This is a genomic window from Oceanobacillus indicireducens (genome assembly GCF_014647195.1).
In the GTDB taxonomy this organism is placed as follows: Bacteria; Bacillota; Bacilli; order Bacillales; family Amphibacillaceae; genus Oceanobacillus; species Oceanobacillus indicireducens.
On record NZ_BMOS01000018.1, the window covers coordinates 1 to 57,671 of the forward strand.

Consider the following 57,671-nt stretch of genomic DNA (forward strand, 5'->3'; position numbering starts at 1 on the left):
AGAAAACAGGAGCATTTTGAAGATAATTGAAGTATATAGAGGGAGGAATGGAAATGAAAAGATTATGGCAAGGTTTGCTGCTCGCGTTCTTACTTAGTCTGCTAGTTGCTTGCGGACAAGTCGCGACAGACAATGAGGATGCAACTGGAAATACAGGTAATGAAGAAGCAACTGAAGAAGAGTCAACGAACAGTGATCTTTATCCACTGACACTCACAGATGCAATAGATAATGAAATAACGCTTGAGGAAGAACCGGAGCGGATTGTTTCATTGATCCCGAGCAATACGGAAATCACGTTTGCTTTAGGAAAAGGGGAAAGGATAGTCGGTGTGTCGGATCATGATAATTACCCGGAAGAAGTACAGGAAATTGAAAAAATTGGCGGCATGGAATTGAATGTGGAACTGATCCTTAGTCTTGACCCGGATATTGTCCTCGCCCATGAATTAGGAGTGAGCAGCTCACAGGAAGCATTCGAACAACTTGAAACTGCAGGTATACCAGTATTCGTCGTTCAAGATGCACAGGATATTGCGAGCACTTACGAGACGATCGAAACCATTGGACAAGTTATCGGTTCTAAAGAAGAGGCAGAAGAACTGATTGCGGAAATGGAAGCAGAATTTGAAGAGATTCGTGAGCTGACATCTGAGATAGCTGAGGAAGATATACGGACAGTTTTCTTTGAAAATTCTCCTGCACCGGATATTTACACAGCAGGACAGCATACGTTTATTCATGAGCTGTTGGAAATGATTCATGCTGAAAATGCCGCTGGTGAGCATGAAGGATGGCTCGCGCTTGATCCAGAGGAAATCATTGAACTGAATCCAGATGTCATCATCACTTCCTACGGCGCATATATTGAAAATCCAGAAGAAGAAGTTCTCTCACGAAATGGTTTTGATGTAGTTGAAGCAGTTGCGAATGAAAGAGTTTACGATATTGATGCTGATTTGATTACTCGTTCCGGTCCGAGACTCACAGAAGGGGCAAAAGAATTAGCTGAAGCGGTTTATCCGGAGCTGTTTGATGAAGAGTAATGTAACAAAATATGGAATTTCTTTTACGCTTCTCATTGGAGCGATGCTTTTTGCTATCTCGATTGGCAGTGTATCTGTCCCGATTCTTGATATTGTTAAAGTGATTGGCAGCGAAGCCTTTCGCTTACCCGTTGGTGCTGATGTCGATCCAATGTATGTAAGTATTGTATACGAGATTCGCTTGCCACGAGTACTGTTGGCAGGACTTGTCGGGGCCTCGCTCGCAATAGCGGGAGCGGCCTTCCAAGGACTGCTAAGGAACCCGCTCGCGGAACCATATATTCTTGGCGTATCTTCTGGGGCCTCCGTTGGTGCTGTTGCAACATTGTTTTTCGGAATATCACTACCGGTTATCGGGATGTTTACTTTGCCATTTTTGAGCATTATAACAGCATTAGCAACCATTATAATTGTGCTTTACTTTGCACGAAAAATTGACCGGACGATGCGCGTAGAAACGATTATTCTTACGGGAATCATTTTCAGCGCGTTCTTAGGGTCGGTTATCTCATTAATTATCGCTTTAACAGGGGATGAGTTGCAGCAGATTATCGGTTGGCTGCTTGGCAGTGTATCGATGCGAGGCTGGAGCTATGTTGGAATCATTCTCCCTTTCTTTATTTTTGGCTCACTCATTTTATTAATGAATACAAAAGAACTGAATGCGATGTCGCTTGGCGAAGAACGGGCCCAGCATTTAGGCGTTGACGTTGGCAAAAGGAAAATGCTTATTCTTATTGCTGGTTCCATCCTCACAGGTGCAGCGGTTGCCGTATCCGGGACAATTGGCTTTGTCGGTTTAGTTATCCCGCATTTAACTAGAAAGCTATGGGGTTCTGATCATGTCCATTTGTTGCCGTTGTCGATGATTATTGGAGCGAGCTTTCTTATATTGACCGATTTATTATCGCGGACAATTATCTCACCTCAAGTATTGCCTGTCGGAGTGATTACAGCTTTAGTAGGTGCACCGGTATTTGCGATAATATTAATTAAACAACGGAGAAGAAGTTGAGAGGTGAACCATGCTTTTAATTAAAAATGCATCGGGTGGCTATGATGGCGAGGAGATTGTAAAAAACATTAGTTTTTCCGTAAATGAAGGGGAGTTTTTTGGAATTCTAGGACCGAATGGCAGTGGGAAGACAACTTTAATCAATATGATTAGTGGACTGCTCGATCTGCAACAGGGAAAAATTGAAGTAGCGGGGAGAAACATTGCCGATTACTCTAAGAAAGAATTAGCTAGGAAAATCGCCGTCTTACCCCAACTCACTCCCCAAGTTTTTCCTTATACAGTAAAAGAAATGGTGTCACTTGGTCGTTATGCGCATCATAGCGGGTTGTTCCGATCATGGACAAAAGAAGATGAGGAAATCGTTCAGCGTGTCATGCGGCAAACGAACATCCTTGAATTTGCGGACACCTCGGTGATGGAACATTCTGGAGGAGAACAGCAGAGAATATTCCTGGCCCAAGCTCTCGTGCAGCAACCGAAAGTTCTTCTCTTGGACGAACCAACTAACCATCTTGATTTAGCTTATCAAAAAGAATTGCTTGATTTGCTCAGAAAAAGTGCAAAAGAAAAGGGCCTCACAGTCGTGGCGATTTTGCATGACTTAAACCTTGCGAGCCTTTATTGTGATCGCCTGCTTTTAATGGACGAGGGCGAAGCAAAAGCGTTGGAAAATCCAGATGAAGTGCTTTCTGAAGAACTGATTAACTCGGTGTTCGATACAGAGGTCATTAAGCAGGCCCACTCTAAAATTGCCAAGCCACAGCTGCATTTAATGCCAAGCAAGAAGACGTGGCAGGCAAAAAAACTGTGGTCAATTGATGAAACAAACCTTTCTTTTAGTACAGAGCAAATCGTACTCCATTCAGATCTGCCGCTGAAAACGATATCCTCTGGTATCGTTGGCGCAGGGATTGGCTGGTATAAATACTTTGTCAATCGGCATGTCGATGAGAATTATTATTGTAATGATCACCGGAAGGAAATGCGAACTTATTTAAAAGGGCGAGGTTTCCCGCCGGCTCAGACGGTTGGAATGATGACGGCAATTGTCTTGGAAGATTACAGTTATGGTATTTATGAGGGTAATGGTTTTTCAATCTTAGTTGTTGTGACAGCGAGTGTTGGAAATGCGGTGGACAGCTCACGAGCAAAGCCGCTTGTTGGTCCAGTTGCTCCGGGAACGATTAATACATGGGTTTTTGTAAATGGCAGTTTAACGGAAGAAGCCTTTATCCAGGCAACGATCACGGCAACGGAGGCAAAGGCTCAAGTGTTAAGAGACCTCGCTATTCAAGACCGGAAGACAGGTACGGTCGCAACAGGAACTCCTACAGACAGTATTTTAATTGCCGCAACCCAACAAGGGAAGGAATTAGATTACGCTGGAACCGCGACAGAGTTAGGTGCTCTAATAGGAAATGCTGTTTATCAAGAAATGAAGCAGGCCATTTCCAAAACGTTAAAGAGGAAAAAAGCAGCTGAACAGGGGTAAATCAAACGTTTGCTTGAGAGTATAAAAACAAAAAAAGGAGCGATTCATTTGAGACTGTATACAAGGGCTGGCGACAAAGGAAAGACCGCGTTAATAGGTGGAATGACGACGAAGGATGATATTCGGGTGGAAGCTTACGGATCAATTGATGAAACGAATTCTTTTGTAGGTCTTGCGGTAGCTGGGCTCAATAAGAATAAAGAACCGTTCAAAGACCTCATTGCTGATTTGAAAAAAATTCAGCATGAATTATTTGACTGCGGAACTGAGCTTTCTAATGTATCGAAAAAAGAACGTCCTCACGAGCTTTCTGAAGATATGATTACGTATTTGGAAGAGAGAATGGATGTCTTAATAGACGAGGCACCAGAGCTTGAACGATTTATTCTCCCAGGCGGAACGGAGGCCGCTGCATATTTACACGTTGCGAGAACAGTGGCAAGAAGAGCGGAAAGACAGATTGTAAAACTTTATCAGCGGGAAGAAGATTTAGATCCAATTCCGTTAAAGTATATGAATCGATTATCTGATTATTTCTTTGCAGCAGCCCGTGTAGTTAATTCTCGCCTGCAAGTTGCGGATGTGGAGTATGCCCGCAGTGCAAGGGTTTTTCGTGGCAGTAATAAGAAAAAGTGAAGTTATAATACAATCTTGAATTATTTCATTTTTCATTTATAATGAAGAGAATCTTGAAATTTCATGTAGGAGATGAGTAGAGTTGAGTAAAGAGAATGTAGCAGAGAAAGGTTACTTTGGTGATTTCGGAGGAAGCTTTGTCCCAGAAGATTTGAAGGATATTTTAGACGGAATTGGTGTAGCTTTTGAGAAATATAAGGATGATCCTGAATTTCTTGAGGAATACCGGTATTATTTGAAAGAGTATGTTGGACGCGAGAATCCACTAACCCTTGCGAAAAATCTGACTGAAAAAGTTGGTGGGGCTAAAATTTATTTGAAGCGTGAAGACTTGAATCATACAGGGGCCCATAAAATTAATAATGTGCTCGGACAGATTCTTTTAGCGAAGAGAACCGGTGCAGAGCGGATTATAGCGGAAACTGGAGCAGGTCAGCATGGTGTTGCGACAGCGACTGCTTGTGCGATGGTCGGACTGCCGTGCACGATTTATATGGGTAAAAAAGATACTGAAAGACAACGCTTGAATGTATTCCGGATGGAACTCCTCGGGGCTGAAGTCGTAGCTGTCGATAAAGGGTGGGGACGTCTGAAGGAAGCGGTGGATGAAGCATTTGCTGATCTTGTCGCTAATCACGAAACGACCTTTTATTTAATCGGTTCGGCAGTAGGGCCATATCCATATCCCGAGATGGTAAAATATTTCCAATCTATCATCAGCGAAGAATCGAAACGTCAGATTCTGGCGAAGGAAGGTAAACTCCCTGCAGCTGTCGTCGCTTGTGTTGGTGGCGGAAGTAATGCAATCGGTGCTTTCGCTCATTACATTGATGAAGACTCTGTACGACTGATTGGTGTGGAACCTGCTGAGGCAGCTTCCATTTCGAAAGGGAAGCCAGCAGTATTCCATGGTTATCGTTCCTTAACGTTATTAGATGAGGATGGTGAAGCATTGCCAACCGACTCGATTGCAGCTGGGCTCGATTACCAAGGTGTCGGTCCAGAGCATAGTCATCTGCATGCTATCGGCCGCGGGGAGTATGTGAGTGTGACCGGCGAAGAAGCATTGGAAGCTTTTCAAGAGTTATCGAAAACAGAAGGAATCATCCCTGCACTTGAAAGCTCCCATGCAGTAAGTCATGCGATTCAGCTTGCGAAAGAGCTCGGGCAGGATGATGTGATTATCGTGAATCTTTCTGGCCGGGGTGATAAAGACGTGGAGCAAGTATTTGAGATCTTGAAATAGAATAGCAGATTGGGAGAAAAGAGCATGGATGCAGTTCCATGCTCTTTTTTACGCCTGCATTGGTGAAGAGAAATGGTGTTTTAAGGTTTTATCACGTATTAACGGTCTGTAATACCCCCACCTCTAAACAGGAGGGAAGTCCAACATTTAAAGGTGGGGGATATACAGTTCGTAAATCCCTGATTCTGTTCAACTAACATTCAGAGGGGAGGTAAGGAAACCCCACTGAATGAAGTTTCACTTAAGCTGTCTAATTACTCGAATGAAGCGCATTGCTCTCTCTTCAGTCATTTATTACCAATCTCTTCCCTCGCGCCTATGTTAATCTCTGTATTTCAATCGATTAGAATACTACCAAACACAGATTTTTCAGCAGTTCCAACTTGTTATACATCATGGGGGAATCTATAAAAATAAACGTCGATACGTACACAGGACTTACTCACGGCTGATATACAACAACTTGCTTTTTATCAAAAATACATTTAAACTAGACTTATATTTTTATATAAAAGGGGGAGCATCATGATTTCAGCAACTTGGGGTTGGCTTTGGGAAAAACATGATCAAGTGAAGGACATGTTTCGCTTTTTCGTAAAGCCGGAAGACGCAATAGAGAAAAATAAAGTAAAGAAACCAGATGTAACAAAGAGTGGCTACGGTGGTAAAGGAAATGGCGGAAAGCGACCGTACACTAATGCCCAGATAACAGGTCTTATTCTCGGACCGCTATTATTCATTCTTCTTAAGTTCATCTTAACGTTTGACGGATTATCAAGTGAGGGACAAGCGATTCTTGCAAGTACTGCTTGGATTGCAACATGGTGGGTTACCGAAGCAATTCCGATTCCGGCGACATCCTTGCTTCCCATTATCTTGTTCCCGCTAGCAGGCGGCTTAGATATGAAAGCCACGACGTCAGCCTACGGAAATGATACAATCTTCTTGTTTCTTGGTGGGTTTGTCTTGGCTTTAGCGATGGAAAGATGGGATTTACACAGAAGGATCGCGATTAATATCATATCCGTTATGGGAACGAGGCCAGACCGGATTGTGCTAGGGTTTATGGTAGCAACCGGTTTTCTTTCTATGTGGATTTCCAATACGGCAACAGCGATGATGATGATTCCGATTGGACTTGCGATTACATATCAAGTACAAGATGCCTTGAAAGATAACCCGAAAGTCGATACGTCAAAAGGGAATTTCTCCTTTGGTAAAGCAATCATGCTTGGGATTGGTTATTCTGCCTCAATTGGTGGAATGGCGACTCTTATTGGAACACCGCCTAATGCTATTTTAGCTGGTACGCTCCGTGAACTGTTCGGTTATGAAATCTCCTTTGCGGGCTGGATGCTGTTTGGGGTTCCGTTTGCTTGGATTTTATTATTTTTCGCTTGGTTCTATTTAACGAAAATGGCATTCCCTACCGAGTTAAAGGACTTACCGGGTGGGAAAGCAATATTTGATCAAGAAAAAGAAAAGCTTGGAAAAGCGTCCTATGAGGAGAAAGCTGTTTTCATTGTTTTTGTTCTGACAGCGCTTTCCTGGATTACACGTACTTTTGTTTTAGAAAAAATCAATCCGAATATTGATGATACGGTGATTGCAATTCTTGCTGCTATTGTCCTTTTCCTCATTCCGACGAAGAGTACAAAAGCAAGCCATATTATGGATTGGTCGAGTGCGGTGAAACTACCTTGGGGTGTCCTACTTCTTTTCGGTGGTGGTCTATCGATTGCAGCAGGCTTCACAACGTCTGGATTATCAGAATGGATTGGATCACAGTTAATCGGTTTGCAAGGCGTTCATATTATATTAATTATTCTAGCTGTAACAGCGCTTGTTAATGCACTGACTGAAGTTACATCAAATACAGCAACTGCTACGATGATGTATCCAATTATGGCGGCACTTGCTCTTGCGGTTGATGTTCATCCCCTCGTGTTAATGGTTGCGGCGGGACTTTCTGCATCTTGTGCGTTCATGCTGCCGGTTGCTACACCACCGAACGCAGTTGTATTTGGAACGGGTTATATGCGGATTGTCGATATGGCAAAAGCAGGATTCTTCTTGAATATTGCATCGATTATTTTAATAACCTTGACTTGCTATTATGTGCTTCCGGCAGCACTTGGAATTGATATTACCGTTTTCCCGGATAGTTTTAAATAATAAAAAAGAGATGGATACGAATCCATCTCTTTTTTTTGCAATCAACCTTCCATACTTCTATTTTCAGCCCGCTTCTGATAGATCATAACCAATCCTAAGTATGCAGTTGGCAAGATTCCAGCGAAAATGATAACTGCATTCCAGCCAGCAAGGTTCCAAAGCGGTCCAACTACAGTACTCCCCATGCTGACTCCAATATAATAAGCAACTAAATAAAGACTTGCAGCACTTCCCTTATGGTGTGTAGCCTGTTCTGCAACCGTACTTGCTGTTAACGAATGCGCGGTGAAGAAACCTAAACACATCACACATAACCCGATAATGATGAGTGGTAGTGGGGGACTGAGCGTAATGAATATTCCAAAGGACAGTACTAATATTCCCGCTATCCGTACAGGCTTCAGACCAAATATTCCAGCCAACCAACCAGCAAACGGTGCCCCGAAGACACCAAATCCGTAGGCGAAAAATGTATAGGAGATCGTTTTTACAGATAAAGAATAAGGCTCAGCTTCCAAGTGGAATGGTAAAAATGTCCACACAGAAGTGAAAGCAAGCTGCAAAATGAGCCCCATCCCAATAACGGTTAGCAGCTTCGGATTTTTAAAATGTACGAGCATTCCTTCAATATCTCTACGGAAAGAGAGATCACTAGGTTGAAAAAAGCGTGATTTAGGTAAGAATAAGAAAACTAGTATTACGACAATCAGACCTAACCCAGCAAAACTGTAAAAAGCAACTTCCCAGGAAAAGCGATCGGATAAATAACCAGCCATCACTCTTCCAACCATCCCACCGAGTGCATTACTTGCTATATATAACGCTGTGGCAACTCCAATGTGGGGCCGGTCAATTTCCTCATTAATATACGCTAAAGCAGCTGCTGGGAGTCCGGCTAACGTAAACCCTTGGAGGAATCGTAGGAAGACGATAAGTGAAAAGGCATCCAACAGCGGGATGAAGAAAAAAGGGATGACAGCTATGATTAAGGAATACTTGATAAAAGCGACCCTGCCTAATCTGTCAGATAAAAATCCGATTACAATCAGTCCAATAATCAGTCCGATAACAGGCAAAGATAATGTTAATGTGGCTTCGGATACTGTTACATTGAACTCTCTTACAAATAACGGTAAGAGCGGCTGGACGGCATAGAGGCTCGCGAAGACAAAGAATGAAGCAAGCGCTAGGCTGATTGTAATCAGCCAAAAAGAGTTATCTTTTATGGTATGTTTTCTGGGTTTCATTATTTTGCACTTCCTTATGTAGATCAGCATGGTTGTCTTGTAATCTATTATAGCGCATATTTAAATAAATATTTATCCCGGTGTAATCATCCGTAAAACTCCACCTCAAAACCTCATGTCCATGTCGAGAAAATTTAGGTGGGAGATAACGGACTAACATGCCGATTCGTTCAACTAACAATCAATGGGGGATGAAGAAAAATCCCCACTGATTGAAGTCTCACTTTATTGAAAGAATAAAAAGCGAAGTCTAATTAAAGACTCCGCTACAGGTTGCCTGCTATTAATGGCAGCCAGCAAATGTGTATATAGGATAAAAGCTGATATACACCGTTACGCCTAAAAGAATGTCACGCCGATATTCTATCAGCTTTTGTCAAAGGAGCTTAAAAGATCTCCTTCTGATTAAACCTTATCTTATGAAACGCTTTTCAGAGCAAGGGTTATTTTTAATTAAACTAAGACTCGTGACTACAGTCATAAGAGGTTCAAAATAGTAGTAACAGATTGACATGAAATGCATTTCATAACTTATACTAGAATTAATCTTTCGTTGTAAGTACTGATGAAGTAGGGTGAGTAAATGGCAAATATTAAAGATTTGGCCGAGATGGCAGGGTTCTAAGCAATATGCTTGGAACTTTTTTTGTGACCATTCTCTCTCCCGGCACTATTTTACGATCCATAGCGGCGTTTTTTTGCAAGTTCACGCCATCATTTACAAAGGTTGAATCCGTTTTCTTTGCATAACAATATGTGATATGATAGGATAGGATTATACTTGTATACAAGTATTCATGTATTTTGTATGTTGATTTCCAATAAGGAGCTGATAAATATATGTCTATGAAAAGGCTTTATCCTGATCGTTTATTATCATCGACTAATTCGATGGGAGAAAGACTTGTTTCCGAATTGAGAATACGGATTATTTCCCAAGATATCCCAAAAGAAAGCGTTCTATCGGAAAATCAAATAGCTAAGGAATATCAGGTAAGTCGCTCCCCAGTCAGAGAAGCTTTGAAAGTATTGGAAAGGGAAGGTCTCGTTCGTTTGGGAAGGATGGGAGCAATTGTTATTGGCATCTCTGAAAAAGATATTGAGGAAATTTATGATATTAGACTTTTGATTGAAACGTTTGTCACAGGTCGGTTGCTCGTGTCGCATAATGACGCGTTGTTGAATGAACTGAGGAAAGTCCTGGAAATGATGAAGATTGCCATCAAATACGGGGATGTTGATGAATTTTCCTTTAAGGATATCGAGTTTCATGAAATCATTATAAAATCAATTAACCACCAGCAAATTTTAATGGTTTGGAATCAATTGAGACCAGTTATGGAATGTCTCATCCTATTATCGATGAGGTATAGGAGCAAGGTTAATTATGAGGATTTCGACCGGATACTGGAAAATCATGAACTTATTATTGAAGCGCTGTCCACGAAGGATAGCAAACTGATGGACAAAGCATTTTACAGTAATTTCGGTGATGTACAGAACCGGGTGGAAGAACTGTGGACGAATGCGGAAATGATGAAGAAAGCGAGAGATTATGATGGATGAAAATAGATTTATGCTTGGTGTTGATATTGGAACAACGAGCACGAAAGCAGTTTTATTTCGAGAGACTGGAGAAATTATTGCTGAGGAAAATAATGGTTACAAACTGCATACCCCTGATATTTTAACGGCAGAACAAGATCCCGAGGAAATATTCCAAGCCGTTGTATTGTCAATTGCAAATGTCATGCGCCGCTCGAAGATAGACCCGGAAAAACTATCATTTATTTCGTTCAGCAGTGCGATGCACAGCGTTATTGCTATGGATGAAAATGATCGACCGCTGACACCTTGTATCACTTGGGCAGACAATAGAAGTTCTGAATGGGCAGAGAAGATAAAGGAAGAACATGATGGGCATGATATCTATTTAAAAACAGGGACACCGATCCATCCAATGTCTCCACTCAGTAAAATTGCCTGGATAGAACATGAAAAAATAGAGATAGCACGTAAAACGAAGAAATATATCGGAATCAAAGAATACATTTTCCATAAATTCTTCGATGAATATGTCGTTGACTATTCAATAGCCTCAGCTATGGGAATGATGAACCTGAAAACGTTGACATGGGAAGAACGTGCCCTTTCAGTTGCTGGTATAGACGAATCCAAGCTATCGCGTCTCGTTTCGACTCAAGAGATTTTTACAGGTTGTCATCCGGTATTAGCGAAAGAGATGGGAATTTCGGAGTCAACTCGCTTATGTATCGGTGCAAGTGATGGTGTCCTGTCAAACATTGGTGTGAATGCTATCGGTGAGGGAGAGGTTGCTGTCACGATTGGCACGAGTGGAGCAATCAGAACGGTCATTCCAGAACCGAAAACAGATGCAAAAGGACGTATCTTCTGTTATGCCTTGACAGAGGATCATTGGGTTATCGGTGGTCCAGTCAACAATGGCGGGATGGTGTTGCGCTGGATTCGCGATGAGCTTGCCGCAAGTGAAGTGGAGACTGCCAACCGATTGGGGATTGATGCATACGATGTCTTGACTCGGATTGCTGATGGTGTTGAACCAGGTGCAAATGGGCTCCTGTTCCATCCATTCTTAGCTGGTGAACGAGCGCCACTATGGAGTGCAGATGTTAAGGGGTCCTTTATTGGCCTGACATTGAATCATAAGAAAGAACACATGATACGTGCTGCTTTGGAAGGAGTTATTTTCAATCTATACACTGTATTTTTAGCTTTGACGGAAGTTATGGATACACCGGTCACTTCCATTAAGGCAACTGGCGGGTTTTCCCGTTCAAAAGTATGGCGGCAGATGATGGCCGACATATTTGATCAAGAGGTAATCATTCCGGAAAGTTATGAATCATCCTGTCTTGGAGCATGTTTATTGGGGCTTTACGCTGAAAAGAAAATAAACTCTTTTGATGTTGTCCAAGATCTGATTGGTGCAACTTATAAACATACACCAAACGCGGCTAACGAAGAAGTATATCGTAAACTTATTCCGATATTCATCAATATATCGAGAGTTCTCGAACAAGAATATAAGAATCTTTCGGAGTACCAGAAGAATACACATAAAAATGACGAAGGTCATTTAAATAAAAAATATTAGGAGTGAATCACATGTCTTTAGCTGGAAATATGTATCCATTGCTCATTGTTGCTTTGGGAGTTATTGTCCTACTGATCCTTATCATGAAATTGAACTTGAACACATTTATTTCTTTAGTTATCGTTTCCTTCTTGGTGGCTCTTGCTTTGGGTATGCCACTCGGCGATATCGTTGATTCGATTGAGAGTGGGATGGGCGGAACACTTGGCAGCATCGCGTTAATCTTTGGATTCGGTGCTATTCTTGGTAAGCTCGTTGCAGATGCTGGGGGTGCTCAGCGGATCGCGATGACTTTGATCAATCGGTTTGGCGAAAAAAATATCCAGTGGGCTGTAGTGATTGCATCATTCATCATTGGTATTGCTTTATTCTTTGAAGTAGGTCTTGTATTACTTATTCCTATTGTCTATCAGATTGCAAAGCAGTTAAGAGTTTCCATTCTTTATTTGGGAATACCGATGGCTACTGCCTTGTCGGTTACTCACGGGTTCTTGCCGCCACATCCAGGACCGACGGTGATTGCTCAGCAGTATGATGCAAATATTGGTATGGTGCTGGTGTATGGGTTCATTATTGCGGTTCCTACTGCGATTATAGCAGGTCCATTATTCACTAGAGTAGCTAAAAAATTAGTCCCGGAAGCTTTTGAAAAAACAGGCGACATCAAGGCTGTCGGTGAGGTTAAGGAATTCAAACTGGAAGATACTCCAGGTTTCGGTGTAAGTGTTATGACAGCTTTATTCCCGGTTATTTTAATGGCATTAGCCACAATTGTCCAGTTATTGGAGGACATTTGGAATATACCGGGCAACGTGTTTATCGATATTATCCACTTGATTGGTGAACCGACGACAGCACTGTTGATTTCAGTTCTGATTGCAGTGTATACGATGGGGGTTGCCCGGCAAATTCCGATGAAGCAAGTTATGGCCTCTGCGGAAGAATCGATCCGTTCCATTGGAATGATGCTCTTGATCATTGGGGGTGGCGGAGTATTTAAGCAAGTATTAATTGACGGCGGAGTTGGTGATGCAGTAGCAGATATCTTTGCAGGCAGCAATTTATCTCCGCTCATATTAGCTTGGCTTATTGCAGCCATCTTAAGAATTGCACTAGGTTCAGCTACAGTCGCGGCACTCACGACAGCTGGATTGGTCATTCCCTTGATGCAAGGTTCTGATGTCAACCTTGCGCTGATGGTTCTTGCAACTGGAGCGGGTAGTGTCATCGCTTCCCATGTAAACGATGCGGGATTCTGGATGTTTAAGGAGTTCTTTGGCTTGACGATGAAAGAGACATTTTCAACTTGGACCTTACTGGAAACAATCATTTCGGTAGTCGGGTTAGGTTTCATTTTACTATTAAGTATCTTTGTGTAAAAATACTTAAATAATGAAAGGACTTGTAAATATTGCGTCATTCAATCGGTATATTTGGTCTAGGAGTTATGGGATCAAGCCTCGCAAAAAACATGCTGAATCATGATGAACGTGTTGCGCTTTATAACTATACTCCTGATTTGACGAAGCAATTTATTGAGGATTTCCCTCATCAGAATGCGACGGCATATGAAGATTTGGAACAATTTATTGAGTCATTGGAAAAACCAAGGAAAATATTTCTTATGGTGACAGCAGGAAGTATTACAGATTCAGTCATCAACTCGATTGTCCCCTTACTTGATAAGGGAGATATTATCATGGATGGTGGGAATGCCAACTTTCAAGATTCAACAAGACGGTTCCATTCATTGAAGAAATTAGGTATCGATTTTCTAAGTGTTGGTGTATCTGGCGGAGAGACCGGTGCATTGAATGGACCTGCTCTGATGCCGAGCGGCGAAAAGGATGTATATGATAAAGTGGCGCCGATCCTTGAAAAGATGGCTGCAAAGGTCAATGGTAAACCTTGCTGCTCCTATATCGGGACAGAAGGGTCAGGCCATTACGTGAAAATGGTCCATAATGGCATCGAATATGCCGACATGCAGCTAATATCGGAAGCTTACCAATTCTTAAGGAAAATCATCGGTCTTGATGTCAAAGAGATAGCAGCTATTTTTGCTGAGTGGAATGAATGGGAATTGAAGAGTTATCTAATAGAAATTACGAGCGATATATTGAATTATGATGATCCGGAAACATCTCAGCCAATTATCGATGTTATACTAGATAAGGCTGGACAGAAAGGCACTGGGAAGTGGACAAGTAAAGATGCGTTAGATATTGGTGTTCCTGCTTCGATTATTACGGAGTCGGTTTTTGCGAGATATCTCTCTTCTTTAAAAGATGAACGTGTGGAAGCGGCAAACTATTTAGCTGGACCGAAAATGGAATTGGAGATTTCGGATAAAGATTATTGGATCAATCTTGTCAAAGAAGCATTATTTATGGGGAAAATCTGTACGTATGCTCAAGGATTTATGCAATACAAGCAAGCGGCTGAACATTATGGATGGGACTTGCAGTTGGACGAAATCGCACTCATTTTCAGGGGAGGCTGCATTATCCAGGCGGAATTCCTCGAGTCAGTGAGTCAGGCATTTCAAGCAGATCCGGAATTGAAAAATATATTGCGGGCGCCTTACTTTCAGGAAAAGGCGAATGATTATGAGGGGGCATTAAGAAGGGTTGTCATGAAAGCGATGGAAAACGGATTGTCCATTCCGTGTCTAAGTTCTTCTTTATCATTTTATGATGGCTATCGTTCTCCAAGGAACGGAGCCGAATTGATTCAGGCACAACGGGATTACTTTGGCGCCCATACGTATAAACGTGTCGATAAAGCAGGCGTTTTCCATACGGAATGGGGAACAGATCCCATGAGCAGGGATTAGAAAACCTATTTAATTTACACTTAAACGACCACCAGCTTTTGCAGGTGGTCGTTTAAGAAGAAGTTGATTGAAAGAGGGACAGCAATAACTGGACCTATTTCTAAATACAGGTGAAAGGAGGACGAGAGAGTGACTGAACAAAGCGTAATTTTCTTTGATATAGATGGTACCTTGCTGGACCATAACAAAGAGTTGCCAGCCACAGCAAAAGAAGCGATATTTCAATTAAAAGAAAACGGCCATGTAGTCGCGATTGCTACAGGGAGAGCTCCATTTATGTATGCTGATTTGCGGGAAGAATTGGGGATTCATTCTTATGTGAGCTATAATGGACAATACGTTGTTTTAGAGGGGGAAGTGATCTATACGAATCCTTTAAATAAGTCTTCTCTGTTAAACTTTACGGAGAAAGCCTTACACAATAATCATCCCGTTGTGTATATGGATCACGAAGATATGCGGGCAAATGTCCCGGAACATCCGTATATTAACGAAAGTATTGCCAGTTTAAAAATCAATCAATTCCCAACGCATGACCCTTATTATTATCAAGATCGTGCGCTGTACCAAACGCTGCTATTTTGTGCAGAAGGTGAGGAAAAGCAGTATGAAAGGGAATTTAAAGATTTTGATTTTGTAAGATGGCATCCTGTATCAGTAGATGTCGTTCCAAAGGGCGGATCGAAGGCTATAGGGATTAAAAAAATGGTTGAAAAACTTGGGATCCCGCGCGATAGACAATATGCTTTTGGAGATGGGTTGAACGATTTGGAAATGTTAAGTTCGATTGAAAACAGTGTTGCGATGGGAAATGCAGAAGAAGTGATAAAATTAGCTGCAAAATATGTTACGCATCCCGTTGATGATGACGGAATCTATCATGGTCTGAAGATGGCAGGCTTGTTGTGATTTAATTGCTGAAAAAAATTAGTGAAGTATGCGAATTAAAGATTGCATCATTACTAAGTACAGCATGTCTAGTTAATAAGAATATATAAGGATATGGATTAAAAAAACGAAGTCTGCCTAAAGCGAGACTTCGTTTTTAAATTTTACTTCATGTTTTTAAATTTTACTTCATTATATAGAGACAACTCCAACCAAGACAGCAACAATTAACAACGCAATACTAATTCCCCACATCCAGAACAAGGAATAACGGATGTGTTTCCCCATCTCGAGTCCAGCGAGTCCAAGTGCAAGCCAAAGTGCGGGCGAGAAGGGACTGACGAATGTACCGACAATATTTCCAATTATCATGGCGTAGGCGGTAGACAATGAATCAATGCCAAACCCGACAGCCATTTGGTCAACAACCGGGAGTAACGCAAAATAATAGGCGTCTGTACTTAATAATAAATCGAATGGCACCCCGAAGAAACCAATGATTAAATGTAAATATGGCGCAATGAATGCCGGAATGATTGTTACAAGATTAGCTGCAATCGAGTTAAGCATTCCCGTTTCCGTTAAAATTCCAAGAAATGACCCGGCAGCAAGGATAATCGTTGCCATAGTGAGGGCGCTAGGTGCATGTTCCTTTATTCGGTCTGACTGCTGTTTTACATCTGGATAGTTCAGCGGAAGTGCAATACTAAGTCCAATCATGAATGCGAATCCTGCTGGAATAATTCCCCAGACAAGAACACCGATAACAGATAGAAAAAGAATCGCATTAACCCAGATTAACTTTGGTCGTGCGAGTGATCCTTCCACTTTTAACTGATCGGAATCACCATTCACTTTGTCTACTGCAGCCGCTGCTTCTTCCGCGCTTACCAAGCCATACTTTTTACTAATTCTTCTTTGTTCCCTTATACCGAGAAATACTGCTAGAATAACCAATAAAGCGATTCCAATTACCTGAATTAAAATTAAGGGACGCCACAATTCGGTTACATCAACGTTTAATACAGAAGCAGTTCGTCCTAATGGTCCTGCCCAGGGCACCATGTTCATAATACTCGCGCTACCGCCAATCAACAGCAGTAGTAAATATGGATTCATCTTCAAATGATTATACAATGGCAGCAGGGCAGGAATCGTAATAAGAAACGTGGATGCCCCAGCACCATCGAGATGAGCGATTGCCGCGATAATGACCGTACCGACACTCACGGTAATAACGTTTCCTTTTGTCCATTTAATCAAGGTACGGATTAATGGATCGAATAATCCCGCGTCTTGCATCACGCCAAAGAATAGAATCGCAAAAATAAACATAATGGCAACATTCATGACGGTTAGAATTCCCTCAGAGAAAAAGTCACCAATTTCAGCAAAGCCAAATCCTGCAAGCACAGCAGCGATTAATGGGACAAGTACCATCGCTACAATAGGTGTTACCTTGTTGGTAATTAATAATAATACGATAATCAAAATAGTTAAAAATCCAATGATACTCAAACTCATATCTTTCTCCCCCTAACTATATACAAGCTCTCTTTACATTTTGTAAGCGCTCGCATATCGATGTAACTTTCCGTAAGATTAGCTTTTTAAAAATTTACCATACAGAAAGAGGGAAAGAAATATTTCTTGCATAAAAAGAATAATTTATATATTACTCATTTTGTTCATAAGTTTCACGGAGGAAGTATTTTCGCTCTGGGCGGCCGACCGTTCCATATTTCAACCTCATTTCTATTTGCTTGATACTAACGAGGTATTCTAAGTAACGGCGAGCGGTGGAGCGGCTCATGCCGATTTGCTTACTAAGTTCGACGGCAGTAATTCCCCTCGTAAGTTCTGTTTCTAGTAAGGTCGTAACTTCATTTAACGTAATAGCATCAATCCCTTTAGGTAAATTCTCGCTATTATGCTTAGGAAGGGACTTAGGCAAAATATAAGTATCAATCTCATCCTGTCCTAGCACTTCTTTAGATTCAAAAAAACCTCTTCTTTCTTTAAATCTGTTTAATGTCCGCTCGAATCTATCCATATCTACCGGTTTTATAATGTAGTCAAACACCCCGCCCCGCACCGTTTCTTGGATCGTGTCCACATCATCAGCTGCGGTGACAATGATGATATCCGTATCTCTATATGTACTACGAATCTCCCAGAACAAATCAAGACCTTCTACGTCAGGGATGTAAATATCTAGTAGCACAATATCGGGAACATTGCTGCTCTCTTTGAGAAAGTTTAACGCTTCCTCGCCGGTCTTGACGGAAGCACGAACGATAAATCCTTCCGTGTTTTCGATAAATTGCTTATGAATATTTGCAATCCGAAAGTCATCTTCAACAATTAAAACCTGATAGTTCTCTTTCACCTTGTCACTCCTCTCTTTTCGGTATCATGATGACGAAGCAAGCTCCACCCATGTCACCATCTTCCAGGATGATTTCACCGTTGATCCGCTGGATTGCTTGATTGGACAAAGCAAGACCAATCCCGCGGTTCGTTCCATTTTTTGTAGAGAAGCCCTGGTCAAAAACTTTTGGAATATGTGAGGCTTTAATACCTGGACCAGAATCTTCTACCTCTATTAGGATGTCCTCACCTATATCTGTAAAAAATACGGATACCTTTCGCTTCTCTGGCGCCTCATTTTTCACCGCTTCAATCGCGTTCTCTATCAAATTACCAAGTACGGTTAACAATACATCCTTTTCTATTTCAGAAAAACGATAGGATAACTCACTATCGGGATGAACGCTCAACTTCACCCCAAGCTCATTCGCCTGATTCCATTTCCCTTGTAAAATCGCATGGATAATCGGATCGGTGAAGTGATCGGTTAAAAATTGATCCCATTTATCCCTTGTCTCCCGATTTCTTTTTATAAAGTCAATCGCTTCGTCATACTGCTTCAGCTGCAGCATGCCGAGAATCGTATATAATTTATTGGAGAATTCATGGTTTTGTGCCCGTTGCGCATCGGCATATTGCTTCACCCTTGATAACTCATGAATAACTCCTTCGAGTTCCGTCTTGTCACGGAATGTTAGTACTGTCCCGATTTTCGCGTCTTTTTGATACATTGGTGTTTGGTTCACGAGAAACACATTTTTACCCATTACGACCTCGATGTCGTGCATGCACTTGTTGTCTCTAAGCAAGCTTGGCACATTGAACTCAGGGAGAATGGCTTGAATAGATTTACCGATATAATGATCCTCGGTAAACGGTTCTTGTAATAAATGTAGTGCGGAAGTATTCATCATCGTAATGCGAGCCTTATTATCGATAGCAATAATTCCTTCATGTGTCGATTGTAAAATGGCTTCCTTTTCAATCATTAAGTTTGAGATTTCTTCCGGTTCCAGATTGAATAATAGTTTTTTAATATAGGTCGCAATCAGAATTGCTCCAATGACTCCGAGTAAAATAATAATTGAAATCGTAAGCCATAACTCGTAATTTTGCTTTTTGATAATTTCCCGAATGTCATCAATCATAAATCCGACCGAAACAATTCCAATAATCTCACCGTCCTCGGAGTAGACAGGGGTTTTTCCTCGAATGGATTCGCCTAGTGATCCTTCTGCTTCCGATATGTATGATTCTCCATGTAATAAAGCCCGGTCATTATCTTCACCGACCATTTTTTTGCCAATCTTCGCGGAATCGGGGTGGAAGTAGCGGACGCTTTCTGTGTTGCCAATAACAATAAATTCTGCTTCTGTAACGTCTTGAATTGGCATCACAATTTCTTGAATAACCGCTGCAGGATTATCCGATTGAAAAGCCTCTCTTAGTTCGGGAATAGTTGCGACCGTCTTCGCAACACTGAGTGCCCGCTTACCAACCTGATCCTCAGTCGTATTTGAAATAAAGTCATGAAGAAAGAAGGCAAAGACAATAAAGATACTGATAATCAAAATGCTGATTAGCATAATCATCTTTGCTTTCAAATTAAACCGGATCTTTGGCCGATTTTGTTTAGTGTGATGAGGAATTGGATTCATTGTTTTTGACTCCATCTATTTCTCCGCTAATCATTTGATGTTTAACACTTGGTGAAGGTGACATATTATAAATGTAATTAGCGATTACTTCATATGTTAAGTCACTATAAGCTTGGAGGTATTCACTATAGGTCAAAGAATTTACTTCATTTTTAATTTCCATTAGCTTTCACCTTCCTTTTTACTCTTATATATAGTTTAATTCAAGAGTCAGATAATGTCTAAAACAACTCGGTTTACTCTAGTTGAAAATAGAGGCTTAAACGTGGTATAAGTGTAAAGGTAATGAAGATATTTTTTTGATTTTTTACGGACAAGGGAATTATTTTCTCGAATCCGATGATGAAAGGATTTTAATACAATGGATAATTTTTGGCATGAACTACCGAAGCCGTTTTTTATATTGGCACCGATGGAAGATGTGACGGATGTTGTATTCCGTCATGTGGTGAGTGAAGCAGCACGGCCTGACGTGTTTTTCACGGAGTTTACGAACACAGAAAGCTATTGTCACCCAGAGGGGAAGCAAAGTGTGCGTGGTCGTTTGACATTTACAGAAGATGAACAGCCAATTGTCGCTCATATATGGGGGAATAAACCGGAACACTTCCGCGAGATGAGTATTGGCATGGCTGAAGCGGGCTTCCGTGGAATTGATATCAACATGGGTTGTCCGGTACCGAACGTGGCAGCAAATGGAAAGGGAGCGGGCCTGATTCGTCATCCGGAAGTTGCTTCCGAAGTAATACAAGCAGCGAAAGCAGGGGGCCTTCCCGTTAGTGTGAAGACACGGCTTGGTTATACGCGAGTTGAAGAGTGGCGTGACTGGCTGACGCATATCTTTGAGCAGGATATCGTGAACTTGTCCATTCACTTACGTACTAGAAAAGAAATGAGTAAGGTAGATGCACATTGGGAGATGATTCCAGAGATTAAAAAGCTTCGTGATGAAATTGCTCCAGATACACTGCTTACAATCAATGGCGACATTCCTGATCGCCAAACTGGTCTGGAGCTTGTCCGGCAGTACGGTGTGGATGGTGTCATGATAGGGCGGGGGATTTTCAAGAATCCATTTGCTTTTGAAAAAGAAAAGAAAGATCACAGCCCGGAGGAATTGCTCAATCTGCTAAGGTTGCATCTCGATCTCTTTGATAAGTATTCGGAAATCGAGCCGCGCTCCTTCAAACCGCTCCGTCGTTTCTTTAAAATTTATGTTCGGGAGTTCCGTGGCTCGAGTGAATTAAGGCATGAATTGATGAGTACGGAAACAACAGATGAAGTACGGGTATTGCTTGATCGCTTTCAATTAAATTGATGCTGGAAAATTGGAGTGTTACATGATGAATTTTACTATAAGGCAGGAAGATGCCGGGGATTATGAATTAACCGAGAAAGTTGTGCAGCGTGCATTTGTTGATGCAGAATATAGTGATAAAAGGGAACATAAGCTAGTTTCTAGAATTAGAAAAAGCAATGCATTTATTCCCGAGTTATCGCTAGTTGCCGTCGATGCAAATGAAAAAATCGTAGGGCATATTTTGTTATCCAGGATAAAAATTAAAAATACTGAACAAAATATAGAATCCCTTGCACTTGCGCCGGTCTCTGTCTTACCCGATTATCAAAATAGAGGGATAGGAAGACAATTAATTCTTGAAGCTTTGAAGCGAGCGAAAGAGCTTGAATATCAGTCGGTTATTGTCTTGGGTCATCCGAAATACTATCCGAAATTCGGATTTAGGAAGGCATCTGAATTGGAAATAAACGCCCCTTTTGACGTTCCAGATGAAGCGTTTATGGTTATTGAATTAAAGGAGAAGGCACTCCAACGGTTTTCGGGAACCGTTGAATATCCGAACGTGTTCTTGGAATAATTAGACCAAGCCAACGAAAAATTTCAAGGGGTTGATTATGAATGACGAAAGTTACACCATTTCTCATGTTTCAAGATGGTAAGGCGGAAGAAGCGATGAATTTCTATACATCACTAATCAAGGATTCTGAAATTACAAGTATTACCCGATACGGGGCGAATGAACCTGGTGATGAAGGAACGGTCATGCAGGCAACCTTCACTTTAAAAGGGCAAACGTTCATGTGCATTGACAGCAATATCAAGCATCAGTTTACCTTTACTCCATCGTTCTCCATTTTTGTTGATTGTGACACAGAAGAGGAGCTTACCAGCCTATATGAAGAGCTACTGGAAGGTGGACAAGCGCTGATGCCGCTTGATAATTATGGCTTCAGCAGGAAATTTGGCTGGGTTAATGACCGGTTTGGAGTTTCTTGGCAAATCAATCTTCCATAACTAATAAGCTTAGAGGCTATAATTGAACAATTCGGTAATGAAAACAGAATAAATCCGCTTAAGATGAGAAAAACAGTTCTTAAGCGGTTTTTTAATTTTTAGCTATTCCGCCAGCTAGAAATCCTACTATACCAAAACAAATGTATTGCTTTTGTATATGCAAGAGCATAATGTATATGTAAGAAGGAGTGGATTGATAATGGCTAAAACAACAAATATCTATGTGAGGCTGGAACCAGAACTGAAAGAACAAGCTGAGGATATCCTAGGGCAATTGGGAATCCCATTATCTAATGCAGTTAATATATTTTTGAAACAGGTTGTCATGCAGAAAGGAATTCCCTTTGATGTAAAGATTCCTGTCATGGAACCAGTTGATGTATCGAGCTTAACGAAAAAAGAGATGGATGTGGAATTGGAAAAAGGATATGCAGATTATAAACAAGGAAATACAAAATCTGCTGCAGAAGTTTTTGCGAAGATCCGTAATGAATACGACTTATGAAATACAAAGTTGTATTAACGGAACAAAGTGAGTTTGATTTAAGAAGTATTTATGAATATATAGCATTTACGCTGCTAGAGCCTGAGGTTGCGACAAAGCAAGTGGAAAGAATTGAAAGGGCGATACTAAAACTTAATGAAAAACCGATGCGATTCCGAATCTTTGAAAAGGAACCGTGGTATAGCAGAGGGTTACGCTGGTTCCCAGTGGATAATTTTCTAATATTTTTCATTCCTGAAATCGAGAACGCAACAGTTACTATTATTCGGATTATGTATGGTGGGCGTAATATAGAAGAACAGTTGAATAGAATCAAACAATAGTTATATGAAAAATCTAAAAGCATACTAAGATTAATGGGTAAGGTTATCATAAGAAAGCCTAGAGGCTATAATTGGACAATTCGGTAATGAAAACAGAATAAATCCGCTTAAGATGAGAAAAACAGTTCTTAAGCGGGTTATTTATTTCTCAGCTATTCCTGCCAGCTAGAAATCCTACTATACCCATAATCACGAATAACACAAACATAGCAGTGAAAAATAGAATAAATCCTTTCTTGGATAATCCTTTTTTCTTATCATAATACTTACGTAATAAAAGATAAGATATTCCCCAAATGGCAAGAAATCCTGTGATAATCTCCCATTGTATAATCATACTCACCCCTCACTATTAATCTAATTTCTTTTTGCTAAAATAACCTGAGAAATAAATATCGTACTTATTGTTAGCATGATCAAGATATAAAGAACATCGATAGCAGTTAAAGGAAAAATGTCGAACTCTATAATCAATATAAGGATAAAATAATAAAACAAGAGAGCAAAATAATTGTAAAACATCCCTTTTTTCCTGATCATTTTAGCACGTTCATCATTCTCTTTTAAATGATTATACAAATAGCTGAGTGAAAAAGACATAACCGTAAAAGCAAACAATAAATACGTTATATGAGGCGGAGCGGCTTTTGCCATGAATGCTATGAATGCAGTGAAGCCAAATAAGAGTAAGTTTAAAACCCCCAGTATGAAATAAGTCCTTGGCATATAATCTTTATTCTCCATCTTGATTCCTCCTTTAAATTTTCTGTATTAGTCATCTTCTTCCAAGCTAAAAATACTTTCCACATTCGTCTTAAATATTTTTGCCATCTTTAAAGCAAGTGGCAGGGAGGGATTGTATTTCCCTTTCTCAATGGAGATGATGGTCTGCCTGGAGACCTCGAGAGCCTCTGCAAGCTTTTCCTGTGAGTACCCGAACTCTTGTCTATATTCAACTAATTTATTTTTCAAATTAGAACCACCTGCTTTCAATATCAGTTTAATGTAAAGGGTACTTGACGTCAAGTACCCTTTACAAAAAAGAGAATTGCCACACACAAACCGAATTTGATATACTTGGTCTTATTCTGGAGGGGTTTAAAATTGAACCTGAAAAATATAACCTATAAACAAGTTATTTTTTATATAAGTCTGGCGGTTCTTTTAATCGGATCGCTTCTATTTGTGAACAATAATTATTCCTTTTACGACCGACCAATAGCTAAAGTAATGGAAGCACATTTGGAAGAATCTAACGACGTAGTTGATGCTTATGGAAACGAGGATCGCTTATTTACACAATCCATTGAAGCAGAAGTGAAAAATGGCGCAGAAAAGAACCGTTCCATCCATTTAATCAATGAATATTCGGCGTCCGGAGCCTTTGATCAAGCGTATAAAGAAGGCGACGAATTATTTGTCTGGATAGATGCAGATACTGGAAAAGGTGGAGAATTAACAGGTACGATTCAAGATGTAAAGCGGGATAAGCATATACTCCCGATTGTCTGGATTTTTATCTTTATCTTGCTCCTCATTGGAAAGAGACAGGGATTCTTCTCCATTATTAGTCTGATACTTAATGCAGCAATTTTATCTTACGCCCTGGATATTTATGTAGAGAATTCCAATATTGGCTTACTGATTATTTGTGGCGTCACTGTTGTTTTATTTACGATTACGTCTTTATTGCTGATTAATGGTTTTAATGAAAAGACGTATGCTGCGATTATTGCAACACTGTTAGGAACTTTTATTTCATTTTTCATCACATACGCTGTCCTTTGGTTGACGGGTGAGAGTGGTCTGAGGTATGAAGAAATTGATTTTCTCAGCCGTCCGTACAAGCCAGTTTTATTGGCAGGATTATTAATCGGATCACTCGGGGCTGTTATGGATGTTGCGATTACGATGTCGTCATCTGTTTTTGAAATGTATGAGAATAATCATGCGATCGATAATAAGACATTGAAAAAATCTGGTCTGCATATTGGGAAAGATATCATGGGGACGATGACTAATATTTTATTTTTCGCCTATATAAGTGGCTCCATTCCCATGCTTCTCTTGTTTTTGAAAAATGCTTCCTTGTGGGGATTTACCCTTTCATTGAATCTGTCTCTAGAATTAGCTAGGGCACTCGCAGGCGGTATAGGGATCGTTTTGGCAATTCCAATCGGTCTGTATATCTCTATCTTTTTTGTTAACCGGAAGAGGGGACGCGTATGAATGTATTAGTAGTACTATCCGCTATTTTGTTTATCCTGATGGTGCTCATTGGCGGGAGAAAAGGGTTACGGTCATTTATTTCGTTGTTTCTAAACTTTGCGGTTCTGATCCTTACCGTATTTTTCCTGTTGGATCCAGCGATGAATCCAATTATCTTGATTTTAATCGCCTGTGCAATCATCAGCTGTATCAATCTGTTTTACATCAATGAAGTAAATAGCAAGACAAAGACAGCTTTCTTGTCTACGGTAATAACAATTGTTTTCCTAGTTTTGCTTATTTATATCATGACGGATAAATTAATGATCCAAGGGTTTAGTGAAGAGCAGGTAGAGGAGTTAAGTACGTTATTCTCTCTATATATCGGACTGGATTTCGTGAAGATAGCAGCAGCGATGATTATTGTGAGTACAATCGGCGCGATTACGGATGTCGCTATTTCCATTACTTCACCGATGCAGGAAATATTTGATCAAAATCCAGGCATTACGAAGAAAGATTTATTCATTTCCGGTATCCGGATTGGTAGGGATATTTTAGGATCGAATACAAATACATTGTTTTTCGCCTTCTTTGGTGGATATTTGGCGTTGTTATTATGGGTGAAAGACATGGAATACTCGATTGGTGAAATTGCCAATTCGAAAATCTTCACCTCGGAGCTCCTCATTATCTTGAGTGCTGGTATTGGGATAGCGATGATCATTCCGATCGCTTCTTGGATTAATTCGTATTATTTAGTGAAGAAAAGGGAGCAGAAAGCGTTGCAAAAACAGGAGGAATAAATACGTATGGAAAACAGTGGGTAACATCATCTGTTGATGAGTTTTCCTGCTGTTTTTTGGTTATTAGAGAGCTTATCTTTTTAAGAAGCTCTCTTTTAGTTTGGTTAAAAATATAAACCAATTGGTTTACTTTTTATTGACATATACAGTTTAACTGTATAAACTTGAACTATATAGTCAGACTGTATAACTTAAGTCGAAATATTGGAGCGATAAAAGAAATGGATTTAAATAAGTATTTACCTTTAACGGAAACAACGTATTATATTTTATTATCCTTACTCGAACCTGCTCATGGATACGTTATGATGCAAAAGGTAGAGGAGTTGAGTAATCAGACGGTAAAAATTGCTGCGGGGACAATGTACGGGGCAATTGAAAATTTGTTGAAACAGGAATTAATTAAATCAGTGAAAAGTACAGACAAACGAAGAAAAACCTATGTTATTACGGAAAAAGGGATCGAAGTATTGCGACTAGATTGCGAACGTATGAAACATCTTGTCCATATTACGGAACAATCGCTAGCTTTGCGAAAGTATGAAAATGGAGGGGTGGAAAATGTATAAGCTTAAATTCTTTATTGACTTTGAAAAGGAAGAAAAGTGGCTAGAGCAAATGGCAAGGGATGGGTATCATTTACAACATGTGTTCTTCGGGTATCAATTTAGGCGAGGGGAACCTGAAGAAGCAACGATAAAGGTGGATTACAGGGTATTCAAGAACAAAGAGGACTACATTGATTATTGCATGATGTTTGAAGACAGTGGATGGAAACATCTCGCTGGTACTAAGCGATCAGGAATCCAATACTTTCAAAAGATGGATGATGCCGCTGAAGATGATATTTTTTCCGATCAAGCATCAAGAGCTGCACGATATAAAAGGTATGCGAAGGTGAGTCTTGAATCAGCTTATAGTTTTTTACCACTATTAGTCATTTTTTATGTGACGGATATTATCAATTTGGAGGCATTCGTTAATCCGACAGCACTCTATTTAACGCCAGGCCTATGGGATAAAACAGGAACAGCATTTTGGTCTGCCTTTTTATTTGAAACACCCTTTGCACTCATGCGTGGTTTCGCCTGGTCCTTTATTCCAATCACAATCATCTTATATTTATTCTTCGGCTATAAGTCGAATAAACTGTATGCGCAACATACAAAATGAATGAATGATGAATAAAAGGAGTTAAACCATGAAGAGAATAATCAGTTTCTCGCTAGTTTGTTGTTTTATTTTGCTAGCAGGATGCCAGGAAACTACTAAATATGATGATAAAGATGTAGCGGCGATTATCAGAGGAGAGGAGCTGACAGTTGGCGAGTTGCGCTTTTTATATCCTGATGACCAAATCCTCGATAATTTAGAGGGAACAATCAAAGGAAAATTGGCAATGCAAGAAGCAAAAGCCATGCAGTTAGATATATCAGAAGAGCCTACTGTTCATGTGCAGGATGTATATCCGGCAGAAGATAGTGATTCGGAAATTGCAAATGGAACGCGTGATTTTGCGGAAGCACAAGCAAAGAAATTCAACATGGAGCCAGATGTATATTTTGAGGAATATTTAAAGCGGACGCAGGAAATGAGTCATTATGTTATGGCATATATCAGTGAAATGATTGGGGAACTTGAGGATAACCCGGAAGAATATACGGAGCTTGGAAATCAGCTGCTGGATGATTTGTATGAGAAGAATCTTGATGAGATTGAGATATTAATGGAATAGTCATAAATAATAAAGAAAAAGGCCAGAAGGATGCGAGTGTCGATGCAGATGAAGGATAAATATAATCTTTCTAAACGTGAAAATATATTTTTGGCAAAGAAGACATTAATTGCTAATATATACTACACGGCAAAAATTGAAGGAGTAAATATTACTTTCTCTCAAACAAAAACGATTTTAGAAGGCGTTTCTGTCAGTGATTTAGACATGGATGACGTGCAAAAAGTATTAAATCTAAGAAATGCGTGGAAGTATACGATGGATAAAATGGAAAAGCCGTTCAATCTTCATTTTGCAAAAAGGATAAATGAGTTCGTTGCATATAATGAGAGTATTGAATGGGGAGTTCTTAGAAATGGAAATGTCGGTATTTCAGGAGTGGATTATCAACCGAAAATCCCTGTAGAGAGTGAAGTTATATCCGAAATGAACGAAATATTGAGCATTCCCCGGGTAACAGAAAGAGCTTTAACTTATATGCTGTGGGCAATGCGCAATCAATTATTCTGGGATGGTAATAAACGGACAAGCATTATTTCTGCCAATAAAATATTAATTGAAAATGGACGGGGTATTGTTAGTGTTGAGGAAAAGAATCTAGCGGAGTTTAATGAAAGGTTATCCAAGTTTTACGAAACGAACGACTATAACCATATCATTCATTTTCTATATGACAAGTGTATATTCGGTATTGACTATGCGTAATTCACTGCAAGTGTCGGTTGTTATCAAAGATTGATAACGACCGGTACTCCGTGATGACGTTCTAACCTTCATTCTTACCCATCTTCCTGAAAAACACCATACTTCTCCTTAAATCGGTTCAAAGTCTTGATCCAAATCATACTGAACAAGAAAAGGAAAAAAACGTTAGATAAAGCGTGGGCTAGATCGAATAAGAAGCTCTGTGTGTTCAATAAAACAAATGTCTCTAGTGTCAGATCCCCAAATCCACTGAAGAATATCCACATATTCATGACCCAGCCAAATATAAATCCAACGATGAAGCCGTAGATGAGGCGCCAAGCCATGTGTTTCATGAAGAAGGTATTTGCAAGTAAGCCGGCAATGAATCCGGCCATTCCCCAACAAACCATTTGCCACGGGGTCCACGGACCTTGGCCGAGCACCATGTTGGAAATAAGCGCTGCTGAAGCTCCGATGACTAATCCGCTTTGGGGCCCAAGGGCTATCGCAGAAGCAATGATGACAAAGGTCGTCGGCTGGACACTCGGCAGTGCGGCGAAGGGAACCCGCGATACACCTGCAATCGCTGCTAATACTGCGAGCATGACCATTTCTCTGCTTGTCATACTTTTCCTTGAGAAACGAATGATGGATGGAAGCAGAATCGCGATAATAAATAGAATACTAATTAATAAATAATGCTGAACAATAAATTTTGGAAAAAAGACTAATAGTAAAAAGAAAATTGCTACACCGATGATGGTAATGCCTTTTTCATTTGCCAACTTGCTTTTGCCTCCTCTACTGTAACTACTGTCGGAACTTGGCTATCCTTTGTAATCCGATTGATCATGGTCGTATAATAATCATTATCTTTGAAAAAGGCAGTCGTATCTTCAGTAACGATTACCTCCCCTTGGAACAGCATACTGCACCTCGTCACATGCTTTGCTGCAAATTCAACGTCATGGGTGACCATCATAATCGTGACACCTGTATGCTTGACTGTTTGAATAATGGAAGCAAACTCCTCTTTGAAAGCTGGGTCCATTCCTTTTGTCGGCTCATCCAGTAATAAAATTTGTGGATTTCCGATCAAAATGCCGACAAGTGCTGCCCGCTGCAATTCACCACCACTTAAATCATATGGATGTCTGTCTAGTAAAGCTTCCATCTGAAATTCCTTTACTAGGGTTTGTACCTCTGTTTCTGATTTCCCGTGTTTCGTAGCCAGAGCAGTATATTCTTCCTGTAATGTCTCATGTAGAAAGTAGAGCTTTGGATTCTGTGGTAAATAGCCGATCAGCTTCCGGTCGATTTGTTTTACCTTCTTCCCTTTATATCGGATTCTTCCATGTTGGGCCGTAAGAAGGCCAGCGATAATTTTAAGCAGGGTCGATTTTCCAGTGCCGTTTCCGCCTAATATGGCTAACCATTCTCCCTCTTGAACGGTTAAGGATAAATTATTTAATACTGGCTCTGTATGTTTTGAATAGCTAAAGTCGATTTCCTTTAGCTCAAGCAAAGGCTTTTCCGGCTTTACCTGTTCTTCCTGTTGTGACTGATTCGACGTAATATCCATTCCCTTTAACCATTGCTTGGCTTCCTTTACATGGAAGGGGATGTCAGGCGTTTTTAGGATGCCTGTAAATGCTAAATACAACTGGGAAGCCTCTGGTAAGTAGGCCGTCATGTTTTCAGCTAATAACGAAAGAGCTTTCCGCGGGCTTTCGGAAAATTTAATTTTTCCCTGTTCCAGCACGACAATTCGGTTAGCTAAGGAAAATAATTCATTTAACCGATGTTCGGCAATGATGATCGTAATGCCCAATTCATCATTTAGCTGCTTTAATAAATACATAAAGTTTTTTGCTGCAATCGGATCGAGCTGTGCAGTCGGTTCATCCAGTATTAATATTTTCGGATCAAGCAAAAGAACGGAAGCGAGGTTGATTTGCTGTTTTTCTCCACCGGATAGCTCGCTTGTGTCTTGCTGCAATAAATGATTAAAGCCAAAATAATGGACGATTTCCGCTGTTTTCTTACGCATTTCATTGGTTGAAAAACCTAGATTCTCCATGCCAAACAGCAATTCGTCCATTACGTTGCTCATGACAATCTGATTCTCCGGGTCTTGAAATACCATCCCGATATCTTTTGCTAAAGTGATGGCATCATGTTGCTCGAATGGAATGCCTTGATAGTAAATCTCACCGCTCTTTGTCCCGTGAAGATTCAGCTCCTGCTTCATGAGGCGGATGAGTGTTGATTTTCCGCTCCCGGAAGGCCCGCATAGAACAACAAAATCACCTTCATGAACAGTGAAATTAATATCAGTTAACGCTTGGTCGGAGGAGTTCGGATAAGTGAAATTTAAATTTCTCATTTGTAGAAGTTCCATTTGATGACCTCCTTGCCTTCCGTCCAAATCGGTAAACTGATAAGTAAAATCCAACTAAGAAGATAGAACCAGCTATGCCCCTGTAACATCATAGATTCCAATTCCGGTGTCAGCGTGAGTATCGTTTTATTGCTCTTCCAACCGATTAGGGTCAGCAGACTAAGTAGAAGAAGAAAAACGAGCATCGCCCAATCCCGAGACTTCCAGAGATAAGCTTCATATTGACTTCTTTTCTGTAAACCATACCCGCGCGCGGACATGGAATCAGCGGTTTGTACTGCTTCTTCAAGCGAATAGGTTAATAGAATTTGGATAAATAACATGCCATTTTGTGCTTTCTCCCGTAGTTTCCCATCTTTCATGGAAACACCCTTCATTTCCTGCACGTCCTGAATATCCGCCAATCGTTTGCGAAATAGCGGCATAAAGCGAAGGGCGAGCATAAGAATCAACGCCCATTTCGGAAAGAATTTTGAAAAAAGATAGAGAAACTTATCGGACGTAATGATAATATTAAAAGTTGTAAATAAAGCTAATATCCCTGACAAAGTAAGAGCGATCATGGCACCTTGAATGACCGCTTCCAAGTAAAAGGCCCGCGAAAAGAGTTCAAAGAGCACAATATTCCCTTGCTGGTTAAAAAGAGGTGTGAACACAAAAACGAACAGAGCTAAAAAGATAATCATGTATTTCCATTTATTCAGCTCGACCCCTTTATCAAGGATAAGATTCACAAAAATAATAGAAAGGAGAGCTGCGGTTAAAAAAACCGGATGCTGATACATCATCAAACCGGCAATAACAATGATGTAGTAGAGCAATAGGACAAATGGGTGAAAGGAACGGAATCCTCTAAGCATGTATCATCCATCCTTTAGTCTTCCAAGTAATTCTTTGTGTATCTCCAGTGCACTTTATACCCGTCAAAAATCTCATAGGCATCAGCACTTCGCGGAATCATAATTCCTTCAACGAAAACATTCCAGCCACTAAGCGGACCTGCATCAAATTCGCCGAGACCGCCGATGCTTTTTACATAAGCGGTTGCCCCAGAACCGGTATAATCAACACTAATCCCTTTACTGTTTAATGCACGTAATGTAGCTGCAAGAGCTGTTTCACCGTCCGTGATTTCAACTTCGGTCGGTGCTAGATTTGGTCCGTTTAAGTCACCTGGACTTTCAACCGATACGAATGCTGTAGTTTTGGGAGCAGGTTTTGCTTCTTCTTTCGGTTTTGGGTTGGAGTTAGGTTGTTCATTCTTAGGCTGACTAGGTGTATTAGTATTTGTGCTATCGCTCGATTTAGATGTACCCGTATTTGCAGACTGCTTATTGGAGTTTCCGGCTGAATGGTTGGTATGATCCTTTTGTTGATTGGTATTAGGTGTTGACTCATTTGAATTAGCAGATTTATTCGTTGATTGGTTTGCGTCCGTCTTCGTTGTTGTCGATTCGTTGTCCGTATCCTCGGATGAATCTGCAACTGTACTTTCTTTCTCTTCTTTCTTGGTATTTTCCTCTGATGCTTCACTCTCCTCTGCATCCTCATCATCAGCTTTTTCAGTGTTAGAACGAACTTTGATTAATTCTTTCGTTTCCATAGAGACTGCCGATGTTGGAATAACTGATATCTTTTCCACTTGGATGGCTGCTTGCTGGCCACCACATGCTACAAGTAGAATCATAGAAAAGGTGATAAGGGCTAAACGGAATACCTGCTTCATAACAAACATCCTTTCTTTAAAAGGGTAGAATAATCCACTGGCAGTCAGCGGATTATCCATAGAGTGAAACTTCAATCAGTGGGGGTTTTTCTTCATCCTCATTGATTGTTAGTTGAACGAATCGGGGTGTTAGCGTCCGTTATCTCCCACCTAAACTTTCACGAAGACCCTAAAGTTTTGAGGTGGGAGTTTTACGGACGGTTACACCGGGATAAATATTACTCTGTAACTTTATTTCTGCGCTTAATATACAATAGAGCACCGGCTGCGATTAGGATGAATCCCAATGCTAAGAGATTAAACATATTTGTTGCTGTCATTGGTAGTTTCTTACCTTTTTTATCTTTGTCATTATCTACTAGTGGCGGGGTTGCTCCGTCTTTATCATTGTCGGCAGGATCTTTCTGTCCTGTATCATGTTTAAATACCCCGTATGTGCTAAGGTGATCGGTTGTTAGGGTGACAAATCCGGCTGTCGCATCATAAGTGCTGCCAGATAAAACGTCCCAGCTTTCCGTTTCTTCATTGAAATGGAATGCTTTTATTTGGTTAGCATCGAGGCCTTGCACTGCGTCTGCGTCAACTGCCAAGCCAATGATAATATCATGATCAAACTCGGAAACAATCGTTCCATCCACGGTTAAGGTAAAGTCATAGACAGCACCGATTGCTTCTTTAACACTTTGTTCAGCGAGATTGACTTCAATTGTTTCACCAAGTTCACGTAATTGTTTCACTACAGGAACAGGAATCGTGATGATCGTATCTCCGTTATTAATAACGAGCGGCTTGTCTGCCTGAACAAGGTAGTCGGCAGCTTCAGCTTCTACCTCAACTGTAAAATTAGCTAATTTGTCTGCATGATGTGGTGTTACTACGACAGCATGTTCAGTTTCATATTGGTGCAGGTTGTCTTTTGTTATGATAACTTTATTCGGATCGTCAGATGGATTGTTTTTGTCATTGTTCCCATCGTTATCACCGTCACCCTCGTCATCGCCAGGCTCTTTCGTATCTTCCTTCTTATCAAACTTAAACACTGGACCAGTACCATTCTTGAATTGATCATAAGCAACTAATGCTAATGCCCCTTGGTTGATTGCGAAAACACTTGAAACATCATCTTCCGGTAAATGTTTAAAGCTGCCATCTTCCATTTGGAAGCTGATAAGGTGTTCTAGTAAGTTTCCGCCAGATTTTGTAAAGGCATCGCTTGTTGCGTCAACTCCGACAGCGGATAGGCCGATAATGACCATTGCAGCGGATTCCGCTGAATACCCGCCATTAAACTCTTCATCGTATCCGCCTTTATCCCCTTGTTGTTTGCTCATAGCTTTAACTGCTCGGTCAAGTGCAGCCTTCACGTCCGCATCATCCGCATAAGCGCTTAAAGCAAGCAGGCCCATCCCAGTAATATCCGGGCTTGGTCTTTCACCAAAGAAGGACCAGCCGCCTGCATCCAGCTCCATCTCAAGGAATGCTTCAATGATGCTGTCCCGTGTCCATACTGTACCTTCTGGGGTGGGATAATTGAAACTATCAATTGCGAGCAAGCTATAAACGAGTTGGTTACTTAATGGCATTTTTTCATTCAGTAACATCTCAATCAAGTTGATGCCGTTTATATCTGTTGCATCATACCCGGCAGAAGTTAAGATAATAATGTTTTTTGCAATTTCTGTAGCATTCCCTGAGTAATCATCATTGATGGAAGCGGCTACTTCTTCGGCCATGTCATTTGAAACATCAGCACCAGCAGAGTGAAGGGCGGAGAATCCGTACCAGTCCATTTCAGCTGGATTGGACGAGAGATAATTGATTACAGCTTGCAGGGCTTCTGTATAATCTTTATCCGCAACTACCTGTTCTTTATCTTTTTTCTTATCTTTTTCATTTACAGGTGGCTCTTCTGATTTCTCATCTTCTTTATCAGCCGGTTCTTCCGGTTCACACGAGTCATCGACGACAAGTTCAAGCGTGTCGCCATCTTTAACCGTATGACCGAGTAACCCAACTTGCATCATGTCGCCATTCATATAGGTCGACCAGTATTCACAATCTCTTTCTAATGGTTCACCTAAGTAATTCACAAATGTTAAGTATTCGGAATCAACGCTCACATCTACTTTTACATTTTGATTTGCAGCAGCTTTAATTAGAGCGTCATAGGCAGTCGTGTATTGTGGCATGGATACAGTAGTTTCTGTAATAACTGTCTCCCCATTTGCATCTACTGCAGAAACCGCAACATCAAATACTTGAGGTTCGGCTGCAAGGTCTGTAAGAATAAATTGAATATTATCCCCGTTCGTTACTTCAGTTGAACTTGCTCCCATGTCTTGGAATAGGCCATTCACATAAAAGGACCAGAAGTTCGATTCGGGATCAGCAGCTACTCCACCAATACCCGTAATCATCTCGCCAAAGTCAAAGCTGTCCCATTCTAGTTGATCATCTACTTCTCTAATCACATCAAAGGCAGTATCCCCATTTGAAATTTCCACTGCTATAGTGTCTAATACTGCAGAACCATCTTCATCAACAGCAGAGATGGTGACAGCATTCTCCAAGTTTGCTGCATTTACGGTTTGCAGGCCGAATAATCCAGATTGCGAGAGAAATAGAATGGCAGTCATCACCACGATAAACAGTTGCTGTAATCTACTATTTCGAACCATTTGTATACCCCCATCTTATGTATTTTTACCAATAAAAAAACATCTCTACCTTTAGAGATGTATAACAAAGCAAGCGTTATCAATCATGGATCAATCCATAATACATAACTACTATCAGCCACACCTCCTATCCTCGTAGGTTTATAAATTGGCGCTAAAATAGGCAGGTCTCCTGGCTTATGTTCATCGCTCTCCATTGCCTTCCCATAATAAAACAGTGGCTTATGAATGAAGAACTCGCAGTTACAGTGGCGGGACCGCGCCGGATTTTCACCGACTTCCCTTTTCATGATTTTAAAATAAAAATCAACCTATTTTTTCGCATATTTAGTTGTTGAAAGGGGAGAAAAAGTTTCTCCAGATACTATGTATTAACTATGACTTAAGTATAGCAAAAATTATGAGTTTGTCTATGGGAGGAAAGAAAAGGAGGAAACTAATTAGCTTGTTTAATAGATATTAAACAAGCCTTTTTTCATTAACAATTCAACTAGCTGCCGATATAAATAATGTACCCACGCAATAGCTGCTCAATTTGATAACGATAAAGGTTAGTGAATCCATAGTTAACTAATATTATCAATCAAATGTTTGTTTTAACAAATTCTCATTTATATAGTGCTAGATTCAGGATTTGTTACAGTTTTAATTTCATGCCCTCGTGCGTTGCTCTAAATCCTAATTGTTCATAGAATCGCCGTGCCTCTGTTCTTTTTTTATCAGTCGTAAGCTGGATCAAATGACAGCCGCGTTCTTTTGCTCGTTCGATTGCCCATTGAATTAGCAGCTTGCCCACACCTTGTCCACGTGCGGAAGCAGATATCCTGACACCTTCAATCGTTGCACGCCAGCCTCCTTGGTAAGTGATGGAAGGCGTAAAGGTGATTTGCTGCACTCCGATGATCTCCTTGCCAATGCACGCTACAATCAATTCATTATTTGGATCTGAATCAATTGCAAAAAAGGCTTCTCGATAACGATTTGGGAGAGGTTTTTCGTACTTCTCCCGAGAAGCACCAAGTACATCATCCGCAAGCAAGGCGACGATACGTTCCAAATCCTCTACGGTTGCTTTCCTAAAACTAATGTCAGATTCCATTCTCATTTCCCCCCCAGTTTATTGAGAAATTCCTATATAATATTTATTTTCACTATAAGTATATAGAAATAGCCTAATTACTCAACTTTAAAGATTGAAAAATTGGCCTTTCATCACTATTCATGAGTTTCGTATCTGGGATAAATTCATCGATGTATTCATCATCGCCGTTTTTTAATTGGTAATCCATCGGGATCTCTTTTACATTTTTTAAAAAAGAGGGATTTTCAAATACTAATTGAAAACTTAACCTGACTTTATTGGCATCTGAAAAGTGCTTATCTAGCGTTATCCTAATTTCATGCACTTATCAGAATCAGGGGCTTTTTTTATTACAAAAATACTGCTCATCATATTTTTTACCTATACTATTAGAGTGTGATAATATTAGCATTGGTTAACGGTTAAAGGAGCGAGGGCGATAACATGTCAGCAAATAAAGATGAAATCATATTACGAGGATTAAAAGAAAATAACTTGAAAAATATAGATTTGAATCTGCCAAAAGAGAAGATCATCGTTTTCACAGGCCTTTCCGGTTCAGGAAAAAGCTCAGTCGTCTTTGATACATTAGCTACCGAGAGCAGAAGACAGATGACATTGAATTATCCTCACTATGTCCGGAATCAAATGCCGAAGTTTGAGCGTCCCCAAGCTGATCTTATGCAGAATTTAAGCCCGGTTGTTGTCGTGGAACAGCGGCAATCAGGAGGAAATTCACGTTCAACGGTCGGCACGTATATGGATATCCATCCATTGATTCGCTTATTGTTCTCTAGGATTGGTGAGCCAGCAATTGGCTCTGCGACAGACTTTTCTAGTCAAAGTGCGTTCGGCGGTTGTCCGGAATGTAGCGGCTTCGGCGAGGTCATTGCACCAGATTTGAGAAAAATTGTGGATGAAGAGAAGTCACTCCGGGAATACGCAGTAAAATTTAAACCTTTATCTCCTTCTGGCTGGCAAGGTAGATGGATGATGACATGCGGTTTATTTGATCCGGATAAACCAATCAAAGATTACCCGGAAGACAAGCGTCGACTGTTATTATATGGCCCGCCAGAGGGGGAGAAAGTGAATGCACCCTTTCATACAAAACATGGACCACAACCCCATGATTGGGACGGAATCCTGCCCCGTTTTACACGGCTTTACATTAACAGGGATATTTCCAAATTGAAAGGAATCACCCAAGATGATGTCCTCGCGATGTCGACACGTTCCCTCTGTCCAACCTGCCAAGGGTCAGGACTGAATCCAAAAGTGTTGGAAAGCCGTATCAATGGCTTAAATATCGCGGAGTATGACCACTTGGAACTGACAGACGTTCTAAAAGAATTACAGAAAATAACCGACCCGCTCGGAGAATCAATCGCCCAGCAGGCTATTCCACATGTGACCCAACTTGTTGAAATGGGGCTAGGCTATTTGAGTCTATCAAGAAAAATGGGCACATTGTCTGGTGGTGAAGCGCAAAGGGTAAAAATCGCCCGGCATTTAGGAAGCAGTCTCAACAATATTACATATATTTTCGATGAGCCGAGCGCAGGGCTTCATCCGGAAGAAGTGGAAATGTTGCTTAACATGTTGCACCATATTAAAGCCCAGCATAATTCCGTTATCGTGATCGAACATGATGTATCGGTGATCAAGGCAGCAGATGAAATTATTGAGATGGGACCAGGAGCTGGGATCCATGGTGGAAAAATCATTTACCAGGGCAAGTTGGAAGGGTTGGAAAATTCAGGAGCAGCAACAAGTTTAAATGAAAAAATAAAAATCAATCAAAATCCCAGGAAGCAAAATGAATTTTTCACCATAAACAAAGCGACGAACAATAATTTGAAAAATATAAGCGTAAGCCTTCCGAAGTATACGTTAGTCTCCGTCTGTGGTGTCTCCGGTTCTGGTAAAAGTTCTCTTTTGACGGAAGCATTTACAGAACAGTACCCTGAAACAATTACGGTTGGGCAAGGAAGTATCGGCATTTCTAACCGTTCAACCTTAGCAACCTACATGGGGATCATGGATGATATCCGTGCCATATTTGCGAAAGAAACGGGGCAGCCAGCAGGATTGTTTAGTTTCAACTCGGTAGGTGCCTGTCCCGTTTGTAAAGGCAAAGGGGCTGTCATGCCTGACGTGGCATTCGCGGATCCAGTAACGATTTCTTGTGAAGCGTGTGGCGGGACGAGGTATTCAGATGAAGCTTTATCTTACCGCTACCAAGGTAACAATATCGTGGAAATATTAGAGCTAACGATAGACGAGGCGCTCGACTTTTTTAGAATGCCGAAAATCATCAAGCGCGTGAATACGTTAAAAGATGTCGGGTTAGGGTATCTAACCTTAGGACAGACGACAAGTTCACTAAGCGGAGGCGAAGTCCAGCGATTGAAACTGGCAAGCCATTTACAAAAAGAGGGGCAAATTTATTTATTGGATGAACCTTCTTTAGGACTTCATACGAAAGATAATAATAAACTTCTTGATGTATTCCAGAAGCTTGTGAACAGAGGGAATTCTGTTATCATCATTGAACACAATCTAGACTTTATCGCGGCAAGTGATTGGGTAATTGAGATGGGTCCAGGCGGAGGAAAAGAAGGCGGTCAGATTATATTTGAAGGAACACCGGAAGCAATGTTGAAAGCTCGGACTGTGACAGCGAAATGGTTGCGGGCTGGTATTGGAGAAAGATGAATAAAAAGTGGTGTTCATGGGAAAGTGATGAATATCACTTTTTATTTCACTTTACCTACTTCGGATAAAGAATTGATAAACGAACAAAATAGAATCAAACATCTAACTGTGGAAAGAGGAAATTAAATGAGTACAGCCGCGAAGCAACAAAGAATTACAAAAATAAAAAAGATATTACGGGCATTGGCAGTTGTTATTGGAGCTTTTATCACAGCATATGGACTAGAGTCGGTACTCATCCCTAACAACGTGTCTGACGGAGGAGTGACAGGTTTAAGTATCGTTGCTTCTCAATTATTCGGTTTGCCTCTAGGCATTTTACTTGCTGTATTGAATATCCCATTCATTTACTTAGGATATAAACAAATAGGAAAAAGCTTTGCCATTTATTCTGTTCTTGGCATCGCCTCTCTCGCATACGGGACAAGCATTATGCACCATATACCAATTATTGTTCAAGGGGATACATTATTAATAACCGTTGTAGGTGGTATTATCATCGGTTTCGGTATCGGCCTGGCATTACGAAATGGTGGAGCATTAGATGGGATTGATATGTTAGCAGTATTACTTTCCCGGAAATTACCATTTGGCACAAGTGACCTTATCTTATTTTTAAATTTATTTGTATTTGTGATTGTTTCTTTCGTTTTTGGTTTACAAGGGGCTTTCTTATCAGCAATTGCATATTACATTGCATCTAGAGTAATTCCCATTGTTGAAGAAGGCTTAAGCGGTTCTAAAACATATAAAATCATCACGAGTCAACCAGACATAATGGCGGAAACGATCCGTGACCGTTTAGGTCGGATGGCAACTTATAATCTCGTTGAAGGCAGTTATACAAATGGAAAATTCAAAGAAATCACTTGTATTATTAATCGCTTAGAGGATAGTAAAATGAAGGAAATCATTTCTGAAATTGACGAAAATGCTTTTGTCGTTGTGTATGATGTAGCAGAAGTGAAAGGTGGGACATTTAAGAAAAAAGATATTCATTAGTAAAGGAAAGGTATTGCAGCAGGAGCAGTTGTTACGAAGGATGTTGCGGCAAATGCGGTGGTTGCAGGAGTTCCGGCAAAATTTATAAAGGAAGTTGAAGGAGTAAAACAGGAGTGAACTACCACTCCTGTTTTTAACATCTTTAATTCGGGTTATTTCTAACAATCCTGCTATAATATAAATATATTCATCTATAGTGCATTCTAGAAAGAAAGGAATTTTTATATGATTAATAACCTGGAAGCCTTAAAAAAGGTTAGAAGTGAATTAACCCGATTTATGATGACTTACCAGTTCGGCTTGTCCGAAATGAATACGAAATTGACCATCCTCCAGGAGGAATTCCAACATATCCACGACTACAATCCAATTGAACATATTAAAACACGTATTAAATCTCCTGAGAGTATCATGAAGAAGATGTATCGGAAGAATATTCCTATATCAACGGAATCGATAAAGCATAATATTATGGATATCGCTGGAATCCGTGTTGTCTGTTCCTTCATTTCCGATATTTATCGGATCAGTGAAATGATAGAAAATCAAAAAGACGTTACAGTCATTGAAAAGAAGGATTATATTAAGAACGCGAAACCAAACGGTTATAAAAGCCTACATTTAATTGTCTCGGTGCCTGTATTCATGTCTGACCGGATTGAAGATGTCTATGTAGAAATTCAAATCCGGACTGTCGCCATGGATTTCTGGGCAAGCTTGGAACATAAGATATACTATAAATATGATAGTCTCGTTCCAGAACGGTTAACGAAAGAACTGACGGAAGCAGCTATGGTAGCTAATGACTTGGATGAAAAGATGGAGCAACTGCATAACGAAGTCAGTCATATTAAAGATCAGAACAGTCGAGAGCAGGACCTCAATTTTTTAGATTTGAATGAGGATAGATTATATTTGCCGATAAATTTTTTACGGGATTTCATTAGGGATGCCGAAGAGGAGAAATAGGTAATTTTTAAGGGTGCGTGGAGGGATAATTGCCTGGGTGCGAAGGTTTAGGTTTTTGTCGTTCAAAGGATGAGGAAGGATGAGACGCTACTCCTAAACATCTGAAATCCAGTCATCTTCGAGCTTTCGGTTAATTAAAAGGTCTTTAACCGCTCGAAAGAATACCAACTTGGATTTTTCGTTCGATTACAAGGTCTCTAATCGCTTGAAAGTGTATCATCTCCATAAATTAGGTCGATTAAAGAGCTTCTAAATGCCCGAGGACGTACCGGCCTAAGCATCTTCAGGCGATTAGAGTGCATCTAATCCATCGAAGCCCAGTGCCGTCCCATTTTTCAGATGATTAGAGACATACTTATAGACACTCAAGCACGATCTCTGAATCAAAGAGGAAAAGAGGTAGATAGAATGAAGCTAGTAGGAGTTTCGGGCGCGCTCGCAGGCGGGAAAACAGCAGTTGCGGTTGAAGCAGTGTTAGCTGCTGCCCGAGTGCATGACCCGACGATCAAAACGGAATTAATTGATTTACGGGAATATGACATTGAATTCGCAGCGGGTCTTCCTTTATCTGCATACAATGAAGATACATGGAATGTGGTGAAAAAGATTCAAGCTGCAGATTTTCTCGTGTTTGGTACACCGATCTATCAGGCATCCCTTTCCGGTGCGCTAAAGAATTTGCTCGATCACTTGCCTGAATATGCGTTTCGTAATAAAGTGACCGGGATGGTTGCGACCGGTTGGACGAATCGGCATTTTCTTGTTTTAGAATATCATTTAGGCTCGATACTTTCTTATTTCAAAGGACTGATTCCAACTGGGAACGTGTTTATTCATAATGAAGCTTATGATATTGAGAGTGATGAACTAATCGATGATCGGATTTACGAACGAATTGGGCAGCTTGCGGAAGAGATGATTTATTTGCAGCGAGGGATTATGAATAGATAAGTATTCAAATGATCAGAGCAGTTTAAGTCATTTTTATAGGAGTCAATGATGTATTTAGGGATTGATAGCGAAGAAACATTCATCAAACGTACTTTAATGGGTGCGATGGAGAAATTTCTGAAATGGGAAAGCGGTAGAAGTTTTGATTCATATTGAACACAGGTTGCGGCGCTTGCTCTAAAACTCGAACTGAAAAAATAGCAAATGACGGTAAAATAATTAATAAATGAAGTTATCGGTCTAAAAGAGCCTACAGGTACTTTAAAAGAAGAAATCTCTGATATAAAAATTGATTTACATGAATAAATTTCTAATAAGAATCTAGACTTCATGTTCTCAGGCTGTCAAGAAATCTTGACAGCGTATTTTATATCAAATAGATGGTAATGACTGTCAGCTATTTAGATAAGGATAATTGTATAGGCTTTTATTATCATTTTTTAATCTCTGCTATGAACGATAATTTCCAAAAGAATAAAAAATTCATGTATAGAGTCATTATTAATAAATATATGGCCTACTATTTCATATTCAGAAGATCGGGGAACTCCTTTTTAGTTTCTAAAAGACTATCATCTCTGCATCTCCCCGTAAATCTAATCTCCTCTGCTTTTTCAAGGCTATTAGAAAGAAAGGATATATGATGAAAAATCTATCTTTATTATCTGTGATAAAGTCTAAGTATTTCAATGTTTCCCCCATTTATAGTTGCTTATTTAGGTCATTATTCGCTATCATATAGGAAATACCACAAGACAGAATTTTGCTAGGGGGGTGCTTATGAAGATTGGATTTATTGGAGCAGGGAAAGTAGGAGTCTCCCTCGGAAAGTACTTAACTGAGCACAAAGTAAAAGTGACAGGATATTACAGCAGAACCCTCAAGTCATCGATAGAAGCAGCTGAATTTACAAATACTAGAGTCTATGAAGATGTTAGATTTTTAGTCGAAAATAGTGATGCTATTTTTATAACTGTACCAGATGGCGCTATATCTAAGGTATGGGACGAATTGAAAGTGCTTCCAATAAAAGATAAGATCATTAGTCATTTTAGTGGTTCTTTAAGTTCGGAGGTTTTTTCGGATAGTAGTCGTTACAGTGCATTCGGTTATTCGATCCATCCCCTTTTTGCAATTAATGATAAGTATCATTCTTATAAAGAGCTGTCGAAAGCAGTTTTTACCATCGAGGGGCATGAGAAGTACTTGAACGATCTGACTGGTTTAGTTGAAAGCTTCGGGAACGAGGTAAGCGTGATTCAAGCTGCGGACAAAACTCGGTACCACGCATCTGCAGCTATGGTCAGTAATCTTTATGTCGGTCTCGTAGCCTTAGGTGAGAAAATGCTTGTTGACTGTGGTTTTACACCAGACAAAGCGCACCGGGCACTCGCACCACTTATTCAAGGAAATACGGAAAATATTCTTTCCTACGGGACAACGGATGCACTGACAGGACCGATTGAGAGAAATGATCTTGGTACCATTTTAAATCATTTGCAAGTCTTACATCCACAGGAAAAGGAAGTTTATAAAGCTCTATCAGGATTGGCTCTAGAGGTAGCGGAGGAGAAACATAAAGACAGGGACTATAAAAAAATCAAAGGGGTTATCAAAGAATGAAAAATACAGTGACGTCATTTCAGCAACAAAAAAATGCAGGCGATAAAATTACGATGCTTACGTGCTACGACTATTCGATGGCAAAGTTGATGGATCAAGCTGAAATTAATATGTTATTGGTTGGGGATTCGCTTGGACAAGTTATGCTTGGATATGAAAATACACTGCCTGTTACAATAGATGATATGATTCACCATACAAGGGCTGTTGCTAGAGGAGCAAGCAAGGCTTTTGTTTTAGCAGATTTACCATTCATGTCTTATCAAATTTCCGTTCAGGATGCTGTATTGAATGCAGGCAGATTAATAAAAGAAGGCAGGGCGCATGGTGTAAAATTGGAAGGCGGTACAAAGGTTTGCCCACAGATTAAAGCCATTGTAGAAGCATCCATTCCAGTTTGCGGGCATATCGGTCTAACCCCACAATCTGTTAATGAATTTGGCGGATTTAAGGTGCAAGGGAAAACCGAGGCTGCTGCTAGACAGTTAATCGCGGATGCTAAAGCAGTAGAGGCGGCGGGAGCATTTATGATCGTGTTAGAAGGCGTGCCTGCAAAACTAGCAGAAATCGTCACCAAGGAAATAAATATTCCAACAATCGGAATAGGCGCGGGCCCGGGGTGCGACGGACAAGTGCTTGTATATCAAGATATGCTGGCAATCTTTTCGGATTTCACGCCAAAGTTTGTCAAACAGTTTGCACAAGTAGGGGAAATCATGCAACAAGCATTCCGGGATTATATAACCGAAGTCAAAGAAGGATCGTTTCCTGCTAAAGAGCATACCTATACTGTTTCCGATGAGGTCATTGATAAATTATATTAAGGAAGAAAATTAAAGGAGTTAAGTATAATGCAGATTGTATCAACCATTAAGGATGTTAAAGCTGTTGTGAAAAAGTGGAAAGAAGAAGGGCATACAATTGGCTTTGTACCGACGATGGGATTTTTGCACGAGGGACATGGAAGTCTTATTACTGCTGCAAGAGAAGCAAATGAAAAGGTTGTAGTTAGTATTTTCGTAAATCCAATGCAGTTTGGGCCAAATGAGGATTTTGATAGTTATCCCCATGACTTGGAGAGAGATAGTAAGATTTGTGAAAATCTAGGAGTGGACCTTATTTTCCACCCAACACCAGAAGAGATGTATCCGCAAGATTTTTTTACGTATGTTGATATGTCTGTACTAACCGAAGAACTCTGTGGATTAAACCGTGAAGGTCATTTTCGCGGGGTATGTACGGTTGTCAACAAGTTATTTAATATTACACAGCCAGACCGTGCTTATTTCGGAGAGAAGGATGCACAACAATTGGCCATCATCAAACAAATGGTAAAGGATTTATGTATGAATGTTGAGGTCATTGATTGTCCGACTGTTCGTGAAGAAGATGGTTTGGCGAAGAGTTCTCGTAATACATATCTTTCTCCTGAAGATAGAGGGGCAGCATTGATTGTAAGTGATACTATTTCCCTTGGCGAAAGCTTGGTAAAAGAAGGGGAAACAAATGCAGAGAAATTGATTGCTGCAATGGAAACGCATCTCAAAACAGAACCAAAGGCTAAAATTGAATATGTGAAGGTAGTTGATGGGGAGACGCTGCAGCCAATTTCAACTATTAGACCGGGAGTTTTAGTTGCTATAGCGGTGCATATTGGAAAAACAAGACTGATTGATAATTTTAGTGTTCGTAAGTTATAGACTTAAATTGAAAATGTACAATAAAAGAAAGGACATAACGTATAGATGATTAATCGTTATGCCCTTTTTTAACCAGCTCAACAGTTAATTAATACGTAAATCGAGAGTAACGGGACTGCGAACCCCAAGGAGGAAGCTGCACGTACGCTGAATAAAAGTAATTACGAATTTACTTTTTTATTTCCAGGTGTGTTGAGTTAATAACAATCAAATCCTTTGGTTAAGCTAGTATTAATAATAGCTTAACTAAAGGACTCTGAGGTGATGATATGTTACTGTCAGGAGAGATTATATCTGGAGAATTTGACGGCAATGCGAATGAGTTTTCTATACAAAAAGTAAAACACTTCACGACACAAACAACGATAAATGAAAAACAGTTAAAAAGTCTTTATCATTATCTGAAAAAACATCAAGATGATGCAGAAGGCCATGTCATTACGCTATATGACCAATTGCCTATCCGATTGAATCGGGAAGAAATAAGCCTACTTGCGGGTGACCTTGAAAAAGTGCAGGAAATGTATCTTGACACATTCTGAATGACCGCTTATAATGAAGAAGATTTTTAATAAGAGGGAGTATTATTGAGAAAATGAGACAACATCCTAACTTTGAACCGATAATTGAATATGGTCAAAGCCTCTGATTTGCGTTGCAGAGTGATTGGGATACGTCTGTCCTTTATTCATAATCATAATGTCAAATTATGAAAAAAGTTATATACCATACAATGAACTCTACGGATAATTCAATTCAGGTGGTGGAAAGGCGGCTCTGTTCTGTCTTTCCTTTTTAGTTTTAGTGAATGAGACCCCCCAATGTTTTTAAGGAGTACCCCTACTTTTGACCACAGGCAGCTGCTTGTGATTTTTTATTTTGAACAAACAATTGAAGGAGGAAGTTTTTTGCAAACTTTATTATTTTTTTGATGGTAAAAAGTGAGTGAAATGCATAGATATACTATATTTTAAAAAGAAATTAGAGGTAAAATAATGAGCAAAACAAAAGAAAAAACATATGAATTTTTATCAGAAGATCCGAATGTCAAAACGTTGCCGCTTATGGCGGCTTTGATTATTGGAGCGTTTTTCGCGATATTGAATGAAACACTGTTGAATATTGCGCTCACGACATTAATGGCAGAGTTCGATATTACGCTACCAACTGTCCAGTGGGTTGCAACAGGATTTATGTTAATGATGGGGATTGTTATACCAGTATCTCCATTATTTATGCAATGGTTTACGACAAGGCAGCTTTTCATTGGGACGATGACGGTCTTTACAATTGGTACAACGATAGCGGCAATCGCGCCGACATTTTCCGTATTGCTTACTGGCCGGTTGATTCAGGCAGTCGGTACTGGAATGTTGATGCCGATTATATTCAACGTCTTTTTACTTGTGTATCCTCCACATAAAAGAGGGAAAATCATGGGAATTGTTGGGTTAGTTATTATGTTTGCACCTGCAATCGGACCAACACTTTCAGGAGTTATCGTTGATTACTTGGGTTGGAGATTTTTATTTATCTCTGTCCTCCCATTTGCTGTATTTTCGATTCTTTTTGCCTTGAAATATTTGGTGAATGTATCGGAAGTGACGAAACCGAAGATCGATTGGCTCTCCATTGTCTTTTCAACGGTAGGTTTTGGTGCAACAATATACGGATTCAGCTCGGTTGGAGAGAGTGAGGCAGGGTTTTTAACACGTGATGTTTTAACTGCAATTATCATTGGGGTGATTGGAATCATTCTCTTTGCCATCAGACAATTTAAGCTGGAAGAACCGTTGATGGACTTGCGCGTGTTCAAATTGCCGATGTTCACGCATGCAGTAATCATGTTCATTATTATTGTGATGACGATGTTTGCCTCAGAACTTATCTTACCGGTGTTCATGCAGGGACCAATGGCTCTTGCACCAGCAATGGCTGGAATGCTGCTGCTCCCGGGAAGTATTTTAAACGGGATTATGAGCCCATTTATGGGCGCTTTATTCGATAAAGTTGGTCCTCGGGTGATGATGATACCTGCGACAATTGTGCTTGCCGGGACGATGTTTATGTTCAGCCGAATGACAGCTGATACGCCGCCTTGGGTAATAATCGTTGGATTTATGCTCATTATGCTTAGCGTATCTGCAACGATGATGCCAGCTGAAACAAATGGGCTGAATCAGCTGCCGAAGCGATTATATCCGCACGGTACGGCTGTGATGTCCACGCTGCAGCCGTTGAGCGGGGCAATTGGAGTTTCGGTATTTATCAGTATTTTAAATTCGAAACAGGCCAGTTATCTCGCAGGTGTTGCGGATCCTGCGTCTCAACAATCAATAACGCAAGCGATGGTTGTTGCAGTGGAGCATGTCTACTTTATTATCTTTATCATTACGATCATCGCAGTAATTCTATCCTTCGTTGTCTACCGCGCTCGGCCGGTTGAAGAAAATGTTTAAAAAAGGTTGACAATTATCTAAAAGCTATGTAGAGTATAGCTAATAACTTAATAAAGCAAATTTTCTTATCAAGAGAAGTGGAGGGACTGGCCCTGTGAAGCTTCAGCAACAGACATGAATATGTACTGTGCTAATTCCAGTAGCGTCATTATGCTTGAAGATAAGAAGAGTAGACACGATACTAGAATCCTCTTCTTATTTTCAAGAAGGGGATTTTCTTATTTTTGCAGATATGAAAGTAGAAATCCTTTCTTCCCGCATAAATGCAACTAGAGCATTCGCCGTAAAAGCTTGGTGAAGACAGAGTCTTCTAATCAAAATATATAATGAAAAGGGGAAATACAATGACGACACTTACGAAAGCGCCATTTCGAGCAGATCATGTTGGAAGTTTATTAAGACCCGAAAGCATTAAGCAAGCAAGAGCAGATTTTCAGGCCGAAAAGAAGTCAGCGGATGAATTATATGCGATTGAAACAGAAGAGATTACCCGAATTGTTGATAAGCAGATTGAAGTTGGCTTAGAGGTTGTAACGGATGGAGAATTCCGCCGTAGATTCTGGCACACTGATTTCCTTGAGCATTTAAATGGCATAGAGGGCTATGTTCCAGAGCATGGTTATCGATTTAAAGGGATAGAAACAGAAAAGTACACAATTCGCAACAACGGAAAAGTGTCATTCAATCCGAACCATCCATTTATTGAGGACTTTAAGGTCTTTAATAAAATTGTTGATGGTCGTGCAGTCGCAAAACAAACGATTCCAAGTCCGAATCAGCTATTCCACCCTGGCATGATGGACGAGACAGTTTACTCCGATATTGAAATTTATGCGAAAGATGTTATTCAAGCATATCGTGATGCGATTCAAGCGTTTTACGATGCAGGTGTCCGTTACTTGCAATTGGATGACGTATACATTGCAGGACTCTCTTCTCCTGAGAAGGAATTCCCTGAAGATGGCTACTCGAGAGAGCAATACATCGACTTGGCCCTCCGCGTAATCAATGGAGTGTTGGATGGTAAACCAGCGGATTTAACTGTCACAACGCACTTATGCCGTGGAAATTACCAGTCTGCATACATGTTCAGTGGTAGTTATGATTTGATTGCACCAACCTTACTCGCGAAGGAAAAAGTGGATGGATTTTTCCTGGAATATGATGACGAACGTTCTGGGGATTTCAAAGCTTTAGCCCATATTCCTAAGGGTGGGCCGCAAGTGGTCCTTGGATTAGTTACTTCGAAGTCAGGTGAACTTGAAGATAAGGAAAAGCTTAAAGATCGAATAAAAGAAGCGACACAATACATTCCCAAGGAGCAAATTTGCTTAAGCCCACAATGCGGATTTTCATCAACCCATCACGGAAATAAGTTAACGGAAGAACAGCAATGGGAGAAATTACGCTTTATCGTTGAGTTATCAAAAGAAATTTGGTGATACCAAAATGAGATAATCTTAAGCATTTGGACGGTACACCTGTTATTTAACAAGCAGAAGACTCTCGTGTTTTATACACATTAACGGTCTGTAATACCCCCCACTCTAAACAAGAGGGAAAACTAAAATGTGAAGGTGGGGGATATACAGTCCGTAAATACCTGATTCTGTTCAACTAACATTCAGTGGGGAGGTAAGGAATCTCCCACTGAATGAAGTTTCACTTTAAGAATTATTTAATAGTGAATGAAAAAGGTCAAAAAAGCAAATTTCGAGCAGTATGTAGCTGCTGGAAGTTTGCTTTTTTTATTGGTGGACATTACGTTTGGATTTTAATCGTAAGAGTTGTAACAATTATTATACTTTGTTAATATCATAATACCAAGTAAATTTATATGAATGGTGTGGTTGGATTGGGAGAGCAGTTTAATCGTTTATTTGACGAGTGGGCAGCGAGTTACGATGATACGGTTCAGGGGGCTGATATGGAATATCGGGAAGTATTCAGAAATTATGAAATAATTCTTCAGAAGATTAGTGATCGTGCGCACGGTTTTGTCATTGAGTTTGGCGTAGGAACAGGTAATTTAACAAAAAAGCTTATGGAAAAAGGGTTAGAAGTGGTTGGGATTGAGCCTTCAGACAATATGCGGAAAATTGCCCAACAAAAACTTCCTAACACGAAAATTATGAAAGGCAATTTTCTATCCTTTCCCAGACAAAATAAAAAGGTAGACGCAATTGTGAGTAGCTATGCATTTCATCACTTGACGGATAAGGAAAAGGAGCAAGCGATTAAACTCTACACAAATATATTAGACACGCAAGGGAAGATTATCTTCGGTGATACGATCTTTGAGAATGATAAAAAGAAAAATGAAGCCTATCTACAGGCGAAAAAGAAGGGTTATCATCGATTAGCAGAGGATTTGAATACGGAATATTACACGACCATCCCTAAGATGGAACAGATACTTCATCAGTATGGGTTTACAACAAGTTTTGAACAAATCAATGATTATGTATGGATTTTGGAAGCGCAATTGAATAGAGAAGCAAAGCTCGCATAAGAAAAATGTCCGTATGAGGCAGGTGGTAGAAAGAATGAATATCATACAAAACCTCAGCCAGTTGGTTGGGAACACGCCAATGTATGAAATCACTGCATATAATTTACCAAAAGATGTAAGGCTGTTTGCGAAATTGGAGTTCCAGAATATTGGTGGGAGCATCAAGGATCGACTCGGATTTTATCTCATTCAAAAAGCTATCGAAAAAGGGGAATTACAAAAGGGAGACACCGTGATTGAGCCGACCGCGGGTAATACCGGGATTGGCTTGGCACTTGCTGCAATCCATTATCAATTACATGCTATTTTCGTTACTCCTGAAAAATTTAGTCAGGAGAAACAGGCCCTTATGCGGGCATTAGGCGCTGAAGTAATCAATACACCGACAGAGTTTGGGATGGCCTATGCAATAGAAAAGGCGCAACAACTTGCAAGTGTTCGTCCGGGCGCCTATATTCCTAATCAATTTTATAATGAAGATAATCCAAACACCTATTATGATACACTTGGGCCGGAAATTATAGCTGACTTAGATGGAAGAGTTGATATTTTTATTGCTGGTGCCGGTTCGGGTGGGACGTTTACTGGCGTGGCACGTTATCTAAAAGAAAAGCAGCCACAAGTAAAGACAGTAATTGTGGAACCTCAAGGATCCATTTTAAATGGGGGTGACCCGGGTCCCCATAAAATAGAGGGAATAGGAGTAGAATTCATACCAGACATTATGGACCGGAGTCTATTTGACAAAATTTATACGATTACCGACGAACAAGCATTTGCCCGATTAACTGAGATAGCGAAATATGAAGGATTACTCGTTGGCAGTTCTTCCGGTGCTGTAGTAGAAGCTGCCTTAAAAGAAGCAGAAATCGCGGAGCCTGGAACAAATATCGTAACTATTTTTCCAGACAGTAGTGAACGCTACTTGAGTACGGGAATCTATCACGGTGAAAACGTCCGTAACACTTCCGCATCAAAAGGAAGAGATTAATCAAATTTATTTAGGCGGACGCTACGAAAGCAAATTCAGTGGGAGAAGGGCCGTCGACTAAAAACGCGACGTCCTGTCGCAACGTCGACACTAGCACGTTCAGTGCGTCGAACCCCCCACTGATTGAAGTTTCATTCTAAGGAGGGATAGAATAAGATGAGAAAGAAAACGCAATTAATTCACAGTGGAGCAGCTATTGATAAAAATGTTGGCGCGATGTCGCCGCCGATTTATCAGGCAAGCACATTTAAGCAAAATGGTGTCGGTAATTTTACTTATGAATATTCACGGACGGGAAACCCTACGCGAGAGGCTTTAGAAACACTTATTGCTGATCTGGAAAAAGGGAAGCGTGGCTTTGCTTTTGCTTCTGGAATGGCTGCAATTGCAGCGGTAATGGATCTATTTCAATCAGGAGATCATATCCTGATTACTGATGATGTATATGGCGGAACTTATCGCTACATGACAAAGATCTTAAATAACCGGAACATCGATGTAACCTTCACAGATTCAAGTAATTTGGGCGAAGTTAAAGAAAACATTCGCCCGGAGACAAAAGCTATTTTTATAGAAACACCGACAAATCCATTGTTGAAAATAACTGATATTGAAGCGTTAGCGGATATTGCGAAAGAAAATAACTTAACATTAATTGTTGATAATACATTTAATACGCCGTATTGGCAATCGCCAATTGAGCATGGAGCAAACATTGTCATCCATAGTGCAACGAAATATTTAGGAGGCCATAGCGATCTTGTAGCGGGTCTAGTAGTAGTAGACGACGAAAAGCTTGGTGAAGCTGTACATTTTATTCAGAATGCGACTGGTGGTGTTCTAGCTCCCCATGATAGTTGGTTGCTGATTCGAGGAATCCGAACATTAGGGGTTAGAATGGAAGAAATCGAAAGTAATACGAGTGAAATTGTTGAATTTCTTGTAAACCATCCACAAGTTGGAAACGTGTACTATCCAGGTTTACCAGACCATCCGAATCGTGAAATTCATGCCAAGCAATCAGGTGGTTTCGGCGGGATGGTATCCTTTACGGTAGACAATGAAGAAAAAGCAATGGAAGTGCTCAATAAGGTAAGATATTTCACCCTTGCTGAGAGTCTGGGAGCTGTCGAAAGCCTTATTTCACTTCCGGCAAAGATGACACACGCCTCCATCCCGAGAGAGCGAAGAATTGAATTAGGGATAGAAGATGGTTTGATTCGTCTTTCAGTTGGTTTAGAAGATGTAAAGGATTTAATGGAGGATCTGCAACAAGCGTTAGATTAGATATGGGAACTCTCATAACTTTTAGATAGTTGATTGTTTCTAGAAAAATAGGTATAATGATTACTATAAAATTTAAACGTTAAGAAGGATGATTAGAAAATGAGACTACGATTCCAAACTTTGAACCAGTAACTAAATACGTTCAAAGACTCTGCTTGTTTGTGCAGGGTAAACGGGATTAGTCTGTCCTTTTTTAATCAACTTCATTTTTAATCTTACTCTGTTTTAATGAGGAAGGCGGCTTATTCTGCCTTCCTTTTTTGTGCCCTTTTTTAACAGAAAATGAAAGAGGAGGAGGAAAACCAAATGCAAATGTTATTATTCTTTTAATACGAGCTCGCATTAGACTTGAGCTCGTATCGATCCTAGCTATCGATACGAAATTTAACTATTTCGGGAGGTAGCAGAGATGGAAAAAATATGCTTTGAATTAGAAAATATAGCGTTAACTTATTTTGATCAAACGATAATAGAGATTGAACGATTAGCAATTCACCAGTTTGACCGAATCGGTATTGTTGGGAAGAATGGTGCAGGTAAGAGTACGTTATTAAAGCTCTTGGCTGGGATGATTCAGCCAACACGTGGAAAGGTGCATCATCATGCAGATTTTGCCTATTTTGATCAATTGTCGGCGCCAGAAAAAAGTGCGATTGATTATGAATTAATCGGGAAATTAGCGTTCCCGGAAACTTCGCTTGATAACTTCAGCGGTGGAGAGCAAACGAGATTGAAACTTGCGCAAATCTTTTCTGATTATCATGAAGGCTTACTTCTGGATGAACCGACGACACATCTTGATGCGGATGGGACCCAGTTTTTAATCGATGAATTAACTTACTACTATGGTGCTCTAGTCCTCGTAAGCCACGACCGTTATGTGCTGGACCAATTGGTGAACAAAATTTGGGAAGTCGAGGATGGTAGAGTAAAGGAGTATGCAGGAAATTACTTGAACTATACCGCGCAAAAAGAGCTGGAAAGAGATCAGCAAGCAGAAGAACATGAAAAGTATCAAAAAGAGAAGTCACGTTTAATGAAAGCTGCTCGAGAAAAGATGAAGAAGGCAGAGAAAATAACCGAGGCGAGTGGCCAAAAGTCTAAAAAGGAAACAAAAGCGAAGGCGAACCGGATGTTTGAGACGAAATCAAAGGGAACAAGTCAAAAATCTGTTGAGCGAGCAGCAAAAGCACTGGAAAAAAGGGCGGAACAACTGGATGAGGTGGAAGCACCAAAAGAAGAGAAAATCATCCGTTTTCACCAGTCGAAAGCACTCGAACTTCATAATAGATTTCCAATCATGGCAGACCGCTTGAACCTGCAGGTAGGGGAGAAGGCATTACTTGAGGAAGCAAGTTTTCAATTCCCGCTTGGTAAGACGATTGCAATCACAGGAAAGAACGGTTCAGGAAAAACAACGTTACTCCGACATATAATGAATCAAGGCGAGGGGCTGACCATCTCTCCGAAAGCTGTAATCGGAGTTTATGAGCAGCTGGATTATAAATTTACGAAAGATGAAACAGTCCTTGATTATATGAAAGATCGTAGTGACCACGCAGAAAGTAAAATTCGCTCCGTTCTGCATGCCATGAGCTTTACAGGTAATGATTTGAAGAAAAATATCAGAGAGCTGAGTGGGGGAGAAGCAACTCGTTTAGTACTTTGTCAGTTGTTTTTAGGCAGATACAATCTATTGATACTGGACGAACCGACAAACTTTCTTGATGTGTTTTGTATTGAAGCATTGGAACGATTTTTAAAAGGTTACGAGGGAACTGTTCTGCTTGTGTCGCATGACCGCACCTTTATTGAACATGTTGCGGATTGTGAGTATCGTTTGGAGAATAAGAAATTATCGTTAAAAAGTTAAAAAACAATTGAACCTTTTCATCCTAATCATTGTATAAGAAAGTAAAGGAAGAAAAGGAGTTTGATAATCGATGGCGTTAGGCTGGTTAATAAGCAGTGTTGTAGCAGCAGTTCTAGGAACGGTTTTTGTTATAATCATTGCTACAATGAATAAAAAGGTAGTTCGAAACAAATTGGGTAATACTGATTTTAAAAAATCGGATATTTATTTCCAGTGGACGAGATGGGATTATGTGATTATTATCGCTGCAGCTTATACATTTTTATGTATAACAGGCTTATTCGTATTTTTGCTACGTGGCGATAATATAGATAGCCCTTGGATACAATTTTTTATTCATCAAACCTTTGTGTTTTCTCTAATCACATTTACTTGGTTCGTCACGAGAATTGCATATGTCTTTAAAGGAATTAAAGAGCGGTGGTCCGATGAATTTGAATAAGGAAATAGATTCTTGTATGGAGAAGCAAGATCCGTATTCGGCAGAAGCGCTTTTTGCGACTTATAAAACTGCGATCTATCAATTCGTCTATAGATATTGTCAAGATGAGCAAATGAGTTTCGATCTTGTACAAGATACCTTTGTCCGGTTTTCCAAATATCGGGGACGCTTTGATGAGAGAAAATCGAGCATTAAAACCTATTTATTCCGAATGGCTTATCAGCTTATGATCAACCGCTTGAACAAACGTAACCGAATGAAGAAATTATTGCCGTTCTTGTTTATACAAAATCAAACAGATAACGTCTCGACGGCAGAAAGATTAACGATACAAGCGGCAATTCAACAATTACCATCTGAACAGCGGGCAGTTATTTTACTAACCTACTATCACGATTTAACCCAAAAGGATATTTCCGAGATTCTTGGAATCCCTTTAGGAACAGTAAAATCACGTCTACATGTTTCGTTGAAGAAATTAAGGGAAATGTTGGAGGTAGGAGAATGAGTAAAAATGAATTTCCAGATGAACTTAAAAATAAATTGGATGAGTTCCATGTGGAAGTACCGGATATTCCGTTAAAGAGGAGTAAATGGGAACGTCTTGCTAACTGGATTCATGCGCCGGCCAAGAACCCGCTTGATGTGCTTCGGATTAAAGGGGATTCTATCATAAAGCTTGTCTTGTATCCATTAGTACTCATCCTTCTTATTTGTTTTGCGCCGATTTTACTGATTTAAAAGGGGAAGTGGCGTTACGTTGAAAACGGAAATAGGGCTCCTAATTAGAGGATGCCCATTTCATTTTATGTGTGTTTTTTATGCAGCATGTGCTCCTGTTTCCGGACTAATGCATCTCTTCTTCACACCAGTTCCAATAGATTACGTCATTTGAACCGTAAGAGAAACAACATGAGCATACTTTTTTTGTCTGTGGTACGAAGCTCTGGTAATTGGTTTATATTTGAGTGTAGTCTAATTTACGTTTTCTTTTATTTAAATATCTATTCTTTTTGAAGTAGAATTGAATCAAAAAACCAAAATAAAATGGCGGCTAGAGTACTAAGTATATAATGAGATAACATACTAAAAGGCTTTTCTCCCAAAAGTATCATAGCGAATGCTGTAGCAATGAACGCGACAGTCGCATAGATTAAGAGGTAAAGTATATTGAATCTCTTAGGTTTTACGTTCAATACAAATTGAACTGGTGCTGCAAAAATCAAGGAAAAGATCAAATAAAAAAAGTTAAGTACAGAGTACCAATCAAAGAAAAGGTAGATTGCGAAAGAGTTATAATGCTTAAAATTATAGATGTACATAAAGCACACAATATAGCAAAACATAAGTACCGCAAAGTAAATATTCTCTTCATAAAAACACGACCTTCTAACTGGATTTAACTCTATCCCGCGGGAGAAATTAGAATACATGAACATATGGTAACAAAAGAATCCGGGTTTTGGAAATTATTCCCTGGCATTGAATATGAATCATGGACGTATGACATGTAAATTTTCTAGAATATTAGTTAGATAATATGCTTTAAGACTTAGATAGTTCACGCCTGAAATATGGGAGTGGACTATTTTGTTGCATTTATATATTTAGGGGGGCAATAGGATACGTAAGAGTGATTAGATCTGTATCCCCGCCTTTCGAACTGATGAAAAGGATTGGAATATCTGTCTCTTTTCGTACCATTTGACATAATTCAAAGCCATCTATATGGGGCAGAAGTTACATCTAATATGATATTAAATCGGGTTGTTTATTTTTAATAATTTCTATCGTCGAGCGGCCATGACGAGTCGTCGCCACAATAAACCCTTCTTTTTTCAGGTAAAGACCGAGAACCTCTAACATATCAAGATCATCGTCTACTATCATAATTTTTCAATAGCCATTCTATCCCACCCTTTAAGGAGAATCCACTTTCTGAAGATTAATTATCTAAATGTATTAGATCATAATATACATGCTTTATATACTTCTTGAAATCAAAATTTCTTAACATCTTGACAAGCAAACTTCATTTTTATATTTTTTCAATAAAACCAAAAAATGGAAAAATGGTACATCGCAAACCTACATGAAAAATGTTGATAATTGACTAAAATTGTAGTATATTTACAAAGTATATTTTTTTATCTTCTTTCTCTAATGTGGTATAAGGGGCTAGTTTAACGTTTTTTAATTGCTGCTAATACGGTCTAGTGGGTTTAACAGAAATAAAGAGGTGAATATATGAAAAGAAAAATAAAAATTCCTTTAGCATATCAAATTCTGATTGGATTAGTCCTTGGGATTATTGTAGGGGCTATTTTTTATGGTAATCCTGCGGTGGAAACTTATTTACAGCCGCTTGGGACAATATTTCTTAATATGATCCGCATGATTGTCGTTCCGATTATTATTTCTACACTAATCGTCGGTGTGGCGGGAACAGGAGACTTAAAACAATTAGGAAAACTTGGAGCAAAAACGATGATTTATTTCCAAGTTGTTTCCCTTGTTGCTATTGTAGTCGGACTGGCAGCAGCAAACATTTTTCAGCCTGGTAAAGGGATCGATATGTCTTCCCTTGCTAAAACTGAAATCAATGAGTATGTTGAGACATCTGAAAGTGTGCAGAATGAAGGGATTATGGATGTCATTGTAGGTATTGTGCCTAGTAACATTATCCAATCAATGGCAGAAGGGGATATGTTGCCCGTTATTTTCTTCTCTGTATTGTTTGGATTAGGTGTGGCGGCAATTGGTGAAAGAGGTAAACCTGTACTCGCATTTTTCCAAGGCACGGCAGACGCGATGTTCTGGGTGACAAATTTCATTATGAAATTTGCTCCAGTTGGTGTATTTGGATTAATCGGTGTATCTGTTTCTAAATTCGGTTTAGAATCATTAATTCCGTTAGGTAAGTTAATGCTCC

General features: G+C 40.0%; 55 protein-coding genes and 2 riboswitches (1 of these 57 running past the window's edge). Of the genes, 40 read left to right on the forward strand and 15 right to left on the reverse strand.

Annotated elements, in window-relative coordinates:
• Positions 1-53 precede the first annotated feature (53 nt).
• The 6 genes from IEX94_RS12410 (at position 54) to IEX94_RS12435 (ending at position 7,613) form a co-directional block, all read left to right on the forward strand.
• Positions 54-1,046 (forward strand): ABC transporter substrate-binding protein, encoded by a 993-nt coding sequence (locus IEX94_RS12410; protein ID WP_188857858.1) that lies wholly within the window; start codon positions 54-56, stop codon positions 1,044-1,046.
• Entirely contained in the window at positions 1,036-2,061 is a 1,026-nt protein-coding gene (locus IEX94_RS12415; protein ID WP_188857860.1) for a FecCD family ABC transporter permease, read from the forward strand. The genes IEX94_RS12410 and IEX94_RS12415 overlap by 11 nt, the downstream gene beginning before the upstream one ends.
• A 10-nt stretch (positions 2,062-2,071) precedes the next feature.
• A complete protein-coding gene (locus tag IEX94_RS12420) occupies positions 2,072-3,556 on the forward strand; it encodes an adenosylcobinamide amidohydrolase (RefSeq protein ID WP_188857862.1) in 1,485 nt (494 codons plus the stop codon).
• A gap of 48 nt (positions 3,557-3,604) precedes the next feature.
• Positions 3,605-4,192, forward strand: coding sequence for a cob(I)yrinic acid a,c-diamide adenosyltransferase (locus IEX94_RS12425; RefSeq protein ID WP_156856589.1), 588 nt, complete (start codon positions 3,605-3,607; stop codon positions 4,190-4,192).
• Positions 4,193-4,274: 82 nt separating this feature from the next.
• The gene (gene trpB / locus IEX94_RS12430) at positions 4,275-5,438 is read left to right on the forward strand and encodes a tryptophan synthase subunit beta (RefSeq protein ID WP_156856561.1); all 1,164 of its coding nucleotides are present in this window, start codon (positions 4,275-4,277) and stop codon (positions 5,436-5,438) included.
• Between the two features lie 525 nt (positions 5,439-5,963).
• Positions 5,964-7,613: an SLC13 family permease gene (locus IEX94_RS12435; RefSeq protein WP_156856560.1), complete on the forward strand. Its 1,650-nt coding sequence runs from the start codon at positions 5,964-5,966 to the stop codon at positions 7,611-7,613.
• A 41-nt stretch (positions 7,614-7,654) separates the two neighbouring features.
• On the opposite strand, the gene IEX94_RS12440 is transcribed toward IEX94_RS12435, so the two are convergent.
• Positions 7,655-8,860: an MFS transporter gene (locus IEX94_RS12440; RefSeq protein ID WP_229782704.1), complete on the reverse strand. Its 1,206-nt coding sequence runs from the start codon at positions 8,858-8,860 to the stop codon at positions 7,655-7,657.
• Positions 8,861-9,700: 840 nt separating this feature from the next.
• On the opposite strand from IEX94_RS12440, the gene IEX94_RS12445 reads away from it, so the two are divergent.
• The 5 genes from IEX94_RS12445 (at position 9,701) to IEX94_RS12465 (ending at position 15,741) form a co-directional block, all read left to right on the forward strand.
• Positions 9,701-10,426: a GntR family transcriptional regulator gene (locus IEX94_RS12445; protein WP_229782705.1), complete on the forward strand. Its 726-nt coding sequence runs from the start codon at positions 9,701-9,703 to the stop codon at positions 10,424-10,426.
• Positions 10,419-11,996 carry a gluconokinase gene (gene gntK / locus IEX94_RS12450; protein WP_188857866.1) on the forward strand — a complete coding sequence of 526 codons (1,578 nt, stop codon included), beginning with the start codon at positions 10,419-10,421 and terminating at the stop codon, positions 11,994-11,996. Before IEX94_RS12445 ends, gntK begins: the two co-directional genes overlap by 8 nt.
• A gap of 29 nt (positions 11,997-12,025) precedes the next feature.
• Positions 12,026-13,375, forward strand: coding sequence for a GntP family permease (locus tag IEX94_RS12455; protein ID WP_188857956.1), 1,350 nt, complete (start codon positions 12,026-12,028; stop codon positions 13,373-13,375).
• Between the two features lie 32 nt (positions 13,376-13,407).
• Positions 13,408-14,832: a decarboxylating NADP(+)-dependent phosphogluconate dehydrogenase gene (gnd, locus tag IEX94_RS12460; protein WP_188857868.1), complete on the forward strand. Its 1,425-nt coding sequence runs from the start codon at positions 13,408-13,410 to the stop codon at positions 14,830-14,832.
• A gap of 129 nt (positions 14,833-14,961) precedes the next feature.
• Entirely contained in the window at positions 14,962-15,741 is a 780-nt protein-coding gene (locus IEX94_RS12465) for a Cof-type HAD-IIB family hydrolase (RefSeq protein ID WP_188857870.1), read from the forward strand.
• A gap of 171 nt (positions 15,742-15,912) precedes the next feature.
• On the opposite strand, the gene IEX94_RS12470 is transcribed toward IEX94_RS12465, so the two are convergent.
• From IEX94_RS12470 to IEX94_RS12480, 3 genes are all read right to left on the reverse strand, one after another.
• A complete protein-coding gene (locus IEX94_RS12470) occupies positions 15,913-17,244 on the reverse strand; it encodes a CitMHS family transporter (RefSeq protein ID WP_188857872.1) in 1,332 nt (443 codons plus the stop codon).
• Between the two features lie 151 nt (positions 17,245-17,395).
• Entirely contained in the window at positions 17,396-18,109 is a 714-nt protein-coding gene (locus tag IEX94_RS12475; RefSeq protein ID WP_188857874.1) for a response regulator, read from the reverse strand.
• Positions 18,110-18,113: 4 nt separating this feature from the next.
• Entirely contained in the window at positions 18,114-19,763 is a 1,650-nt protein-coding gene (locus IEX94_RS12480) for an ATP-binding protein (protein WP_229782706.1), read from the reverse strand.
• A gap of 346 nt (positions 19,764-20,109) precedes the next feature.
• Between IEX94_RS12480 and IEX94_RS12485 the strand changes: the two genes are divergently transcribed.
• From IEX94_RS12485 to IEX94_RS12505, 5 genes are all read left to right on the forward strand, one after another.
• On the forward strand, positions 20,110-21,066 hold the full coding sequence (locus tag IEX94_RS12485; protein WP_188857876.1) for a tRNA dihydrouridine synthase: 957 nt from the start codon (positions 20,110-20,112) through the stop codon (positions 21,064-21,066).
• Positions 21,067-21,091: 25 nt separating this feature from the next.
• Complete coding sequence (locus IEX94_RS12490; RefSeq protein WP_188857878.1) at positions 21,092-21,625, forward strand: GNAT family N-acetyltransferase; 534 nt, start codon at positions 21,092-21,094, stop codon at positions 21,623-21,625.
• Positions 21,626-21,666: 41 nt separating this feature from the next.
• On the forward strand, positions 21,667-22,062 hold the full coding sequence (locus IEX94_RS12495) for a VOC family protein (protein ID WP_188857880.1): 396 nt from the start codon (positions 21,667-21,669) through the stop codon (positions 22,060-22,062).
• A 199-nt stretch (positions 22,063-22,261) separates the two neighbouring features.
• Complete coding sequence (locus tag IEX94_RS12500; protein ID WP_188857883.1) at positions 22,262-22,567, forward strand: type II toxin-antitoxin system RelB/DinJ family antitoxin; 306 nt, start codon at positions 22,262-22,264, stop codon at positions 22,565-22,567.
• A complete protein-coding gene (locus IEX94_RS12505; protein ID WP_188857885.1) occupies positions 22,564-22,890 on the forward strand; it encodes a type II toxin-antitoxin system RelE/ParE family toxin in 327 nt (108 codons plus the stop codon). Before IEX94_RS12500 ends, IEX94_RS12505 begins: the two co-directional genes overlap by 4 nt.
• Before the next feature lie 148 nt (positions 22,891-23,038).
• Here the strand turns inward: IEX94_RS12505 and IEX94_RS12510 are convergent, their stop codons facing one another.
• The 3 genes from IEX94_RS12510 to IEX94_RS12520 are packed head-to-tail and all read right to left on the reverse strand — an operon-like array spanning position 23,039 to position 23,862.
• Positions 23,039-23,227, reverse strand: coding sequence for a hypothetical protein (locus IEX94_RS12510; RefSeq protein WP_188857887.1), 189 nt, complete (start codon positions 23,225-23,227; stop codon positions 23,039-23,041).
• Positions 23,228-23,247: 20 nt separating this feature from the next.
• Positions 23,248-23,634 (reverse strand): permease, encoded by a 387-nt coding sequence (locus IEX94_RS12515; RefSeq protein ID WP_188857889.1) that lies wholly within the window; start codon positions 23,632-23,634, stop codon positions 23,248-23,250.
• Between the two features lie 27 nt (positions 23,635-23,661).
• Complete coding sequence (locus IEX94_RS12520; RefSeq protein WP_188857892.1) at positions 23,662-23,862, reverse strand: helix-turn-helix transcriptional regulator; 201 nt, start codon at positions 23,860-23,862, stop codon at positions 23,662-23,664.
• 138 nt (positions 23,863-24,000) lie between these two features.
• On the opposite strand from IEX94_RS12520, the gene IEX94_RS12525 reads away from it, so the two are divergent.
• From IEX94_RS12525 to IEX94_RS12550, 6 genes are all read left to right on the forward strand, one after another.
• Positions 24,001-25,119 carry a YibE/F family protein gene (locus IEX94_RS12525; protein WP_188857958.1) on the forward strand — a complete coding sequence of 373 codons (1,119 nt, stop codon included), beginning with the start codon at positions 24,001-24,003 and terminating at the stop codon, positions 25,117-25,119.
• Positions 25,116-25,904 (forward strand): YibE/F family protein, encoded by a 789-nt coding sequence (locus IEX94_RS12530; protein WP_188857894.1) that lies wholly within the window; start codon positions 25,116-25,118, stop codon positions 25,902-25,904. Before IEX94_RS12525 ends, IEX94_RS12530 begins: the two co-directional genes overlap by 4 nt.
• A gap of 221 nt (positions 25,905-26,125) precedes the next feature.
• Entirely contained in the window at positions 26,126-26,473 is a 348-nt protein-coding gene (locus IEX94_RS12535) for a PadR family transcriptional regulator (protein WP_188857896.1), read from the forward strand.
• Entirely contained in the window at positions 26,466-27,077 is a 612-nt protein-coding gene (locus IEX94_RS12540; protein ID WP_188857898.1) for a DUF2812 domain-containing protein, read from the forward strand. Before IEX94_RS12535 ends, IEX94_RS12540 begins: the two co-directional genes overlap by 8 nt.
• Before the next feature lie 28 nt (positions 27,078-27,105).
• A complete protein-coding gene (locus IEX94_RS12545) occupies positions 27,106-27,639 on the forward strand; it encodes a hypothetical protein (RefSeq protein ID WP_188857900.1) in 534 nt (177 codons plus the stop codon).
• Positions 27,640-27,681: 42 nt separating this feature from the next.
• Complete coding sequence (locus IEX94_RS12550; RefSeq protein WP_188857902.1) at positions 27,682-28,344, forward strand: Fic family protein; 663 nt, start codon at positions 27,682-27,684, stop codon at positions 28,342-28,344.
• Between the two features lie 74 nt (positions 28,345-28,418).
• Here the strand turns inward: IEX94_RS12550 and IEX94_RS12555 are convergent, their stop codons facing one another.
• The 6 genes from IEX94_RS12555 to IEX94_RS12580 form a co-directional block, all read right to left on the reverse strand.
• Positions 28,419-29,111, reverse strand: coding sequence for an ECF transporter S component (locus tag IEX94_RS12555; protein WP_373290831.1), 693 nt, complete (start codon positions 29,109-29,111; stop codon positions 28,419-28,421).
• Positions 29,075-30,727 carry an ABC transporter ATP-binding protein gene (locus IEX94_RS12560; protein ID WP_188857904.1) on the reverse strand — a complete coding sequence of 551 codons (1,653 nt, stop codon included), beginning with the start codon at positions 30,725-30,727 and terminating at the stop codon, positions 29,075-29,077. Before IEX94_RS12560 ends, IEX94_RS12555 begins: the two co-directional genes overlap by 37 nt.
• Entirely contained in the window at positions 30,709-31,587 is an 879-nt protein-coding gene (locus tag IEX94_RS12565) for an energy-coupling factor transporter transmembrane component T (protein WP_188857906.1), read from the reverse strand. Before IEX94_RS12565 ends, IEX94_RS12560 begins: the two co-directional genes overlap by 19 nt.
• Before the next feature lie 14 nt (positions 31,588-31,601).
• The gene (locus IEX94_RS12570) at positions 31,602-32,453 is read right to left on the reverse strand and encodes a DUF4430 domain-containing protein (RefSeq protein WP_188857908.1); all 852 of its coding nucleotides are present in this window, start codon (positions 32,451-32,453) and stop codon (positions 31,602-31,604) included.
• Between the two features lie 218 nt (positions 32,454-32,671).
• Positions 32,672-35,131 carry a DUF4430 domain-containing protein gene (locus IEX94_RS12575; protein WP_188857910.1) on the reverse strand — a complete coding sequence of 820 codons (2,460 nt, stop codon included), beginning with the start codon at positions 35,129-35,131 and terminating at the stop codon, positions 32,672-32,674.
• A gap of 145 nt (positions 35,132-35,276) precedes the next feature.
• Positions 35,277-35,461, reverse strand: a riboswitch (cobalamin riboswitch).
• A gap of 307 nt (positions 35,462-35,768) precedes the next feature.
• Complete coding sequence (locus tag IEX94_RS12580) at positions 35,769-36,230, reverse strand: GNAT family N-acetyltransferase (RefSeq protein WP_156856542.1); 462 nt, start codon at positions 36,228-36,230, stop codon at positions 35,769-35,771.
• A 426-nt stretch (positions 36,231-36,656) separates the two neighbouring features.
• Here IEX94_RS12580 and IEX94_RS12585 point away from each other — a divergent pair, with 426 nt between their 5' ends.
• The 17 genes from IEX94_RS12585 (at position 36,657) to IEX94_RS12665 (ending at position 55,480) form a co-directional block, all read left to right on the forward strand.
• Positions 36,657-38,930: an ATP-binding cassette domain-containing protein gene (locus IEX94_RS12585; RefSeq protein WP_188857912.1), complete on the forward strand. Its 2,274-nt coding sequence runs from the start codon at positions 36,657-36,659 to the stop codon at positions 38,928-38,930.
• A gap of 126 nt (positions 38,931-39,056) precedes the next feature.
• The gene (locus IEX94_RS12590) at positions 39,057-39,932 is read left to right on the forward strand and encodes a YitT family protein (RefSeq protein ID WP_156856540.1); all 876 of its coding nucleotides are present in this window, start codon (positions 39,057-39,059) and stop codon (positions 39,930-39,932) included.
• A 225-nt stretch (positions 39,933-40,157) separates the two neighbouring features.
• The gene (locus IEX94_RS12595; RefSeq protein ID WP_156856539.1) at positions 40,158-40,901 is read left to right on the forward strand and encodes a GTP pyrophosphokinase; all 744 of its coding nucleotides are present in this window, start codon (positions 40,158-40,160) and stop codon (positions 40,899-40,901) included.
• Positions 40,902-41,309: 408 nt separating this feature from the next.
• A complete protein-coding gene (locus IEX94_RS12600) occupies positions 41,310-41,852 on the forward strand; it encodes an NADPH-dependent FMN reductase (RefSeq protein ID WP_156856538.1) in 543 nt (180 codons plus the stop codon).
• Positions 41,853-42,632: 780 nt separating this feature from the next.
• Complete coding sequence (locus IEX94_RS12605; protein WP_156856537.1) at positions 42,633-43,475, forward strand: Rossmann-like and DUF2520 domain-containing protein; 843 nt, start codon at positions 42,633-42,635, stop codon at positions 43,473-43,475.
• On the forward strand, positions 43,472-44,299 hold the full coding sequence (gene panB / locus IEX94_RS12610; RefSeq protein WP_188857914.1) for a 3-methyl-2-oxobutanoate hydroxymethyltransferase: 828 nt from the start codon (positions 43,472-43,474) through the stop codon (positions 44,297-44,299). Before IEX94_RS12605 ends, panB begins: the two co-directional genes overlap by 4 nt.
• A gap of 27 nt (positions 44,300-44,326) precedes the next feature.
• Entirely contained in the window at positions 44,327-45,175 is an 849-nt protein-coding gene (gene panC / locus IEX94_RS12615; RefSeq protein ID WP_156856535.1) for a pantoate--beta-alanine ligase, read from the forward strand.
• A gap of 269 nt (positions 45,176-45,444) precedes the next feature.
• Positions 45,445-45,717: a hypothetical protein gene (locus IEX94_RS12620; RefSeq protein WP_156856534.1), complete on the forward strand. Its 273-nt coding sequence runs from the start codon at positions 45,445-45,447 to the stop codon at positions 45,715-45,717.
• A gap of 453 nt (positions 45,718-46,170) precedes the next feature.
• Positions 46,171-47,634: an MDR family MFS transporter gene (locus IEX94_RS12625; protein WP_188857916.1), complete on the forward strand. Its 1,464-nt coding sequence runs from the start codon at positions 46,171-46,173 to the stop codon at positions 47,632-47,634.
• 62 nt (positions 47,635-47,696) lie between these two features.
• A riboswitch (SAM riboswitch) is annotated at positions 47,697-47,801 on the forward strand.
• A 177-nt stretch (positions 47,802-47,978) separates the two neighbouring features.
• Positions 47,979-49,076, forward strand: a complete 1,098-nt coding sequence (locus tag IEX94_RS12630) for a 5-methyltetrahydropteroyltriglutamate--homocysteine S-methyltransferase (RefSeq protein WP_188857918.1) — start codon at positions 47,979-47,981, stop codon at positions 49,074-49,076.
• A 413-nt stretch (positions 49,077-49,489) separates the two neighbouring features.
• Complete coding sequence (locus tag IEX94_RS12635; RefSeq protein WP_188857960.1) at positions 49,490-50,146, forward strand: class I SAM-dependent DNA methyltransferase; 657 nt, start codon at positions 49,490-49,492, stop codon at positions 50,144-50,146.
• A gap of 34 nt (positions 50,147-50,180) precedes the next feature.
• On the forward strand, positions 50,181-51,137 hold the full coding sequence (locus IEX94_RS12640) for a PLP-dependent cysteine synthase family protein (RefSeq protein ID WP_188857920.1): 957 nt from the start codon (positions 50,181-50,183) through the stop codon (positions 51,135-51,137).
• Positions 51,138-51,293: 156 nt separating this feature from the next.
• Positions 51,294-52,424, forward strand: coding sequence for a bifunctional cystathionine gamma-lyase/homocysteine desulfhydrase (locus IEX94_RS12645; protein WP_188857923.1), 1,131 nt, complete (start codon positions 51,294-51,296; stop codon positions 52,422-52,424).
• A gap of 409 nt (positions 52,425-52,833) precedes the next feature.
• A complete protein-coding gene (locus IEX94_RS12650; protein WP_188857925.1) occupies positions 52,834-54,297 on the forward strand; it encodes an Msr family ABC-F type ribosomal protection protein in 1,464 nt (487 codons plus the stop codon).
• A gap of 70 nt (positions 54,298-54,367) precedes the next feature.
• Positions 54,368-54,739 carry a hypothetical protein gene (locus IEX94_RS12655; RefSeq protein ID WP_188857926.1) on the forward strand — a complete coding sequence of 124 codons (372 nt, stop codon included), beginning with the start codon at positions 54,368-54,370 and terminating at the stop codon, positions 54,737-54,739.
• Positions 54,693-55,247, forward strand: a complete 555-nt coding sequence (locus IEX94_RS12660) for an RNA polymerase sigma factor (protein ID WP_229782707.1) — start codon at positions 54,693-54,695, stop codon at positions 55,245-55,247. The genes IEX94_RS12655 and IEX94_RS12660 overlap by 47 nt, the downstream gene beginning before the upstream one ends.
• Positions 55,244-55,480 carry a hypothetical protein gene (locus IEX94_RS12665; protein ID WP_188857928.1) on the forward strand — a complete coding sequence of 79 codons (237 nt, stop codon included), beginning with the start codon at positions 55,244-55,246 and terminating at the stop codon, positions 55,478-55,480. Before IEX94_RS12660 ends, IEX94_RS12665 begins: the two co-directional genes overlap by 4 nt.
• 263 nt (positions 55,481-55,743) lie before the next feature.
• Here the strand turns inward: IEX94_RS12665 and IEX94_RS20290 are convergent, their stop codons facing one another.
• Positions 55,744-56,178, reverse strand: a complete 435-nt coding sequence (locus IEX94_RS20290) for a UPF0715 family protein (RefSeq protein WP_188857929.1) — start codon at positions 56,176-56,178, stop codon at positions 55,744-55,746.
• A 307-nt stretch (positions 56,179-56,485) separates the two neighbouring features.
• Positions 56,486-56,629, reverse strand: a complete 144-nt coding sequence (locus tag IEX94_RS20295; RefSeq protein WP_188857930.1) for a response regulator — start codon at positions 56,627-56,629, stop codon at positions 56,486-56,488.
• A 357-nt stretch (positions 56,630-56,986) separates the two neighbouring features.
• Here IEX94_RS20295 and IEX94_RS12680 point away from each other — a divergent pair, with 357 nt between their 5' ends.
• A protein-coding gene (locus IEX94_RS12680) for a cation:dicarboxylate symporter family transporter (RefSeq protein ID WP_188857931.1) crosses the window boundary here: on the forward strand, positions 56,987-57,671 show its 5' portion. The gene runs 584 nt beyond the window's last position; only the first 685 of its 1,269 coding nucleotides appear in the window; the start codon lies at positions 56,987-56,989; its stop codon lies beyond the right edge, outside the window.

Coding starts and splice junctions, on each gene's coding strand:
- IEX94_RS12410 (WP_188857858.1), top strand. CDS start 54: ATGAAAAGATTATGGCAAGGTTTGCTGCTCGCGTTCTTACTTAGTCTG.
- IEX94_RS12415 (WP_188857860.1), top strand. CDS start 1,036: ATGAAGAGTAATGTAACAAAATATGGAATTTCTTTTACGCTTCTCATT.
- IEX94_RS12420 (WP_188857862.1), top strand. CDS start 2,072: ATGCTTTTAATTAAAAATGCATCGGGTGGCTATGATGGCGAGGAGATT.
- IEX94_RS12435 (WP_156856560.1), top strand. CDS start 5,964: ATGATTTCAGCAACTTGGGGTTGGCTTTGGGAAAAACATGATCAAGTG.
- IEX94_RS12440 (WP_229782704.1), bottom strand. CDS start 8,860: ATGAAACCCAGAAAACATACCATAAAAGATAACTCTTTTTGGCTGATT.
- IEX94_RS12445 (WP_229782705.1), top strand. CDS start 9,701: ATGTCTATGAAAAGGCTTTATCCTGATCGTTTATTATCATCGACTAAT.
- gntK (WP_188857866.1), top strand. CDS start 10,419: ATGGATGAAAATAGATTTATGCTTGGTGTTGATATTGGAACAACGAGC.
- IEX94_RS12455 (WP_188857956.1), top strand. CDS start 12,026: ATGTATCCATTGCTCATTGTTGCTTTGGGAGTTATTGTCCTACTGATC.
- IEX94_RS12470 (WP_188857872.1), bottom strand. CDS start 17,244: ATGAGTTTGAGTATCATTGGATTTTTAACTATTTTGATTATCGTATTA.
- IEX94_RS12480 (WP_229782706.1), bottom strand. CDS start 19,763: ATGGAGTCAAAAACAATGAATCCAATTCCTCATCACACTAAACAAAAT.
- IEX94_RS12485 (WP_188857876.1), top strand. CDS start 20,110: ATGGATAATTTTTGGCATGAACTACCGAAGCCGTTTTTTATATTGGCA.
- IEX94_RS12490 (WP_188857878.1), top strand. CDS start 21,092: ATGAATTTTACTATAAGGCAGGAAGATGCCGGGGATTATGAATTAACC.
- IEX94_RS12495 (WP_188857880.1), top strand. CDS start 21,667: ATGACGAAAGTTACACCATTTCTCATGTTTCAAGATGGTAAGGCGGAA.
- IEX94_RS12500 (WP_188857883.1), top strand. CDS start 22,262: ATGGCTAAAACAACAAATATCTATGTGAGGCTGGAACCAGAACTGAAA.
- IEX94_RS12505 (WP_188857885.1), top strand. CDS start 22,564: ATGAAATACAAAGTTGTATTAACGGAACAAAGTGAGTTTGATTTAAGA.
- IEX94_RS12510 (WP_188857887.1), bottom strand. CDS start 23,227: ATGATTATACAATGGGAGATTATCACAGGATTTCTTGCCATTTGGGGA.
- IEX94_RS12515 (WP_188857889.1), bottom strand. CDS start 23,634: ATGGAGAATAAAGATTATATGCCAAGGACTTATTTCATACTGGGGGTT.
- IEX94_RS12530 (WP_188857894.1), top strand. CDS start 25,116: ATGAATGTATTAGTAGTACTATCCGCTATTTTGTTTATCCTGATGGTG.
- IEX94_RS12535 (WP_188857896.1), top strand. CDS start 26,126: ATGGATTTAAATAAGTATTTACCTTTAACGGAAACAACGTATTATATT.
- IEX94_RS12540 (WP_188857898.1), top strand. CDS start 26,466: ATGTATAAGCTTAAATTCTTTATTGACTTTGAAAAGGAAGAAAAGTGG.
- IEX94_RS12545 (WP_188857900.1), top strand. CDS start 27,106: ATGAAGAGAATAATCAGTTTCTCGCTAGTTTGTTGTTTTATTTTGCTA.
- IEX94_RS12550 (WP_188857902.1), top strand. CDS start 27,682: ATGCAGATGAAGGATAAATATAATCTTTCTAAACGTGAAAATATATTT.
- IEX94_RS12560 (WP_188857904.1), bottom strand. CDS start 30,727: ATGGAACTTCTACAAATGAGAAATTTAAATTTCACTTATCCGAACTCC.
- IEX94_RS12565 (WP_188857906.1), bottom strand. CDS start 31,587: ATGCTTAGAGGATTCCGTTCCTTTCACCCATTTGTCCTATTGCTCTAC.
- IEX94_RS12570 (WP_188857908.1), bottom strand. CDS start 32,453: ATGAAGCAGGTATTCCGTTTAGCCCTTATCACCTTTTCTATGATTCTA.
- IEX94_RS12575 (WP_188857910.1), bottom strand. CDS start 35,131: ATGGTTCGAAATAGTAGATTACAGCAACTGTTTATCGTGGTGATGACT.
- IEX94_RS12580 (WP_156856542.1), bottom strand. CDS start 36,230: ATGGAATCTGACATTAGTTTTAGGAAAGCAACCGTAGAGGATTTGGAA.
- IEX94_RS12585 (WP_188857912.1), top strand. CDS start 36,657: ATGTCAGCAAATAAAGATGAAATCATATTACGAGGATTAAAAGAAAAT.
- IEX94_RS12590 (WP_156856540.1), top strand. CDS start 39,057: ATGAGTACAGCCGCGAAGCAACAAAGAATTACAAAAATAAAAAAGATA.
- IEX94_RS12595 (WP_156856539.1), top strand. CDS start 40,158: ATGATTAATAACCTGGAAGCCTTAAAAAAGGTTAGAAGTGAATTAACC.
- IEX94_RS12600 (WP_156856538.1), top strand. CDS start 41,310: ATGAAGCTAGTAGGAGTTTCGGGCGCGCTCGCAGGCGGGAAAACAGCA.
- IEX94_RS12605 (WP_156856537.1), top strand. CDS start 42,633: ATGAAGATTGGATTTATTGGAGCAGGGAAAGTAGGAGTCTCCCTCGGA.
- panB (WP_188857914.1), top strand. CDS start 43,472: ATGAAAAATACAGTGACGTCATTTCAGCAACAAAAAAATGCAGGCGAT.
- panC (WP_156856535.1), top strand. CDS start 44,327: ATGCAGATTGTATCAACCATTAAGGATGTTAAAGCTGTTGTGAAAAAG.
- IEX94_RS12620 (WP_156856534.1), top strand. CDS start 45,445: ATGTTACTGTCAGGAGAGATTATATCTGGAGAATTTGACGGCAATGCG.
- IEX94_RS12625 (WP_188857916.1), top strand. CDS start 46,171: ATGAGCAAAACAAAAGAAAAAACATATGAATTTTTATCAGAAGATCCG.
- IEX94_RS12630 (WP_188857918.1), top strand. CDS start 47,979: ATGACGACACTTACGAAAGCGCCATTTCGAGCAGATCATGTTGGAAGT.
- IEX94_RS12640 (WP_188857920.1), top strand. CDS start 50,181: ATGAATATCATACAAAACCTCAGCCAGTTGGTTGGGAACACGCCAATG.
- IEX94_RS12645 (WP_188857923.1), top strand. CDS start 51,294: ATGAGAAAGAAAACGCAATTAATTCACAGTGGAGCAGCTATTGATAAA.
- IEX94_RS12650 (WP_188857925.1), top strand. CDS start 52,834: ATGGAAAAAATATGCTTTGAATTAGAAAATATAGCGTTAACTTATTTT.
- IEX94_RS12655 (WP_188857926.1), top strand. CDS start 54,368: ATGGCGTTAGGCTGGTTAATAAGCAGTGTTGTAGCAGCAGTTCTAGGA.
- IEX94_RS12660 (WP_229782707.1), top strand. CDS start 54,693: ATGTCTTTAAAGGAATTAAAGAGCGGTGGTCCGATGAATTTGAATAAG.
- IEX94_RS12665 (WP_188857928.1), top strand. CDS start 55,244: ATGAGTAAAAATGAATTTCCAGATGAACTTAAAAATAAATTGGATGAG.
- IEX94_RS20290 (WP_188857929.1), bottom strand. CDS start 56,178: ATGTTCATGTATTCTAATTTCTCCCGCGGGATAGAGTTAAATCCAGTT.
- IEX94_RS20295 (WP_188857930.1), bottom strand. CDS start 56,629: ATGATAGTAGACGATGATCTTGATATGTTAGAGGTTCTCGGTCTTTAC.